The organism is Niabella terrae, from assembly GCF_054783135.1.
In genome coordinates this window covers 1-57,671 of sequence record NZ_BAAGRD010000042.1, presented here as the reverse complement: position 1 = coordinate 57,671, position 57,671 = coordinate 1, and the positions used below count along the sequence as shown (strand labels likewise).

Sequence of the window (57,671 nt, the reverse complement as noted above, 5' to 3'; positions counted from 1 at the left end):
TTTTACCTTTTTCCGGTGGGCTGATTTTAGGCTGATCCAGGGTTAATGTGGTGGCGATCCAGCTGGTATACATGCGTGGAATAGTAAGACCCAGGACCATACCCGGTAGCCCGTTCACGCTCATTGGCCCCCCACTGATTTTTATCTCATCGGTGTAATAAGCAAAAATATAAACACTGTCATAGAGAATTGCTCCCGCCTTCCTGCAGTTGAAACCCGCAATGGTTGTCACATCGTTGGGATACATTTTCCACTTGATGTTTTTGAGCTTCCCGGAGATAAGATAATTATCATCCAGTGCCTTACGGTTCACGAAAGTCCGATCTCCATAATTATTATACCAGAAGTCATCTTCTTTAATTTCACTGATCCAGGGCGAAACCTTTTTGGTGTCTGCATTCCGGTCGAAGGCATAACTGGCCTTATCCCCATCAAAATGATACTTGTAATAATTTAAGGTAAACTGTGGCTGGGCCGCGATGATATCTTTGTAGAAACTGTTATCGTCGCCCGCCATGGCACCGAGCATCTTGTGGAGGTTGGTCTTTACTTCAAACTCGATGGTTCCTTTGGTTATAAATTGCTGCGCGTTGGCCCATCCCAGATTGCAACAGAAAATAGTCAGAAATAAATACTTCATAATATTTTAATTAGCGGCCGGCGTACCGGTTCCGTTTTTGGTAATATTCCATACAAATGAAACCAGCCAGAACCTTTGCAGGGTAGTCCGGTAAGTTTCGGTGAAGCTGTAGCTACTGAAATTCCTGTTATAACCCCGGTTCTGGTCCAACAGGTCATAAACGGACAGTCTGGCCTCAAACTGCTTCTTATAAAATTTCTTCGACAGGAAGCCGTTCCAGTTGATATAATTATTATTTGCCGGAAACCGGGGATCCTTCTGCACAAAATTGGCGTCGAGCTCGGTCCGGATCTCAAAATCCAGCGGCAACTGAAGATTACCCCAGACGTTCAGTTCACCACTCCAGTACTTCGCATTGGCCGTCGTACTAACAGTAGCCGTCGTGTGGTTATAGGAAACATTGGGAGAAATCCCAATATCATATTTTTCATCCACGCTTTTATAAGCATCAATACCAAATCGATAACTATTCGTTTTCGTAATATTCTTCTGGCTCATACCGTTGTTGGAACTGAAATTACTGACAAAATCCACATTGCGGTTAAAACCGTAACCGACGGCTGCGCCCAGCCGGATACCGGGTCCCCTTAGTTTATAGTTATAACTGAACCGGCTGTTCAGACTCATGACACCATCCGTATTGACATCATAATATCGTCTTACCCCGTCTTTAAACTCACTGAAAGTTACAAAAGCATTCTGCGTAGCTGAATAATTCAGAAAAGCCCAGATACCCCGTTCTTTCAGGGTCTTGAAATTATTGTAATACATCGAGAGACCATGCCTGAAGGAAGGTTTAAGCAATTGATTCCCGACCCGAACATTCAAAGGATCCGTATTGTCAGGGATGGGCTGGAGCTGATTCAGTGAAGGCGCCTGGCTGAAACCATTATAATACATATTCAGGGTCTGGCTGGGCTTTATTTTATAGGTTAGGTTGGCTCTCGGTGAATGATTGACGAAATTATAATTCCGGCTGGTATTATTGGTGAGATCCTCCTGCTCATATCTGGCAAAATCCGCAGAAGTTCCGATCGAGAAATTAATTTTTCTTTTATTCAGGCGGAAATTTATACCGGGCGCATTGCTCAGTGTATTGAACGCATAGTCATTACTCAGGGAATCAATAAAATTATTGTATTGTCCACTACCGTTATTGGCATACACATTTCTGTCGGTCGTATTTTTAGTATAGCCAAAGGCATAACTCAGTTCCAGATAGACATCTTTAATCAGCGGTTCTGTATAAGCCATCCGTCCATAAATGCCATTCAGCAAAGTATTAGCCAGGGTCTGTTGATCCACCAGCGCACTGCTGTCCACCGAACCGGATTTATAAAAATCCAATTGAGAATACAATAAGGCTTCATTCTCATTTGTCGTATGGATATAACGGGTATTGATGGAAAGGGTCCGGTACTGTTTTTTGAATTTATGCATCCAAAGCAGGTTGGCATTCAGATTTTTATTCGAAGAACTGCTATTGCCGTGCCGGTCATTGGTATTGATAAAAGCACTGTCCTCAGTGAGGTTCTCGGTGCGGCTGTTGAAACGTGCATCGAGATCGTTCATATTTCCCTCGGCAGTCAGCTTCAGGGTATTCATCGAATCCAGTTTGGCTTCCATAATCAGGTTCGCCGCCTGCTTCAGGTTAGAACTGTAGCCACTGTTATTATTATAGCTCAGCCAGGTTGAATCTGCCAGATAATTCCGGGAATAGGTATCTGTGCGGCCCGGGGCATTGATTTTGGTCAGCCGGTAGCTGGTATTCAGGCTTTGTTTATCCTCATTGAATTTATTACTGTAATTCAGACCCAGATTCCAGTTGGTCGGAATCCCGTCGCTGCGGTTATAGTCCCCTATGGAACTGATAGAGATACCGCCATCATCGGTGGTCCGTACGTCATTACCACCACCGTATTTACTGCGATCATCCCAATCCAGGTTCAACTTACCGGTATTACTCATGATACCATAGCCGGAGAGTTTTCGTTTCGCCTTAAAGGCATTCAGCATAATGGCATTGTTAAACTTATTCTGGTTGCCTGGTCCGTCGCCATTTTTCAGTCCGCCACCGGCTTCAATTTTCCCAAAATAACCTTTCTTCTTGTCCTCTTTCAGCACCAGATTCATGGTCTGTTTGCTTTGTCCGTCATCAATACCGGTAAAGGCGGCCTGGTCGCTTTTCCCCTTATAAACCTGCACATCCTTTACGATATCGGCCCGAAGATTCTTGGTCGCGATGCCCGGATCGCTCCCGAAAAATTCCTCGCCGTCTACCAGGAAACGCTCCACTTTTTCTCCCAGTGCGGTGATCTGACCGTTACGGTCCACCTGCACGCCCGGTAATTTTTTAAGCAGTTCCTCCACATTTGCTCCCTCCCGGACCTTAAAACTATCGGCGGTGTAAATCGTGGTATCTCCCTTGATCCGGATTGGTGAACCGGTCTTCACAATGACTTCCTCCAGTAATTTACTGCGGGAAATCATATTGATGATACCCATATCCCGCGGTTCACCGTTTTTGAGTTGTAGTTGCTCACTGAAATCCGCAAAATGCGGATGGGTGACCAGCAATATTAAGGAACTGGTATCCGGGCCCTGCAGCTCAAATTTCCCATCTGCTCCGGCCCTCGTGAAATCTACCAGCACCGAGTCCCGGCTGCTCATGAGCAACACAACAGCATTTTCTGCTGAATTATGTTCAGAGGAATCGATCAACTGACCTTTCACAGTTGTCTGTTGTCCATAACTTACCCCGCATAGGTTGATCATCAGGGTGAGGATGATTATATATCTCATATTGGTAGCTAATAATCGCTAAATAGTTATTTTGATGCGACATCGGCAAAAATCCATAAATAATTATGAAAGATTGCTTTAAGATCTGTTAATATTTATGATATTTCAATAAAATTACGATCATATCGTAGCTGCTATTGAATATTCAGGTATGACCCGATTCATCAAAACTATCCGTATCATATTGTTCAGAAAAATAAAACCGGTAAACCTACCGAAATGGCCGGTAAAAGAGTATTATCCCTTGTAGCGCCTGCGGATAATTGCTTAAATGGGTGTACCTTGCTGGTAAACCCCCTATATATATGCCTGTCAATTTGAAAGCTATTCAGGAAAAATTTGAAAAGGAAAATTTCATCGACAGTACCCTACCGGTATGGAACTATTCCCTGCTCAGCGAAGCGGATATTCAAAGTTTTCAGCAAGGCAGTCATTACAGGCTTTACGAACTGTTTGGCGCCCATCCGCTGCAGGTAAACGGCATCTGGGGCATGTATTTCTGTGTCTGGGCGCCCAATGCACAGTTTGTTTTTGTTACGGGTAATTTTAATGAATGGAATAAGTTATCACACCCACTGAACGCCCGATGGGACAAAAGTGGCATCTGGGAAGGGTTTATACCGGAATTCAGGCTGGGGGAAGTATACAAATACCACGTGGTCTCCCAGGGCGGTAAGGCAGTGGATAAGGGTGACCCCTTCGCACATTTCTGGGAACGCAAACCGCTTACTGCTTCGATTACCTGGGATATGTATTATGAATGGCAGGACAAGGACTGGATGCGTCACCGTAAAAACCAAAATGATTTAACGGCGCCCTGGAGCGTATATGAAGTCCATCTGGCCAGCTGGCAACGACCCGAACCGGGTAATGAAGACCGCTATTTAACTTACGATGAACTCCGGGACCGCCTGGTACCTTATGTAAAGGAAATGGGATTTACCCATGTTGAACTGATGCCTGTTGCGGAACATCCTTTTGACGGCAGCTGGGGGTATCAGGTGACGGGTTATTATGCGCCCAGTTCCCGGTTCGGTGACCCACAGGGGCTGATGCGGCTCATCGATGCATTTCATCAGGAAGGTATTGGTGTCATACTGGATTGGGTCCCTTCCCATTTTCCTTATGACACACACGGGCTTTTCATGTTTGATGGTGTTCACACTTATGAGTATGCAGATATGCGCAAAGGATTTCATCCGGACTGGAACAGCTATATATTCAATTACAAACGAGGCGAAGTAAAATCCTTCCTGATCAGCAATGCCCGGTTCTGGTTTGAGTTTTTTCATATTGATGGCATCCGGGTGGATGCCGTAAGTTCCATGCTCAAACTCAATTATTCCCGTAAAGAAGGCCAATGGGAACCCAACGAACATGGCGGCGACGGCAACCTGGAAGCGATCAGTTTCATCAAGGAACTGAATGAAATGATATTCCGTGATTTTCCTGATGTACAGACCATTGCAGAGGAAGCTACTGACTGGCCTGGTGTTTCCCGCCCAACATTTGATGGCGGCCTGGGTTTCGGTATGAAGTGGATGATGGGTTGGATGCACGACAGCCTGGATTACTTTAAACTGGATCCCTTATTCCGTTCGCATCATCAGAATAAGTTCACTTTCTCAATGATGTATTATTATGATGAAAATTTCATGTTGCCCATCAGTCATGATGAAGTCGTGCATGGAAAAAGCCCCCTGATTTTTAAAATGCCCGGAGACCTATGGCAGAAATTTGCCAATCTGCGGCTTTTCTTTACCTATATGTGGACCCATCCGGGGGGCAAATTATTATTTATGGGATCGGAATTCGGACAGACTTCCGAATGGAATTACCAATCGCAGCTGGACTGGCATTTGCTGGAACATAAAAGCCACCGGGGCGCCCAGAGCTGCCTGAAACAGCTCAACCGGCTACTGTCTGAAGAACCTGCCCTCCACAAGCGTCAATTCAGGCAGGATGGATTTGAATGGATAGATTTGAATCACCGCAGTGAATGTGTCATTGTGTATAAGAGAAGGGCCGAAAACCCGGATGACGATCTGCTGATTATTTTAAATATGACACCGCAGGTACACCAGGATTGGCAGATTTTCACCGCAGGTAAAGCTTATCATCAGGAAATCTTCAACTCAGACGACCCTCGCTATGATGGCACGGGAGATGTATTTAATAAAGAGATTCGTTGTGATTTACAGACCCCGGATAGTGATCAGTATCTGATTACATTGAACCTTCCTCCGCTGGGGGCTATTATCCTGAAATGAGTGCTATGGTAGCAGCTGACGCGCTATTTTGAAAATCATAAAGTTCACTGTCTATGAAAGCGATGCTACTAAGACAATTTGGCGACATCCATCACCTCCGTTACGAGGAATTACCTGTTCCCGAATCGGGCAGAAATACACTGGTACAAATCCATTATGCCGCCGTCAACCCCTATGACTGGAAATTCATTGAACATCTGGGAGCTGAACAGGGCGCAACGCTGCCGGTAATTCCCGGATCAGAATTCTCCGGAATCATTGCTCAGGCGCCCGAAATCAGTTCCTATAAGCCGGGCGACAGGGTTTGTGGCAATTTAAGTACCTATGGCGGCTGCTATGCCGAATACTTACAGGTACCTGATACCGAAATTGCCAGGGTGCCAGATCAGCTGGACCTGCAAGTGGCAGCGGCCATTCCTGTAGCGATGGTACTGGCCCGAAAAGTACTCTTTGAAGATATTGGGCTGCTTCCCGGGGAAACGATTCTGATTCATGGCGCTTCCGGCGCAGTGGGCGCCGCAGCCGTACAGTTGGCCAAAAAGGCGGGTGCGCGTGTCGTCGCCACCGGTTCCCGGACTTCGATGCCTAGAATTGAGGACCTGGGCGCTGATCAGGTGATCGATTACAAAAACGAAAATTTTGAGGATCAGATTCGGGACATGGATGCCGTCCTGGACACGGTCGGCGGCCGCACCCAGGTACGTTCTTTTCAGGTTCTGAAAAACGGCGGCCGACTGATCAGCCTGGTCCAACCGCCCGATCAGCAACTGGCGGTTAAAACTGCCGTACGCGCTGCTATGGTCTTTGGTCGGACAGATACCGCCTCACTCAGGGAATCACTGGAACAGGTCCATTCAGGAGCTATTCAAATAGCTATCGAACAGGTCTTCCCCTTAGAGGATGCCATAACGGCACTGGAAACTTCCAAAAAAGGCGGCAGAAGCGGAAAAATATTACTGAATCTGACTTCAGGTTAAGAAATTAAACTATCCAGCAATAATAATTTCTATCACTTATTCAACCGAGCATCATGGGTAAACCTGCCATTATCAAAACAAGAGAAACCAATGCAAGTATCGGCGACTTCATTGCATCGCTAACCAGTGAACAACAACGCGATGACAGCCGGCTGCTGATTGAATTGATGAAAAAACACACCGGCGAAATGCCAAAGTTATGGGGCAGTTCGATCATTGGTTTCGGCAACAAAAGGTACCAGAGTCCGAAAACAGGTCGGGAAGTAGACTGGTTTCTGATCGGCTTCTCACCCCGTAAAGCTGCGCTTTCGATATACCTTCAATGCGATCTTAAAAAATTCGAAACCCGGTTAGAAAAGCTGGGCAGGCACAAAACAGGTGTCGGTTGCCTATATATAAAGAAACTGGAAGATGTCAATATTGACGAACTCGAAAAACTGATCAAAGCCAGTTTATGATTCCATCGAATGTACAAACCTCTTTCGGGTTCATTGGTGTCAACTTCGCTTAAGGAACCCTGTGGCGGTTAATATCCTGGTCCTATTTGCCAAATTAATATAAATTCACTCATAACATAGGGTTGTCATAACAGGGCGCCAATTTTACGAAAGGAAGATGATCATCGAGAACTTCAGGCCTTTTAAAGGTCAGCATTGTGAAACAACCGCTACAAGCACCCTGCTGCATCAGCTCGACATTGAATTATCTGAACCCCTGTTATTCGGGTTTGGCGAAGGTCCGAGTTACATTTATTCTCTTAAACTTGTAGAAAATATTTTACTGCGGAAATCAATTCCGCTTCTGAAACTGCTCTCCCTTTACCAACGATATTTTGACTTTCATTTCTGTTTATATCTATAACTTCTAAATCGAAGTCATAATTTAAAGAGTTCGTATCTATGAAATTAAATGTTGAAATATAAACTAGTCGGTTATACCGTTTTAAACCTATAGCACATTGATCTCCTTCCCAATAGTCAATAATTTCTAACATTCCGAAGTCAATAATCTGCCGTAATCTATCAATTAGACTAATTATTGTTAAATCTTTTTCCATTTTTTACAAATCGTATATCTAAAAATAGCTTCGAAAGGGAAAATACTTTACCCAAAAGCACGTCAGGTATGGCGCCTGACAAATCATTAGGAATTAACCCGTTTTCTACCGTTGGCTTACATCCTTTCGGGGACCTTTATACCTAATAACTGCATGCCGGCAGCAATGGTATGTGCTGTCAGCCGGGCTATTTTGAGCCGCAATTGCTTTTTTTCTTCAGATTCTGCCGAACGTACGGAATGCGCGGTATAAAAACTGTTGAAAAGCTTGGACAAATTAAACACATAGATGGCCACCAGCGAAGGATTGAATTCCGTCGCCGCCTGTTGTACCACAGCATTGAACTGCTCCAGTAATACCAGCAATTCTTTTTCCAGGGGCAATAAATCACCTGTTACAGGAGCTTGCGCAGCTATTGTTTCAGATCTTAAAATGGATTTTATCCGTGCATGGGTATACTGGATAAACGGTCCGGTAAAACCGTGGAAATCGATGCTTTCTTCCGGATTGAAGACCATGCGCTTTTTGGGATCTACCCTTAATAGGAAGAATTTAAGCGCGCCAAGTGCAATGGTTTCATACAGTTCATTCAGTTCATCCGCTGTAAATCCACCCACCTTACCTAATGCTTCGGTCTTGGCAGCGGCCACCCGGACGAGCTCGTCTAACAGGTCATCCGCGTCTACGACGGTACCTTCCCGGGTTTTCATCCGGCCGGAGGGCAGCTCTACCATTCCATAACTTAAATGCTGGATATTACCGGCATAAGGCTTGCCCAGCTTCTGCAGAATCAACTGCAGTACTTTCATATGATAATTCTGTTCGTCGGCTATTACATAAATACTCTGATCATATGGAAAATCCTTATACTTTTCTTCTGCCAGCCCCAGGTCCTGGGTAATATAAACCGAGGTGCCATCTTTGCGCTGTACAATTTTCTCATCCAGTCCTTCCGCCGTAAGATCGATCCATACGCTACCGTCTTCTTTGGTAAAGAATACCCCCTGTTGCAGTCCCTCCTGAACAAATTGTTTTCCCAGCAGATAGGTCTGACTCTCGTAGTAATTTTTATCAAAATCGGCGCCTATTCGTTTATAGGTTTGATTAAACCCATCATACACCCATCCGTTCATCTGCTTCCAAAGCGACACCACCTCTGGCTTTCCCTGCTCCCAGTCTACCAGCATTTGTTGTGCCTGCTTCATAACAGGCGTATTCCGATCGGCTTCTTCCCGGGTCATCCCTTCCTGTATCAATGCTGCGGACTGTTGCTTTTGTTCTGCGCCGAACATTACATAATAATCACCTACAAAATGATCTCCTTTGGTGGCGGTACTTTCCGGTGTAGCGCCTTCGGCATTTTCCTCCCAGGCAACCATCGATTTACAGATATGTATGCCGCGATCGTTGTAAATACTGCATTTAAACAGATCATGACCGCTTTTTGATATCATTTCTGCAACACTCCAGCCGAGAAAAATATTTCTCAGATGACCCAAATGCAGGGGCTTATTCGTATTGGGTGAAGCGTATTCCAGGATTACCTTTCTCGGTGTAGCGCTGTGCTGTACCAATTCATTCTTATCGTAAGATGTCTCCAGAAACTGATACCAGTAATCCTGCTTGACTGTCAGGTTCAGGAAACCCTTAATTATATTATAGCGCTCAATAATTTCACCATGATCGGCAAGTAGCTGCCTGCCGATTTCGTTGCCCAGCTCATCGGGGCTTTTCCTGAGGGTTTTCAGCAGCGAAAACAATACAAAAGTATAATCGCCTTCAAATTCTGGTTTGGTGCTGTTGATCGAGATCTCATATCCCGCCGCTGCGGGGCCATATAATTTGGTCAGGCTGTCCTGTACCACAGATTTCAACGACGTTACGATGCTCATACCTTTCCAATTTTCGTGCAAATTTAGGTTAATCCGCGCTTTTGACATCTATTGAGAAATCCAGGTCATGGTTCGCACCAGGAAATAGCAGATTTGAAGGCTTCCGCCCCTAACCCGGATCCTGAATTTCCTGAAATCAGGACTTTTTTTCGGTTGCTTTGAGGTAATTTTTCAGAAATTTCTGGTCATTGGCATCACCGTCCTTGTATTTTTTACGCAGCGATTCCAGTTGCTGATGCAGGTCCTGTCTGATTTTTTTGTATTCCGGGTTATTATATACATTATTCATTTCCTGAGGGTCTTTCTCCAGATCGTACATTTCCCATTCATCTACATCATAGTAGAAATGCATCAGTTTATAACGCTGGGTGCGGATACCATAATGTCTTTTAACCATATGTATAGAGGGATATTCATAGTAGGTATAATAGATGGCATCCCGCCATTTCTCCGAAGTTCCGGCCGCCAGTTCACGAAAGGACTGACCCTGCATATCCCCGGGAACAGCGACGCCGGCATAATCCAGTAAGGTAGGCGCAAAGTCCAGGTTCTGTACCAATGCATCACTGGAGGACCCGGGCTTAATTTCGGCGGGATAGCGGATCATCAGCGGGGTACGCAATGATTCCTCATACATAAAACGTTTGTCAAACCAGCCATGCTCACCCATATAAAAGCCCTGATCAGAAGTGTATATGACAATGGTATTCTCAGTCAATCCGTTACGGTCCAGAAAATCCAGTACCTGACCGACCCCGTCATCCACCGCTGCGACCGTCCCCAGATAATCCTGCATATACCGCTGATATCGCCAGTGCATCAGGTCCTCCCGGGACATGGATTTGTATTTTTTCGCGAATTCCTCATTAATCGGATCATACACCGCGTCCCAGGCCTTACGCTGCGTCGAATCCATCCGGCCCAGATTATTGTTATAGGCATCCATATCCCACTTAAGGGTCTCGGGTATACCCAGCTTTTTCATCAGTTCCGGACGAATTTTGGAATCGCCGGCCCAGTTCATGTCCTTGAGGATATTCATTTCCGCTGTTCGGGCTGCCGTACCCCGTCCCTTATAATCATCAAAAAGCGTTTCGGGTTCCTTAAAATTCATTTTTGTGTACAACGGATAATGCCGTTCGGCAGGCAGCCATTCACGATGGGGTGCTTTTTGATGAAATAGCAGGCAAAAAGGCTGATCGGTGTTCCGGTTTTTCAGCCATTCTAAAGCCAAATCGGTTGTAATATCAGTTACATAACCATGAATCTGTTTCTTTTTACCGTTAATGATGAAGTTCGGATTGTAATACTGACCCTGGCCAGGTAAAACGGCAGCGTAATCAAAGCCCTGGGGCCGTCCGTCCAGGTGAATCTTCCCGACAAGCGCCGTCTGATATCCTGCCTGTTGCAATTCCTTGGCAAAATTGTCCTGGTTCCAGTCGAACTTTGTCACATTATCTACTTTCCCATTCATAAAACTGTGCTTACCCGTAAGTAAGACCGCGCGACTGGGTGCACATAAGGAATTGCTGACGGTTGCCCTGGAAAACAGCATGCCCTCTTTGGCAATCCGGTCAATATTGGGTGTATGATTGAGACCATATCCATAGGCACTGACAGCCTGATAACCATGATCATCACTCATGATATAAATAATATTGGGCCTTGACACAGCAGATGGGGAATGATCCTGTGCGCGCACCGACCAGCAGGTAAATAAAAATAGACCAAACAGCAATTTATACATGACGAGGATTTTTGGATAAATGAACGTTTATGGGGTATCTCCGCTACCGGCTGCCAAGGGCAGCGCCTTTCCCAAAGATAAGATATTCAAAGGCACCGCTAAACCAAACGAAGCATAAAGCTGCGTGCAGCCTAGTTGGAAAACCAGCTAATATTCAATCGGTTCTCAGCCGGTTCTTCCTATCTTCGCATCCGATGAGGCAGCATTTTTACCGCATACGGAATTCTCTGTTACCTATTATTGATTTTTTTCATCCGCCTTTTAAAAGGCTATTACCCCTGCAGACCTTCCGGTATGCTGTTTCCGGTATGGCCAATACGGTATTCGGCCTGGTGGTTTTCTACGTTGCCTACCATTTTCTGTTCCGTGCTGAATATGTGGATATTGGCATTTATGCTTTTGAATCCTATACCGCCGCTTTGATGGTATCATTCACCGCCTCATTGCTTTTGGGTTTTTTTCTAATGAAATACGTGGTTTTTGACGACAGCAAGATCCGCGGCCATGTGCAACTTTTTCGTTACGTACTGGTTTGTGGGTTTAATTTGTTCCTTAACTATATTCTCTTGAAGGGCGCCGTGGAAATTCTGGGCATCTACCCCACTTTCGCCCAACTGGGAACGACGGTAGTCGTCATCATCGTCAGTTACCTGATACAGCGGCATTTTACTTTTAAGAAAACCTCGCTTCCTGATTATATCGAAAAAGATAACGACGCACCTGCTTCCTGAAAGCATTTCATTCCCTGTAAAAAAAATGGTTTGAAAAGCCCTGAAGCCTTTCAAACCATTATTCATTATACCTTATTTTCTAATATCCCGGATTATCCGGCTTCAGGTTGGGATTATTCTGCCTTTCAGATACAGGGAGCGGAAACAGCAGATGTTTCTCTGCCAGCACCGCACCTCCTTCGGCCAGTTTATGCCCCACGAAATTATCAAAACTATTACCCGGGAACGTATATACTTTTTTCCTTCTCACCATATCAAACCAGGTAATCTGTTCGTAACAGAGTTCATGCCAGCGTTCACGCAGAACGGCATCATCAAAACTTTGTTTTGAAAATGTTCCCACCGCAGGTGTTGTCAGATTCGCTCTGTTTCTGATAGCATTCAGTCCGTTCCAGGCCAACTGATTGGGTGCTCCGTCAGCCTGATTCTGGGCTTCGGCATAAGTGAGCAATACCTGGGCATAGCGGATATTGGGCCAGTTAAGGCTGCTTACCGCCGAACCCGGGACACCACTGGTCCCATTGGCCTGCACATCAAAAAACTTAAAAATATAAGGCGCTCCAAGTTGCTTTAACGAGCCCGAACCTCCCTCGTAATAAGAAGTGTAGAAAAAGCCCTGGCGGTCTGTTTTTCGCCGGTCGCCTGCTTCAAATGAATTATAAAACGCAATATTGGGAACGGTGGAACCAATTTCGGTACCGTAGGCCGATACTTCTTTAAAATTGGGCAGCAGGATACCCTGATTGGGATTGTCCGACACCCCGCCTAAATACTGAATCTGAAAAATATGCTCGTCCATATTCTCTTTGTCCCCATCATGCAGGTCGCCATAACTCGGAAATAATTTAAACGCTTTGCTGTCGATCACCTCTTTGGCTTTCTGTGCGGCCTTGGTGTAGTACTCGGCACCACCGTTCATTGGAGCGCCTGCCATGGTGATATAGACTTCCGCGAATAAAGATTTAACGGCGCCTAATGATACCCTGCCGGATTGATCAGACCAGCTAAGACCGGCACCTTCTGCAGTAGTAAGATCGCTGACGATTGTATTATACACTTCTGCCAGGGGCGTCCTGGAGGGATACAAATTCTCAGAATTTCCGTCCACCGGCTCCAATATCAGCGGTACATCACCGAAAAGTCTTACTAAATAAAAATAGGCCCAGGCCCGCAGAAAGCTGGCCTCACCCACAAAGCGGGCTTTGGTCGCATCATCCATGCCTGGTACATTCGGTACTTTGGTAATGACAAGGTTGGCCTGCGCAATCAGGCTATAAGGTCCGTTCCACCAGTTATTGACGAATACATTGTCGCCATTATAAGACAGGCCGAGGATATTATTTAAATCGGCATTCTGACCAGTCTCTGTTCTGGCGGTGCCGGTCACCATCTCCAGCATGGAAAAATTGTTGGCAAAAATGCCCGCCCCGCCGTTGATGAACCGGGTTTGCGCATAGACCGCAGCCAGCGCAGATAATGCCTGGTCTTCGGATTGATAATAAGTGTCAGGAGAAAAGTTAGAAGGATCTACATCCTTATCACTAAGCCATTTCGAACAGGAAGACGCTGCCGTTAGCAATGTGATCATTGCCAGCAAAAATCCTGAATTAATTAATTTGCCTTTCATCGCTGTGTATTTTAATGTTTTTAAATTTCTGATTATCCGTGGTTCACTCATCTGCTGAATTTACTTAGAACCCTGCATTTAACCCAATGGTAAACGTGGTGGGTTTGGGATAATCAAAAAATGTCTGGCCCTGCGCAAATGCATTTCCGTAAGTGGTCACTTCCGGATCATTTCCCGAGAACTTGGTCACCAGGAAATAGTTTTGCGCCGATACATATAAACGCAGTTTCGATAACCACAATTTCTGGATCGCCTCGGGTTTGAAATTATAACTGAGCATCAGGTTGCGGCCCCGGATAAATGAGCCATCTTCAATCCAGCGACTGTCCACATTTGTAACATAGCCGGCCCTGGTATCGCGAATGGCTGCGACCATCGTATTATCATTGCCTTTGTTGGGATCCCAGGCGTCCAGTACCGTACTGAAGCTGTTGGCAATGCTTACCCGATCCTCACCGGAGTGGTGGGCCTGGTTCAGCACATCGTTACCATACATAAAGCCGATATCCACGGTTAAGGCAAATTGCTTATAGCGCAAATCATTGATGAAACTGCCCCAGCCTTTCGGACTGCCATGCCCGATAATCATCCGGTCTTCATCATTGATGACATAGTCACCGTTGACATCTTCATATTTTAAATCACCCGGTAATATGGGTTTACCGCCCCGGTAACTGGTGAATTTAGCTGCTTCAGCCCGTTCTGCTTCCGTCCATACACCCAGCCGGTGCAGGCCCCAGAAAGAGCCGACAGGATCGCCCACCCGGATAATACCGGTACTGTTCACGAAATTGGGGTTACCGGAAAAAATGGGCGCCGGTGTTGCCAGTTCCAGCACCTTATTCCTGTTAAAGGAGATATTGGCTCTGGTAGTCCAGCCAAAATTTTCCTGATCCACATTTATCGTATTGACGGAAAGCTCCAGCCCCTTGTTCTCCATACTGCCCACGTTCTTCATGATGCTTGAATAACCACTGGAAAGGGGAATCGGTACGGGCAGTAACATGTCTGTCGTCTTTCTGTAATACAGATCACCTTCAAACATGATCCGATTATTTAACAGCCCGAGTTCGAGACCGATATCAAATTGTCCTGTTTTTTCCCATTTCAGATCCGGATTGCCCAAACGGTTCGTACCGGTACCGGTCACACGGCTGTTATTAAAAATAGCCACATAACCTGAACTCAGCAGGGCATCGGCGGAATAAGGTGAAATTTCAGAGTTACCGGTAAACCCGTAACTGGTCCTGAATTTAAGATTGGAAATCGTGTTATTATCTTTCAGGAAATTTTCGTCAGAAACCCGCCAGGCAAAGGCCCCTGATGGGAAAAATGCATATTTGAAATTATCCCCGAATTTGGAACTACCATCTGCCCGTCCGGTAAGGGTAAACAGGTATTTTTTATTGAGCGTATAGTTAACCCGACCGAAATAGGAATTAAAAGCATAGCCCGAGGCATTGGAATTACCCGCATTCTGCTGGCTGCCGGCACCTATATTATAAAACAGGAAATAGTCCGATGAAAAATTCTGGGCGGAAGTTCCGATATTAAAATAGTCCGTACCCTGCCAGGACAAACCCAGCATGGCGTTCAGGTCATGGATTTCTCCAAACTTATTATTGTAAGTAAAATAGTTTTCAGTGGACCAGTATACTTCGCGACTGTTGTTGACATTGGCCCAGCCTTTCTGGTCCCGGCCGATCTGATCCAGGGTCCTGCCGTTGTACTCATTGGTACCACGGTTGACAATGCTGACCCCTTCCTGATTCCTGAATTCCAGATGTGGGGAAAACTGGATATTGAAATGAAAATCTCCCAGCAGCGTCTGGGTATTCAGGATGTATTTGCGATCGGTCATGATATGCACCGGATTGGATCCTCCTTCTGCACCTGGATACTGCCAGTTTTCTGCCCAGCTGCCATCCGGATATTTTACCGGCAGAAAAGGAAAGGCTTCGGTAATCATCCGAACGGAGTTCAATCCTCCCGTACCCTGATCGATGATATTCTCTTCCTGATGATTGTAACTCAGGCTTCCACCGATTTTAAATACTTTGGAAATCCTGCTGTCCATATTAAATCGGGCCGAATATCTTTTCTGATAGGAATTCAGCAGCAAACCGTTTTCATTTCTGTAACCCAGGTACATTCCGTAAGTAGTGGATTCATTTCCTCCCGATACGCCCAATTGATGATTCTGAGAGAGTTTCTGTTGCTGGGATTCCTTAAACCAGTCCGTATTGTAAAGAGGATTCCCGTTGCTGTCAAACAGTAGCGGCAATGATTTTCTTTTTTCCCTCGGATCCTCAACTGTGGCATAGTTGCCGTTGGCCCATCCCTCCGGGTCGTATACCTTGATATTATCATAGGCCAGATTTTCTGTAGCCAGGTACTCCTGCGCATTCAACATTTTGACCCGGTGGGGCCCTTCGGCATTCAGAAAAAGACTACCATCATAAGTAACCCGGGGTTTACCACTCCGTCCTCTTTTTGTAGTAATCAGCACCACACCATTGGCGCCCCGGGCACCGTAAATAGCAGTAGAAGATGCATCCTTAAGTATTTCCACTGATTCTATATCACTGGGATTGACATAATCAATCGCATTACTGTTCTGCGATTGTGTAGATTGTGGCAGAAAGACACCATCAATGACATACAATGGATTACTGGAAGCATTGATGGAACTAAAACCCCGGATCCTGATATTGGTCTGTCCCCCTGGTCTTCCTGAATTCGTATTGATCTGTACACCGGTTACCCGGCCTGCAAGTGCCTGGTTCACAGAAGCAATTTGTCGCTCCTGCAATTGTTCGCCCCGAACCGTACCTACGGCTCCTGTAAGATCTGATTTCCGTACGGTACCATAGCCGATTACGACTACTTCGTCCAGATTTTCGGTACCCGAACTGTTTAATGCAATCATTCCCAGATCGCTGCGGCCATTCACCGGTTCTTCATGGGTCGTATAACCAACATAACTGAATACCAGCACAGCATTCGCGCCGGCCACCGTAATCGAAAAACTTCCGTCAGCTGCCGATACAACCGCTTTGTCCGTCGATTTCTCCGCAACCGTAACCCCGGCCAGTGGATTGCCCGAGGCATCAGCTACTTTACCCGTTACGGTCAATTCATTTTGCTGGAAGGCGCCAGCAGCCGCAATTGCCGGCAGGAATAACGCCGCCAGCAGAAACGAAAAAACGATTTTGCTATACAGCCAATAAACGCTTTTTCTCTGTTTTTGTGATCGTTCCATATGCTTTGTTTTTGTGTGGCCTGGCTCAAGGATAAGTCAGCACGGTTCACTGTGCTTTACAACAGTGATATAACGTAATTGTCTATATCTTATTGCCGGTAAAAAAAAATGTCGTTTAAAAAAATGCTTAGGTTAAAAGACTACTTGGGTTTAAAGTTTAATTGGGAATTTCAACGGTTTGTATGCAAAAGCATTCTGAATTTATAAGTCTGTAACACGATAAGTTTTCTGGCAACTCAGGGCAAATACTAAACTTTCACATGCAAAACTGCATGCAATTTAGATAAATAATCCAAATTACCAACAGCAGAATGTTTTTTTTAAAAACTTCTGACCTCAGGTATTGAAAACCTGAAACTTAATCAGGTTGTCCGCTGTTATCACCTGGCTGATGGCCTGTTCAAAACAGTGTCAAGGGCGAATGGTTTGCCAAAATTCGGTGTACCATCTTTGTTCCAGCTGAATTTCTGTGCCCGGGGCGAACGGCGCCCTCCGCAACCCTGACCGGGTTGATCATTGGCATGATACAATATCCAGTCTTCGCGGCCATCCGGAGATTTAAAAAAAGAATTGTGTCCCGGTGCATATACGCCACGTTCCGGGTCCGATTGAAAAACCGGATCAGGATGCTTTTTCCAACTCTTCGGATCCAGCAGGTCGGCATTGTCCCTGGCAGTCAACATACCCAGCGCATAATGATCTGTCCAACAACCACTGGCAGAATAGATAATGAATATTTTATTCTTGTGTTTTAAAAATTGCGGGCCTTCATTGACCAATACCCGCTCCGGTTGCTGGCCGCCGATAAAGCCATGCTTTTCCCAGTCCAGTTCAGGCGAAGAAAGTTTCACCCGCGGTGTGGAAATGGTCCAGGGATTGGACATACCCGCGATATAAATATCCTGACGCCCGTTATGATTTCCTTCCCAGCCAGACCAAATCATATACAACCTTCCGCGATGCTCGAAAACATCCCCGTCAATGGCCCATTTATCGGTCGCATCAGCGACTTTCCCCTTAAAAACCCATTTTCCCTGCATCGGGTCCGCCGCACTATTCTCCAGGACATACATCCGATGGTTATGATTCTTTCCATCATCAGCAGCAAAATAACAATACCATTTACCCCGGATAAATACGATCTCAGGCGCCCAGAGTTCTTTGGAGTACATCGTACCGGCAGGAGGCCGCCAGATTACTTTTTTCTCCGCCTTGCGCAGGGTGGCAATGGATTTTGCTTTCCAAAGGCTAATGTGCCCACCGGTTGTATGTGTATAATAATAGTATCCGTCTTTATAGAAACTAAAAGGATCGGCTCCCGTATGCAAGACCGGATTGGTAAAAGTTAACGCGGGTGCCTGCGGTCGGGAAGGCATGCAGCCTATCGCAGCCAATAGCAACAGATAAATCAGGTATTTCATTTGTTTCGGTATATTTTAATTAACGACGATAGCTTCCGTCACTATTTCTTCGGACACCGCTGCTTAATCCTTAACTACCTTTAGCCATTGCAGGGATTGAGGATACAGACGAAGCCGATCAACACCATCGGCGCCCTTAATAAAATCCAGTTTGATGACAGCGGTCTTTCTCGGCGCCACGGATTCAGGACTGTTATGTACATGAAAAACATAGTACATCTGACCTTTATGATCATAATAAATATCGCCGTGACCGGTCCCGTTCAGGCCCGTTTCTTTTCGGGAAAGCAGGGGGCCATCTCCCATTTTCCGAAAAGGGCCCGTAGGATTTTTGGCAACCGCATATCCTACAGCATAATCAGGATTTCTGAAATCATTCGCAGAATATAATAAATAATACAGCTCCTTGTGTTTTATTACGGTCGGGCCTTCCGCCACTTTCCAGGAACTATTGCGGGTGTCTTCCCAGGGCAGCGTTGCCTGGATACATTCCTTCAGGGTACCGGGAATGATCGCATTCAGGTCCGCATTGAGTTCGGCAACAAAAATGCGGTTTCCATGTTCGAGTCGTACATGATAGAGATACACTTTCCCCGAAGGGTCAAAAAACACAAAGGGATCGATCATCCGGTGATCCGGGTCCAGCGCCTTTATCTGCTGTTGCCGGAAAGGACCGGCGGGGCTGTCAGCGGAAGCTATAGCGATGTGTTCGCTGGCGGTATAAGCCATATAATACCGTTCCCGATAAGGGAAAACCTGAGGCGCCCAGAATCCGGAGCTACCAAAACTATCCCCTTTCCTGAGCACCAGTCCCCCGCTTTTCCAGACCTTCGCATCTCTGGAATGGTATGCCATAAAACCCTGGCCTTTTTTTCTACCACCGGTACCATACAGGTAGTAGACGCCATTCTCAAAAAAAATGCTGGGATCGGCCATCAGCGGATTGTCACCGCGAACCGGCTGCGCCGCTGCTGGCAGAAAGCCCCCTAGCAGAAAAGCTATAGACAGACCAAATCTGATCAGTTTCAATTTACTTGGATTGAATTAGGCTACGGTTAAACTTTGATTATCGCAGCATCTTGTTATAATTTTCAGGTTTCGGCTCCCGGATCTGGCAACCGGGTCCTGACTTAATTTTTACCTGTCATCTGTCGGATAAAAGCCACTTCCTCAGGTTTATAGGGACTGCCATCCTTCCTGAAAATATCATGGAACCACAGTGGCGGTTCTCCTGTATATTTTTTCGTCCAGCTATCCCAGGGATAAATGGTTTGCGATTTACCGTCTACAAAACCCCAGTTAATCATCGCAACCTTGTGGGCTTTGGCCACGGGCAGGGAGCTCTGAAAGGTACTGTGATTCGGACGCGCCATATACTCGGTACAGAATAAGGGCTTATTATAGCGTTGCAGCTCCTTAATTTTCCTGGTCAGTGTTGCAGAATCATCATAACTGTGAAAGGATATGATATCGGAAGATTCCAGTTGCAGTTTTTCTATCGGTTTGAGGGTACTGTCGGATGACCAGTTGCCCGACCAGATGCCGGAAGTCAGTGGTTGCTCCGGGTTCTGGGAACGGGCCCATTCAAATGTCTTCTTCAGCAGCGGCAGCACCAGTTCGACCTTATTCGGAATTTCCACTTTTTCGTAGGAAGCCCCGGTCATATTATCCGGCTCATTCCAGACATCCCATACAACAATTCTGTCGTCCTGTCCAAATCTTTGCATGAGCGATTTTACGTACTTCTCCAACAAGGGGTATTGCGTGGAATCTTTCAATACCTCCTGCCCCGGGCTTTGTACCCATCCCGAATTATGGACATGGGGTTGCGGCGCCCGTTGCTTGCCGGCTTTCGGAAACGGATCCCAGCAGGAATCAAAAATGGTAAACAGAATTTTAATTCCGTGGCGATCGGCAATTTCCAAAAACTTATCCATACGATCATAAAATCCGGCTTCATCCTCCTGCCAGACCAGATTGTGCAGGTAGACCCGCATGATGTTCATACCCAGGGAGGCCGCCCATCCCAGCTCTTTATCAATGGTCGCGGTGTCAAAGCTGGCAGCCTGCCACATCTCCAGTTGATTGATGGCGGTACTCGGCAGAAAATTGGACCCGACATACCAGGGTTGGCTTTCATACCATTGATTGGCTTTTTCTGAATCCCAAACTTTACGGCTTTCTTCTGCTGTACGACCTTTAAGTCCGTCATCGCTGCCCGATCCCTGCGTGCCACAGGATCCCAGGGCCAGCAGTGCGACCAATACCGGCATTACAAATAATCTATTACGCATTGTCATATATATTAAAAATTAAATTATCGGTTCAATTTCTTATCCAGTACTTTCATCCAATAACCGCCGACTACGCTCCTTGCCTGGAATCCTACCTGCCGGCCGTCCAGGGTTTCATGCCAATCACTTAATGGCACCCGCGTCGGCGTTTCCAGGGCATATCGATAGACGGGCTCCACGAACTCCTTAAAAGTTGCCGGATACCTGGCCAGGGTTGCTGTCCACAAAATCCAGTCGCTCTTTGTATAGGTCTTGCGGCTGTCCAGCGGTAACCCGTATTGCTGCTGTTGCTTCAGATAGTAAAGCAGTTCTTTGGTATATACCGACTGCGGAAAAATCCGGAATTGGAGCACTTTATCCCAAACCAGATTATATTTCTGACTCCAGGTCCCTTTTTTCTCAAAGGCCAAAGTATAGTGATCCCCGTCATCTGCCAATGACATCCAGCGCGGCACCATTGCTTTGGCCAGCTGATGGTACTTATTATAAATATCCTTTTTCCCCAGCATTTTTGCCAACTGCGCATAACTCTCCAGTCCCATGATCGCCTTAACAGAAAGATTGGCATTACGTGCCAGGTGGCCTGCAAAATCATCCGTACATAACTGATTGGCCGGATCAAAACCCTCCCTGCTCAGATATTCCGCCCAGGTACTGAGCACTTCCCAGTGCTTACCGGCATAGGAAGCGTTGCCTTCTACTTTGGCAATGGCGGCGGTCAGGATCAGCATATTACCGGATTCCTCCACCGGCATGTCCTCCCCATAGGTCTGTCCATTTGCCTGCGGATAGGTTCCGAGATCATGAGCGGCAAAAGGTTTGGTCCATTTTCCACTCTCACTATAATAAAAAATGCCATTCATCATTCCCTTGAGCAATTCGGGATTATAGACCAGGAACAGCGGCGAAGAAGGATAGGTAATATCTACCGTATTAATGGAGCCGTTACTGAAATTCTCTTTGGATAAAAACAAAAGTTCGCCCTGAGGACTTTCGACCAGTTTATGTGCCGCCATAGCCTGCCGGTAGGCGATTTCACAAAGTTGTGCATAAGCTGTTCCACCGGCTTTGCGGGCATCTTCATAAATTCTGAGATCCATCGCCCGGGCCCTGGCCATGACCTGATCATAATCTTCCAGGGCTTTTTTCAGCTGCTCCGCCATGGAAGAACCACCCTTACGATTCCACCAGGGGCGCAGATTTTCTCCAAAATACTGTATGGCGTAACCGTCATCATACCCGATCAGCATTTTTGCGGTACCATGGACCGTATTTCCCAGTTGAACCAGGGTATTCAACCAGACCGATTTTCCCTTTATTGAAGCCAAAGGAGAAAATTTATCCGTTTTATTTAATACGACCAAGCCTGCGTCTACCGTGGGTGTCAGGTACTGGTGAACCCGGTTATTTTTTTCAGCCGCCAGATATAAATATCCCCAGTCTATGCGCAGGTCATCTCCTTTCTTCTTCAGGACCTCCTGGGATAAGGTACCGGCTTTCAGAACGGATAATCCGTCTATCGCAACCCGGTCGGCACTAACTTCCTGCACCGGCCGGTTTACTGCCAGATCAGAGGACGCGCTCAACAGTATTTCAACCTGATGGGGTGCCTGATCAGTAGACTGGACTTCAAAACTCAGGTAGGATACGGGTCGGGACATCAGTTCCAGGTCATCGGCAATCAGCGGGGAGGTAAAACTGGCTTTTAGATTTACCGGACCGCATATAAAATCATAAATGGTTTGGGTCGCTTTCACCTGAACATTGCGTTGAAAAGCGGTTTCCAGTTTTCCCGCCAGTTCGGGCTTTCGTTCCTGCACCAGCCCAAAATCAAGATGCTGGCCGCCAGCTGTATTGCGTACATGCACTGCCAGCACATTCTTTCCTTTTTTTAATAAGGCCGTATCGGGGATCGGGATATAGGCATAGTCATCCACCCATCCGGTTTTCTGGTAAATAACTACCCCGTTCAGAAAAACTTCGATATTGTCATCATGATTAAGTTTCAGATATACCCGGCTTTTATCCTCGCGGTTCCAGTCAAAAACCCGACGCACCCACAGCTGTTCAGATTTCCAGGGCGTCGATAAATAAGCCGTCTGTTCATCTCCCATGGCGCCTGTCCCCTGCTTCCATTTGCGGTCGTTAAACCGAAGCGATTTCCATTTATTGTCATCATAACGCAACTGGTACCATTTCCCTGAGGGTTCCTCCTCCAGGTACCGCAGGTCATAGGGCCGGTCATCCGCTGCGGGCAGGAGTACTTCAAAAGAGGGACTTGCCTGACCTAAAAAACGGTAGATTTTACCATCCACCTTGATATAACCACAAAGCGGCTGGGCTTTACCGGTCCAGTGTCGGGTAGGTGATTGGTAGAGTTGATCAGTCGTGGACCAGATGCTGAAGTAGGGATCATGAGTGACCAAGGGATAAGCCGGCGCTTTCCGGTTCTGGGCGCCCGTTGCCTGCGCCAGGAACATCAATATTACATAAATCGGAAATCGGAAATAACTGAATCGTCTCATCTTCGTTTTAAATTACAGACCGGTAATATATACCAGGCCTAATTTACAACGGGAAAGGCGGATATCCTCAAACGTGCCGCTCCCATAGGTATTAATTCAATGGTAGTAGCCGCCCCGGTAACCGAAACAGGGCTGGAAGGCAGGGTATCCGTCAGTCCGTACTGATCGATCCCCCATTCCGGAATCTGCTTACCTGTTGTTTTCAGTAAGATGGGCACCTGATCCGGGGTAAATGGAAAATTGTCTTCAGGCCAGGGGCGTTTTATTACCTGGAAGAAATCCTCCGGACGCTCGCCTTTATAATTCAACCCATAATTCCAGTCGGAAGCGGGTAGTATTTCATAAGATGGCCATTTGTCCGGATCGGCGGTGGCTTGCCATTTGGAATCCCATATCGCAGAACTTTTACTGTCTGCTTTCCGGTAATGCTCTTTTATTTTCAGCGAATAGGTCAACGGGCCACGATCAACACTGATACTGTTTTTATTGGCGGACCATTTGCGGACCCTGATATTCATGGGCAATTCCAATGCTACCCGGTCACCGGATTTCCAGTTACGGAAAATTTTTATATAACCCGAAGGTTCAAATTCGCCGGCGATTTCCTTACCATTGATTTTTAAACGGGCTTCCCTGCACCAGGCCGGAATCCGAAGGTAAAAAGGGAACCGGCAGGTCTTTGGACTTTTAATCTGAAATTCCATTCTGTCTGCAAAAGGGTAATGTCCCCTGGCACTGATGGTGACCAATGTTCCATCGCCCACTTTCACCTGCAGATCAGCTTCCGCATATAGCAGGGCCGCAACCCCCTTATCCGGTGTAGCCATAAACAGATGTTCGGAATAATAGGGCCAGCCCTGCGCATGATTGTGCTGACAGCACCGCGAGCTAAAAGGATTCATCATCAGAAAGGGCCCTTTATTGTCGATACCAGGATGGTGGTTCTTACTATCGCTGATCGACATATTGGGGCTGGTTATATACCGCAGGGATTTAAAATCCGGCATAACGGCTGCCGGGTAGGTATTAAAAGCCACGTCTTCTGCATGGTCCGCCCAGAAAGGATCACCGGTAATACCCAGCAGTATTTCATCGGAAGCCATTTGCTCCACCAAACCGCAGGTTTCCACCCCCTGCCGGGGATCGGTATAGCCCTTACGGGCATTCTCATCCGCGCCAAACATGCCACCGGGTACATTGCCGTAAAGTTTACGGATCAGATGAAAATCGTTATACGTTGCTTCCAGGTCCGCCGGGTTCCGGGTCTGTAAATAATAGGTCGCCGGTTCCCGGAAACATTGGGCGATATTCACATTATGCCAGTTGGGCAGCTGGTCAGCCTGCCGCCAGTCAGCGGTATTGCGGTGGATTTTTTCCGCCAGATCCAGCAACCATTCATTACCGTGGGTGCGGTTGTACAGCCAGTAAATGCTAAGCAGGTTGTCCCCGCCACGGCTGTTCTCCCAATAGTCTTCCAGCAGCATGCTGTCTGGCAAAGCGTTCTGCCATTTGAAATATTTTTCCATAAAAGGCAGCACCCGCTGGTCCTTACTGTACTCGTAATAAGACTGCAGGCACCAGAGCATGATCATATTGCCCCATAAATCCGGCTTTCCCTTTTTCAGGATTAATGGTCCGAAGTACCCATCCGGTTGCTGGCTTTGAAGGGCTGCTTCCAGCCAGATCTTCGATTCCCTGATAATGGCAGGGTCATTCAGAATATAACCCAGATTGGCATAACCTTTCAACCAGTAAGGAACTTCTTCCCAACCATGATCCCCGGTTCCATCCGCACTCAGCCAGGCATTGTCTTTTTTAGCCAGCCAGGCGCTTATTTCTCCCAGTTTCCCGGTCAGGCCATCTCTCTGCAACTCCAGGTACCTGAGTAGCCAGCCCTGTGGATGAATCGTCCCCACAGGCAGTTTTAACAGATAGGAAGCCTTTAGGGGCGCCCTGGAACCTTTGTAAAAGGGATTGGTTCCGTTCGTATCAGGTCGCTTTACCTGGGTAACTTCTCCTTTCTGGGCGCCTGCATCCTGATACACCAGCGCCATCATCAGCACCAGACAGATGCTACTTATTCGCTGCCAAATTGATCCTGCCATCATGAGCGTTTTACTTTACGGGTACTTCATATAAAGAATCATGCAATTGCTTCAATGTTGCCTCCGGCATCTTTACTACTTTCCGATCATAGGTCATCAGGCCGTTGGTTTCAATCTCCACATCAGTGGTCTGGGTATATACTGCTGCCGAAAGTCCCAGGCCGATCAACCGCTTCAGGTCCTTCATCTGACCCGAATACCGTTTCAGTAATTCATCTTTGTTTTTAAAGCTCTGATAGCCCCAATTATTCTTGTCCTGCCAGGTATGACCTTCAACCGGCAGGCCCAAGCCCCCAAATTCACCGAGGACCAGTGCAGCGGGCCCCTGGCCGAAGACGGCCGGATCGGGCATATTCGGATCCGGATAATTATGGATGTCCAGGATATGGCCGGTATAGAAAAAGTTGCCACCGCTGGCACTGTTCACCAGTCTTGAAGGATCATAGTTCATGGTCCACTCCGTTATCTCTTTGGTCTTAAACTGCCCCCAGGCCTCATTAAAGGGCACCCACACGACAATAGAAGGGAAATTGTGCGCCGCATCCATAATGGCTTTCCATTCCTTGCGATAATAGGCTTCAGATTCCGCACTGCGCTGCTTATCGCGGTTATGTCCGGAGACCTGACCGGGTCGCATGTCCCAGCGATTGCCACCCAAATCTCCCGAGGGCATATCCTGCCATACCATAATACCCAGGCTGTCACAGTAATAATACCAGCGGGCCGGTTCCAGCTTAATATGTTTACGAATCATATTAAAACCCATTTCCTTGGTCTTAACGATATCAAATAACAAAGCGGCATCGGTGGGGGCGGTGTAGAGACCATCAGGCCACCAGCCCTGATCCAGCGGGCCGTATTGAAACAGAAACTGGTCGTTCAATGCCAGGCGGTTGATACCCTGCGCATCTTTTTTCAGGGAAGACTTACGCATCGCAAAATAACTTTCGGCATAATCCAACTGTTTGCCACTCCGGTACAGGTAAATTTTCAGCTGATACAAATGGGGTGAGGAAGGCGACCATAATTTTGGCTGAGGGATCGATATCTCCCCTTCCGTGCCCGAAGGCAGGGTCGCTTCGCCCAGCTGACTGGCACCATCATATGCTACAAACTTAATCAGGTCACCGGCCTGCGCCCCTTCCAGCACACCGGACACTTTCAGGCGCTTTCCGTCTACATCCGGCGTATGTTTGGTATGCAGGATATGGGTGGCGGGCAGTTCTTCGGTCCACACCGTCTGCCAGATGCCTGTGACCGGCGTGTACCAGATACCTTCAGGATTTTTTACCTGTTTACCCCTGGGTTGAGGCCCCTCATCCGTGGGATCCCAGACACGCAGGATAATTTCCTGTTTTTTACCTTTTTTTAGATAGCTTGTAATATTAAAACTAAAAGGATCGAAGCCGCCTTCATGGCTCCCTACTTTTTTGCCATTGACAAAAAGCTCAGTCCGCCAGTCCACGGCGCCAAAATGCAATAGTAATTGATTGCCTTTCGAGGGCCTGGAAGCATTCAGGGTCGTCTGATACCATAAAACCTGATCCTTGCCCACTGTCTTACCCACGCCTGAGAGCGCCGATTCGATCGCATAGGGCACCAGTATGGACCCCTGAAAATCCTTGGGCGCTGTTTGCTGGGAAGCAGGTGTAATGGCGTAATTCCACAAACCGTTCAGGTTCTGCCAATCACTTCGCTTCAACTGTGGCCGGGGATATTCGGGCAGGGGTTTAGCCGGGTCCACCTGTGCGGCCCAGGGACTCAGAATTTTACCTTCCACCGGTTTCCAGGTCTGGCCGGCAGCGGTTGCGGCTACCGACAATCCAATCAAAGATGCCACAAACAGCTTTGTCGTTTCTTTCATTCGTACTCTTTTTTTATTTTAAATGCGCGAATGTATCCCTATCCAGTCATCCATTTTTCACAACCGAAATACGGGTTGCCTCCTTTTGGGGACAGGTTACATTCATTGTTTTTATCACCATAGAACAATCTCTTTTCTCCTTACACCAGCATACGGAGACCAGGCCAACGGTATGCATTGCCAGGCCGAATTCTTTGTCCTATCATTTAATCATCATCAAAATATATCTGCGGGGCAACCTGTTTCGGTGCTTAGCTGCCCGCTGCTGCAATTTTCGTCGTTTCGCCGGCTATTGATATCTCCTCAAAATACTCCTAAAATGAAAGTTTCTGAAGCGGGGAGAAAATCATGTCTTCCACTCCTGCTATCTTTAATCCGATCCTGGCAAATATATAATTTTGAGTGGGAGTAATCTCCGGAATTTCTGCCTGGATGACAATATTACCCAGGTCCGTCAGGTCACCGCCGCCAATATCTGTTTTCGCAATATTCTGCGTATTGTTACCCGACACAAACTGGGTTTTGTTGATGTATAAAGATACCCTTTCAACATCCTTAGCCTGTTCGTTGGTGATAATTTTCTCCAAAGCACAGGTGGCGGTAAGGGTCTGTCCGCTGACAGTCAGCTGGGGATTGCGGATCATATAGTAGGGCGTCACTTCCAGGTCCATTTGTTTACTACCGCTGATGTCCACATTCACGGTATCCACCGCGCCACTGGCATTTCTGGGCCAGTAAAATGGTCCCTGGTTGGCCGTAAATACCAGTTTATAATTGCCATTGAACAACAGGGAAGAAAAATTACCGTCCTGACCCACGCTCACGTTAATGGCGGCACTTTTTCCAAAACCGGGCTGCCAGAGTTCAAAATTCACCTGATTGTATTCCAGGTTGATGGGTTCACCCTGATAGACCAGCCTTCCGGAAAAACTGGAAGAAGGCGGGTCATAATTATCTTTGGCACAGGAGGAAAATACCATCAGCCAGCCTGCCAGAAGGATTACATATGGGATATACTTTTTTTTCATAACCAACGCTTTAATAAAATTGAAAATCTGATTATTGATTGGGTTGCGGCACAATCTTGGGGTTATTGGATCTGATGGCGTCGCTGATCCAGGAATAATAGTTACCCAACCGGAACCGGTGCGCCTGTGAAACCCGACTGGGCTTGATCACCTTAAAAATATATTTATTGTTGTTGGGACTGGAAGGATTATAATATTTATAGGGCCAAAGGCCAAATACCATGGTCTGGGGCTTGGTCGCCTTACCGATGTTCTGGGTCAGGGAACCCGCGTTCATGGCTTCTCCGTTCCAGGTGAGATGCGCAATCCGCCAGCGTTTGCGGTCCCAGAGAATATGGTCTTCAAAAGCCAATTCCACTTTTCTTTCATGTACGATCCTGTCAAAAGTAATCTGCGCCGTTGTTAAGGGCGTGGTCAAACCTGCGCGGGCCCGGACCTCATTCATATAAGTCGCTGCCAGCGGCTTTTGGTTAAGTTCAAATGCTGCTTCGGCGGCATTCAGCAATACTTCCGCATACCGGTAGCGGATCCACCAGACATCGCTCTGGGTCCCGATCTGGCCGGAGCCCACATTATTGTCCATATACTTACGCACGAAAAATCCTGTCTGGGCGCCAAATTCCAGGGCATCGATCGGTCCGTCGGTGCCTACCACCTGAACGGCACCACTGTTACCTGGTAATACATTGGTTTTAATCTGGCCAAACTGATCGCCACTGACTACGGACCCGTTGGCCAGTTGCCATCCGGCCCATATATCGGTACGGGTACCTTTAAACTCGGTGCCGGGTAGCATGATCGTGCCTTCCAGCCGCGCATCCCTGCCGGCAAATATGTCGGTAATATTCGAATAATATATATAGTCGCCGGAACCGGTGTTGGTGGCGAACGGTGCGAAACTATTGTCCAGTAATTCAAATTCCTGTGCCAGGTTCAGTGAGGGATTGAGCCGCCCACCCTGTTGTTCCTCGGCAGAAGTCCGGGGTTGGTTCATCAGGGTATAATTATGAATCCGATCGGTCTTTAGTAAATAATCCCTGGCGAATATTACTTCTGGATTATTGGATTTATCGGTAAACAGGGAAGCGAAATTCTGCCAGAGCACATCTTTCTTCTGATAGAGACTGTACAATTTCGAATCAATAATCGCCTGGGCCGCTGTCAGCGCTTTCTCATAATATCCGGCACTCATCGAAGCCGGGATGCCGACTTCACCGCCGCCCAGTGACACACTCGGTGTACTTGCTCCATATTTGGCAATCGAACCTGCATACAACGCCGCCCTTGCCTCGAGCGCCAGTGCGGCGCCCCAGCTGGCCCTTGTCTGGGTACCCGTGCGGGGCAGCTGATCTTTAATGGCTTCCATTTCACTGATAACAAAATCGTAAATCTCCGATTCCTTGGCCCGGGCATATTGCAGGTAAGTCGGGTCACCACTAAAGTCATAGTTCAGGGGTTCCAGGATCAGGGGTACCCCACCCATTTTCTTTACCATATCAAAATATACCGACGCCCGGACAAATCGGGCTTCCGCCAGAAATCGCTGCTTATCCGCTTCTTCCAGTGTGGTCGTACCCTCCCCTGTCTGAATAAACATATTCAGATCACGGATATAGGCATAATCCCAGGAATTCCACCAGTCATAAGCCCACTCGGTGTTCTGTATCCTCCAGTAATCACCTGCCGCAGAAGGAAATGCCTCTTCGAAATTGGAGAACTCCCACCAGCGGTCGATCCGCTGGTAGTCCGGGTAACGGTCATAAAAATCAGCGAGTACGGAGAGCACCAGGTTGTTTTCTTTCCAGACATCATCCGGATCAATAACATCGGTCGGCTTTCTGTCCAGAAATTTGGAATCCTTGACACAGGAAAAGTCCAGACAGGCCACCATGAAAATGATTGAATATATAATAAGCTTTTTCATCGTTAATCTTTTATTGTTTAAATGGCATTAATGGAACCCGGTACGTTATAGGGTAATATTAAATCCAATATTCACAAATTTATTTTGCGGATACTGAAGTCCGTTGTCATCGGCAATCTCAGGATCCACTTCATACTCACTCAGGTTGTCAATGGAAAAGAGATTGTAGCCATTAATATAAAAGCGGGCCCGCTCAACTTTAATCCTGTTCAACAGGGATTGCGGCAGGGCATACCCCAATTCAATGGTACGGGCACGCAGGTATTTAACATTGTGCAACCAGAAAGTGGAATTCCGGTTATAATCACTGCGCCAGTTCTCATAGAAACTTAAAGTAGGGTATTTACCGGGAATCCATTCGCTGTTCAGATCATACAGATCTGCCCGATGCCACCGGTCATCATAAATAGACTGACGCAGGGCGCCACCATTCTGATAAGGCCAGCGCATTTCCCAGTTCTGATTCCATGAGTACATGGCACCTCCTGAAAAATCTGCATTAAAGTCAAAATCCTTATAGCGTAAACCGATCTGAAAACCGTACTGGATATTGGGTTGTCCGGTTGTGGTATAGCCAATAGGCCGCTCGTCATAACCATTGATCACCCCGTCTCCGTTCTGATCCTTGTAAATCAGTGATCCGGGTCGTAAAGTACGGTTGCCCTCATTATCTATATTGACCGGATAATTATTGATCTGTTCAAAGGATTGGAACTGTCCGGTAACTTCATAACCCCAGAAAATACTGGAATAACGGTCTTCAGCTGAATTACGGTACTCATCCCATGAATTGAAGAATAACGGCTTATAGGAGTTCAGGAATTTCGACCTGGAAATTGACACATTACCACCTACATTGTACTCCACAGCACCAATTTTATCGGTATACCGCAGGGACAGCTCCCCACCAAAACGGGCATCGCTGTTGACATTCTCGCGGGGCAGGGAATATCCAATTTCTGAAGGCAGGAGGATATCGTATTTGGTGCCCAGCAGGCCGGTTCTTTTCCGGTAGAAATAATCCAGTGTACCGTTCAGCTTATTATTAAACATGGTGAAATCCAGGCCCAGATCCGCAATGCTGCTTTTGAACCATGAGACATTATCAATGATGATCCCGGAATTTCTCAGCCTTGAGGAAGTAATGGCAACGCCATCGAGTACGGCAAGCCCCACATTATACTGATAACCCCGCAGGTAGTCAAAAGGACCAATACCAATATCGTCATCCCCCAGTATCCCGTAGGAACCCCGGAGTTTCAATTCATTCAGTACGGTCCCATCACCGGTCAGATTCTGAAAAAACGGTTCGTTGGAAATCCGCCAGGCTACTGAGGCTGAAGGAAAATAACCCACCCTTCTTGAAGGTGCAAATTTCCAGGAAGCATCCCGGCGTCCCGCCAGGTCCAGAAAGTATTTGGACGCATAGTTATAACCCAGTTTCAATACGTAACCCACCCGGGCCTGCTCCTCTTCCAGATCGTTAAAATTCTGACCATCCATATCCAGCCACTGCAGTACCGGCAGGTAATTGATTTTAGGTACCGCATGCTGGAAAGTATAGGTCCGCTTGCGTTCGATATTTTCTTTTACAAAGGTTCCGGAAACCGTATGGTCGCCAAAAGTACGGTTGTAATCGAGCTGTACCTGAAACACATTATTGAATACTTTCTCCAGCCGGCGTTCGCGATAGGGATTGGAACTTCCGACTTTCTTTTCATAACTGTCGTCCTCAGGATGATAGGTATACACATCATAAGTATACTCATGACCATTGATCACATTATCCGCCAGGTAGTAAGAATATTTACCTTTCAGGGTCAGCCCTTTCACACCGGGTATCTGGTATTCCGCATTGAAATTGGTCTGAAGCACCCGCCAGTCGGATCGCCAATAACCTGTCAGCGCTTTGGACTGTACGGCCCAGTTCTCGGTATTATGCCCAATATCATTGGGATACAGTGGATTATTATTGGCATAAGCCAGTTCCATGGGGCGGTTACGGAAAAGTGCAAAACGGGCGGCCCAGTAATCATCGGTGCCTGGTACGCCAGGTTGATCCCTGGTCTCGATCCTGCCGTTGATTTGCACGCCTACTTTCAGTCTTCTGGATATCCGGGCATCAATATTACTTTGCAGATTGGTTCTTTTAAACAGAAACTCCCGGTCTTTTCCGTAAACCCCTTTCTGGTCCAGATGCGTGGCAGACACATAATAGTTGACTTTTTCTGAGCCCCCGGTTATATTGCCGTTAAAGGAGTATAAGGGGGCATTCTTGGCGATAATCAGGTCTCTCCAGTCCTGATTCCAGTAACCGTATTCCGTTCCTGCTTTCCATTTGTCCAATTCTTCCTGGGTGATATCGGTATGACCATAAAATGTCATTTCCGCATCCGCCCTGCCCAACATCCATTCATAGGCGTTGGTGGTATGCGGGAAACGGGACCAGTTCTGCCAGCCGGTATATCCGCCGAGATTGATGGTATTCTTATTGCCGGTCCTTCCCTTTTTGGTCGTCACCAGCACGACCCCATTGGCCGCACGGCTTCCGTAAATAGATGCCGCCGCATCCTTGAGGACCGTAATACTTTCAATATCATCCGGGGCCAGGTTATTAAACTGTCCGGCGTCCTGCTGAATATCATCGATAATAAAAAGCGGATTGCCCATGCCACGGATCTGGATATTGGCACTTGCCCCCGGTCTGCCGTCCGCCATACGGAAGGACACACCGGGCATTTTACCCGCCAGCAGGGTACTTACGGTAGAACCACCATGTACCCTTGCAATATCAGCCGCACTGACGGAAGCCACAGAACTGGTGACATCACCTTTCTTACGGGTGCCATAACCCACTACGATAATCTCATTCAGATCAGAGCCCTCCGGGATCATCTGAACATCGATGGTGGTCCGGTTATTCACCGGTAATTGTTGGGTACCGTAACCGACATAACTGAACTGCAGGGTGCCATTTGGCTGGACATCTATGGAGTAGGTGCCTTCTGCCGTACTGATTGCAGCAATTTCGGTTCCGGAAACAGCCACGGTCACGCCTTCCAGCGCAACACCTTTTTCATCGGTAATCTTACCTGTAACTTTGCTTTGCGCAAATACGGAGAATAAACAGAAGAAAAAAGCAAGGGATAGTATCATTTTTTTCCTGATGCGCAGTTGACATCCATTGGGAACCGGGGTCATGCTGCGTGCCGGAACAGACAAGTTGCATATTTTCATATACCAAGCGTTTACGTTAAGGGGCGAAAAATATCTTCGGCAAGATATAGCTACGCTAAAAAAACCAGGGGTTATATCGTCTCATATTTTCATCAAATCGTCTCAATTTTTTTGATACCGGTTGTAGCCGGCACGGCCCCCACTGCACCGGCGGTGAACGACCGGCCCGGTTTGAAGGCAGCGCTGTTGTTACTTAATTTCGAAATTAACCGCTACTGAAAAAACCGGCCGCGATCGATTGAATTGCCCATTAAATGGTATATTTCCCCCATAAAAAAACCGGTATTGCCTAAGTCACTGTTGATCATATTATGCTTTTTATTTACCCTGTGCGGATCGGCACAAACCTTTTATTTCCGGCATTATCAGGTAGAAAACGGACTGTCCAATAATACCACCATCTGTACCCTGCAGGATCGTAATGGATTTATGTGGTTCGGCACCAAGGATGGCCTCAACCGTTTCGATGGCTATAGCTTTAAGGTTTTCCGAAATGATCCAAAGGACAGCACCAGTCTGGGCAATAATTCCATCTGGCGTTTATACGAAGATGCTTCAGGGATTTTATGGGTGGGTACGGAAAGAGGGTTGTTTGCCTATGATGCCACTTTTGAAAGGTTCACGAGTTTGCCAGGTAGTCCCCGCAGTGAGATCAGCGGCATTAGCTCGGATCAACAGGGCCATCTCTGGTTTCTGGGAGGTTTCCGCTTGTATGAATGGCGTCCGGAAAGCAGGCAACTCATCCGTCATGATGATCCCGGCCTGGAATTCTGTACGGCGGTCAGCCGGTCTGCTGCCGGAGATATCTGGGTCGGTACCATTGAAGGCAGGTTGTTTCAATACCGGGAAAATACACAGCAGTTTAGCAGCTATTCCCTTTTCAGTCATTCCCAACCGAGCAGTTCCAGCTGGGTAGAAAGAATATATGACTCCGGGCTGGGTTTTCTTTTTATCGGCACTTCCAACCAGGGCATCAAGATTTTTGACCTGCTGAAAAAATCCTATACCGATTTGCTTACCCGCAATGCGGATGGCAGCGAAATCTATGCCCGGGATTTCATTCGTACCAGTGGATATGAATATTGGATTGGTACGGAAAAGGGGATATATATTTATAATGCCCAAAGTGGGACATTTACCCACCTGACAAAAAATAATGCCGACCCCTACGCCCTCTCCGATAATGCCGTGTACTCTTTTGCCAAGGATCAGGAAGGCGGCATATGGGCGGGCACTTATTTCGGAGGCGTCAACTATTACGCCCGACAGAAAATAGAATTCGAAAAATTCTTTCCCGGTCCCTGGGCCAACAGTATCAAAGGCAATGCGATACGGGAGATTCGTCAGGACGATCAGGGCAATGTATGGATCGGTACCGAAGATGCGGGTCTGAATGTTTTCGACCCCCGCACAAAAAAAATGATCAATTATAATCCGGAAGACGGGTCCAGCAATCTGACCCATACCAATATTCACGGATTGATGGTTGATGAGGACCGCCTCTGGATTGGCACTTTTGAACACGGACTCGATATTATGGACCTGCGCTCCAGAAAGGTTATCAGACATTATGCATACAGTCCAGGCAGGTATGGCTTAAAAAGCAATTTTATCCACTCCATCTTTAAGTCAGCCGCCGGTACGATCTATGTAGGTACATCCAATGGCCTCTATATATACAGTCCTGCCATGGACAATTTTATTCCATTGGATTTTATTCCCCAGGAAAATTTCTTTTCCGCCATTACGGAAGATGCCCTGGGCAATATCTGGTTCGGCACTTTTAGAAGTGGGGTCTTCTATTACAACCCCAAAAAACAGCTATGGGGAAGACTCTCCATTCGGACCAGCGGCAGGAACCGGCTGACCGATAACCGCATCACCAACCTCTATATAGACCATCGACAGCAACTCTGGGTCAGTACCGAAGATGGTCTGTACCGCTTCCAGCCCCGTACCAGCGCACTGAAAACTTACTCCTTCAATAACGGGCTGCCCAGCAGCATGATTTACAGTGTGATTGAAGACGATAACCAGCAGTTATGGGTCACCACTTCCAAGGGGCTGGCGCAAATCGATCCCCATACCAATAGCATCCGGGTCTTTACCCAAACCGATGGCCTGCTGACCGATCAGTTCAATTACGCTTCTGCCTGCAAGACCGCTTCGGGACGCATATATTTTGGAAGCGTCAAAGGGATGATCAGTTTTGATCCGCAGCAACACCATGACATCGAATACACGCCCCCGGTATATATTACCCAGATTCAAATCCATAATAAGGATGTCAATATCAGTAAGGACGGGCCGCTGTACCAGTCCCTGCTTTCCACTTCTGCCATTCATTTGTCGCATAAACAGGCTTCCATCAGCATAGATTTTGCCGCCCTGAATTTCTCATCGCCCCAAAGCATTCAATATGCCTATCAACTCGAAGGCATCGACGAGACCTGGAACTATATCAAACAGAACCGCAGGGTGTACTTTACCAATCTGCCCGCCGGCAATTATCGGTTCCTGCTGGCTTCGACCAACGGAGATGGCAATTGGACCAGCGAAAGAAAAAGCCTGCAAATTATTATTGACCCGCCCTGGTGGCTGAGTAAAATAGCCTATCTGGCTTATATCCTGGCGACCCTGGCGCTGACCTGGTGGATTATTTCCTTTTTTCACAACAGGCAGGTGGAAAAGCACCGGGTCAAAATGGCCGATTTTGAAAGAAAAAAGGAAAAGGAGTTTTATGAATCCAAACTGGACTTTTTTACGAAGATTGCCCATGAAATCCGAACCCCGCTGACCCTGATCAAAGCGCCCATGGAAAAAATAATGAAACAGCTGGATCTGGTCCCCCAGCTCCGGAAACATTTGCAAACGATGAACAAAAATACCGGCAGGCTGATATCACTTACCAATCAATTGCTGGATTTCAGAAAAATGGAATCCGGTAATTATCAGACCGAACGCCGTCCGGTTCATCTTTCAGAATTGGCGGCATCCATTTTCGAAGACTTTCACCCGCTGGCAGCTGCCCGGAATATATCCTATCAATTCAGCGATCCGCAGGGCAATATCATCGCCTTAATAGATGAGGAAGCAACCCGGAAAATCCTCAGTAACCTCCTGGATAATGGGCTTAAGTACGGACAGCATTTCCTGGAGATGCAACTGGCTGTCACAGAAAAGCAGGCCATCGTCCGGGTGTTGAATGACGGGCCGTTGATCGATGAACCGCTCAGGGATAAAATATTTGAACCCTTTTACCGAACCAATGACACCCAGAAAATTATTGGTACCGGTATTGGTCTGCCCCTGGCGCGGTCCCTGGCCGCATTGCAGCAGGGTGAACTGTTTTATAAGCCCGAAGGAAGGCTCAATTGCTTTGTTTTAGTTTTAAATTTGTAAAAACGATCGACTTGTCACAAGAAACCAATCTACATAAACCGCAGCTCCTGATAATCGATGACAATGAGGATATTCTAGAATTTCTCAATGATGATCTGGGCGAACAGTACCAGATACTTACCGCCACCGGAGGGCATCAGGCTTTGGAGTTGCTGGACACCGAAGTCGTCCATCTGGTTATCAGCGATGTCATGATGCCGGAAATGGATGGTTTTGAATTATGCGGCAGGATTAAGTCAGGTTTCCAGACCAGTCATATACCCGTAATCCTGCTGACGGCCCGTGACAGCCTCCAGTCCAAAATTGACGGCCTGAACCAGGGTGCCGATGCGTATATAGAGAAACCCTTCTCTCCTGAACACCTCGCGGCGCAGGTATCCAGTTTGCTGACCAACCGGGAAAAGGTCAAGACATTTTTCATTCATTCACCGCTGGTACAGATCAATAGCATTGCCCATTCCAAAATTGACGAAGCCTTCCTGGAGGAGCTGAATAATTTTATCATTGACAACATCACCAATGACCATCTGGATGTGGATCATATGGCCCAGGCCATGAACATGAGCCGACCCACGCTCTATCGCAAACTCAAATCTGTATCGGACCTGTCTCCCAATGAAATGATCAACCTTTCCCGATTGAAAAAAGCAGTGGAACTCATGCACAGTGAGTCGATAGCCCTCAGTGAAATTGCCCAACAAGTAGGGTATAGCTCGCTTACCCATTTCGGCAGAAATTTCCAGAAACAGTTCGGGCTTTCCCCCTCCGAATACCTGCAGCAAACAAAATCATAAACGCTGCACAAAATTTCCTTTTGGCTATGGAATCACTTTTTGAACAACTCAACCAATACCATCGATTAAGTCCCCAGGCCGGCCAGGCCCTGGCGGCCTGTCTGGAGGAAAAGACACTTGCCAAAAATCATTTCCTGATCCGAAGGGGTCGGGTTTGCGAACATTTTTATTTTCTGCAACAGGGTGCCGTCCGGGGCTTCTATGAACTGGAAAGCCGCCAGGTCACCCATTGGTTTGCTTTTGAAAACACCTTTGTCTCCTCCTTTTACAGTTTTTCCACCGGCAATCCGGCCGTAGAGCATATTCAACTTATGGAAGGCTGTATCCTCTGGACCATCACACGCCGGCAACTCCTGGGCCTCTTCGACCAATTCCCCGAGATTGAACGCCTCGTTCGTATTATATATGAGCATTATTATATACGGCTGGAAGAACGGTATGTAAATGCGCAGTTTAAAACAGCAGCAGAACGCTATGCAGATTTGATCACTGCAACCCCTCATATTTTACAGCGGGTACCACTGGGATATATTGCCTCCTATTTGGGTATCAGCCAGGAAACCCTCAGCCGCATCCGCAGCCGGCATTAACAAAGCCTTTCTGATTTTTGATATATGTCAAATCGCCGGGCCTGGTGACGGGCTATTTTTGTTTCAACAAAACAATCAATTATGGAAAATCAAAGTTTTCAAAAACCCTCGGCTGCCTTTATTGGTGCGTCCTGGTGTACCCTGATCATTGGTATCAGTGCCTATATCATTGGCCTGTGGAATGCAGCAATGATGCTTAACGAAAAAGGCTACTACTTTACGGTTTTAATATTCGGGCTTTTTGCCGCTGTTTCCGTTCAGAAAGCCGTGCGGGACCAACTGGAAGGCATACCGGTTACCGGCATCTACTACGGACTTTCCTGGTTTGCCACCATCCTGTCCATTCTGCTGCTGGTCATCGGACTCTGGAATGCGGAACTGCTGAGAAGTGAAAAAGGCTTCTATGCGATGTCGTATCTGCTCAGTATGTTTGCCGCGATCGCCGTACAGAAAAATATCCGGGACAGTAAATCGACGACCGAAACAGACAATACCAAAGGGTTCCCAAAAGAGCCGCCGTTTTAGTAAAAACCTGGCCGTTGCTAACCCTTATAGTCCGCCAGGAGCGCACCATCTTTGTGGATTTCCAGAGAAGTCTGGCCTGCGGCTTCTACCCGACCGATCACCCGGGCTTCAATGCCGAAAGAAGCAGCTATATCGATGACGGCGCCGGCAGTGGTTTCGTCCGTATAAATTTCCATCCGGGTACCCATATTAAAGACCTGGTACATTTCACGGTCATCAGCCCCGCTGGCTTCCTTGATAATGTCAAATACCTCCGGCGGCGTAAACAGATTGTCCTTGATAATTTTTACCCCACCGGGCATGTATTTCAGGCATTTGGTCTGTCCGCCGCCACTGCAGTGAATCAGGCCGTCAATGGCATCAAAATGATTTTCCAACACGGTTTTCAATACCGGTGCAAATGTTCGGGTGGGACTCAGTACCAGTTTGCCGATGGTCGTCTCAGCACCTGCTACCGTATAAGGCTCGGTCATCCGGTGTTTGCCGATATAAACAACCTCCTCACTGAGTGAGGGTTCAAAAGTCTCGGGATAGGTACGGGCGTAGTATTTATCCAGTACATCATGGCGGGCACTGGTCAGCCCATTGCTGGCCAAACCGCTGTTATATTGCTGCTCATAGCTGGCCTGTCCAAAGGAAGCCAGACCTACAATCAGGTTTCCGGGTTTGATTTTTTCATTGGTCACCAGCCGGTCTTTGGGCCAGCGTGCCGCCATGGTACCATTGACAGCAATCGTACGCACGACATCACCGACATCGGCGGTTTCCCCACCCATAAAACTGATATCAATACCAAAGTCTTTCATCGAATCAAAAAAAGCCTGGCTGCCATTAATTACCTGCTCCAGTACGGCCCCGGGAATCAGTTTCTTATTCCGATCGATGGTAGAGGAGAAACTGAGCTTTTCATAGATGCCCACACAAAGCAGGTCATCCAGGTTCATGACGATGGCATCCTGTGCGATCCCCTGCCAGACGCTGACATCCCCGGTTTCCTTCCAGTACAGATAGGCCAGGATACTTTTGGTTCCGGCACCATCCGCATGCATGACGTTCACCCAGGCATCATCTCCTACCCAGACATCCGGGTAAATTTTACAAAAAGCCCGTTGGTACAAGCCCTGATCCAGTTTTTTCACCGCTTCATGGACTTCTTCTTTCTGGGCTGATACCCCTCTTTTTGCGTATAAGGACATGATATTATGATTCAGTCAACAATGATTTTCAAACCGGCAAAGATAAAACAATCAACCGATAGTGGGCCGGCTATCCCAAAGATTCACGGGGGTTTATGGTTTTAAATATCAGCGCAGGAACCTAAATTTGCAGCCATGCAGATTCACTACGATATCAACCGATTACCGGCAATCAGCAATGCCGTGATTACCATCGGCACTTTTGACGGCGTACACGAGGGCCATAAAAAAATTATCAGCCAGCTCGTCGATACTGCCCGCCAGGCCGGGGGATCATCTGTAATCATCACTTTCGATCCGCATCCCAGAAAGATCGTGGCTTCTTCCATTCTGGGCATCCGATTGATCAATACCCTGGCCGAAAAAACGGAGTTGCTGGCCGCCCTGGGGGTGGATCACCTGGTCGTTACCCCTTTTACGGAAGTTTTCGCCAATCAGGAGCCCGAAGTCTATCTGCAGGATTTTCTGATCGGGAAGTTCCGGCCCCATACCATTATCATCGGCTATGACCACCGTTTTGGGAAAAATCGGGCGGGAGACTATAAATTGCTGGAAAACATGCAGACCACCTATGGTTACCAGCTCCGGGAAATACCCAAACATATTCTGGACGATATTGCGATCAGTTCTACCCGTATCCGGGAGTCCATATTAAAAGGGGATACAGCCACCACCAATCACCTGTTGGGTTATGATTTCTTTTTTGAAGGCGAAGTGGTCCACGGTGATAAACTGGGCCGGGAACTGGGATACCCGACGGCCAATCTGAAAATTGAGAACCCGGAGAAAATCCTGCCTGCCGATGGCATTTATGCCGTCTACGCCGCACTGAAACAGGCCGACGGTAGTTTCGGACCCCGTATAAAGGGGATGATGAGTGTGGGTTTCCGACCGACCGTAGATGGCTCAAAAAGAGTGGTTGAAGTCAACCTTTTCGATTTTTCAGCAACCATCTACGGCAAGACCCTTCGTGTTTATGTCAAACAATTTCTGCGTGCAGAAGAAAAATTCGATAGCCTGGAAGCCCTTGTCAGGAAGATCGACCAGGATAAACAGGACAGTCTGAAAGTATTGTAAAAAATCCCTTGAGGACTTAAAGTTCCCGGATCCAGATATTTCTGTAGCTTACCGGATTACCGTGATCCTGCAAAATGATCGGCTCTGCATCACCAAGATGTACCGGACTGGCGATTCCGATATACTCAGTGCCGCCCCAGATGGTGGCATTGTTCTGTACCAGTACGCCGTTATGAATGACGGTAATACGGGCCTGGGTTTTCACGGTACTATCCTTGCCGTATCGGGGTGCCGTAAAGATGATATCATAGGTCTGCCATTCGCCCGGTTTACGTGAGGCATTCACCAGGGGCGGCAGCTGTTTATAGATGCTACCGGCCTGGCCGTTACTGTAAGTACGGTTCTTATAACTGTCCAGGACCTGCAGTTCATAATGGCTCATTAAAAAAATACCGCTATTGCCCCTGCCTTGTCCGTCTCCTTTTACAACGGCCGGCGTCCGCCATTCGATATGCAGCTGACAATCACCAAATGCTTTTTTGGTTTTGATGGCACCTTTACCGCCGGCTACCGTCATGGCACCGTCTTCCAGTTTCCATTGGACCTCCCCGCCCCCTTTTTCGGGTTCCCATTCAGAAAAATTCTTTCCATCGAAAAGTACAATGGCATCATCCGGTGCAGTAGCAGCAGTGGCACCCGGCGTAACAATTTTGGGCTCGGGCTGCCAGACTTCGGTCAACTTCGGACTATCATTTTGCGCCTGTACATAACCGGAGAAAACACATGCAAGAATCAGTAATTTTTTCATGTATACATTTTTAATTGTAGGTGATTGTTCTGCTTCCCGGGATCCTGAAAATCCGGCAGGCCATCGATCATTGACTTCCCGCCTGCGCACGAAGGGCTTTCGACAAAGTCAGCATCATATGACGCATCTAAATTAAGTTAAAAATATTTTCAGCAAAACTAAATATCAAATTTTCCAATGTCAATAAGAAAATCAAACGGGTGTACTCAAGGTTCGGAATGACAAGAATTACGCGGTCCCGACTTTAGCTATGAATCGGGATTGCCTGGACCAGGCAATGGTTCAAACGAAAAGGCTTTCACTGTTGGTGCGTAATCCCTGCTTTATTAAATGGTCCGCGAATCGGGCATAAAAATCAGAGTGGATATAATAGTAAAGTTCGTTCTCGTCCATAATAGAAAAACCCCTTTTAGGGGGTAATTCAGGTAGGTACGGCCCGCTAATTTCGTGTTGAAAACAGGGAGAAAGCCCACTGCCCAGGACCTGTGATTAAACGATAAACAAATGAAAACATAAAATGCCCCGGATCGATATTCCATAATCGATACTCAAATATTTCATTCCATCATTAAACCGCCTGTGAAAAGGCTCAACTAAACACAATTAAAAATAAAAAAATGAAAAAACTGGTATTTCTATTTGCGAGCGTACTGATGTTACACTTATTTTCCTGTTCCAAAGGTGAAGTGGGTGTCCAGGGTGAAAAAGGCGATCAGGGTATTGCCGGTATCGACGGTACAAAAATATTATCAGGTAGCGGCCTGCCTGCGGCCAATATCGGTGCGATAGGCGATTTCTATCTGCAGACAGGTAGTTCGGTACTTTTTGGACCCAAGACCGGTTCCGGTTGGGGAAGCGGCAGCAGCCTGAAAGGAGCTACCGGCGCAAAAGGTAGCACAGGAGCAGCGGGCACCCGACTTTTAAGCGGTACAGCTGCGCCCACGACATCAGTGGGCGCAGTAGGTGACTTTTATTTCCAGACAAGCACCGGCATTTTATTCGGCGCCAAAACCAGTTCCGGCTGGGGAAGCGGCACCAGTCTGAAAGGGCCCAAGGGCGATAAAGGGGATACCGGGAATGCGAATGTCATCATGTATCAGGTGGGTCCCAGAACCTCTTCAGGTGGTTATACGAACATTGACCTGCCCGTATCCAAAGCAATCCGGGATAAAAGCACGGTATTGGTCTATATCAGTAATAACGGAAGCGTATGGAGGTATGCCCCCTCCGATCTGAATGGCAATGTTGCTGGTGCGGTCTACAATTATGTCACCAAGATGAGTTTCGGTGCTATTTCCCTTTCGAATACCAATACCCGGATCACCCTTTCCTTTTGGAATCCGGTTACTTATAGCTTATATACCACGCCGGTCACCCTTTATGTCAGAATTGCTTTCATTGAAGCTACCCAAATGACCCATATGGCCCGAAAAGGAGTGGATATTAAGGATTTTGATCAGGTAAAAGCGACGCTGAACCTGTAGACTAAATACCGTTAATTGCTACGGCTTACTTCATGAACACCTGAACAAAAGGTTATATGCCCGACGGTATATAACCTTTTTTCTTCTGCTGGTTTTTTACATCATTTCGCTGAAAGCGGCTGCCTGGTTCGGTTTACAGGATAGAAAAATGCTCGTATGGCTGCAGGTCGGTTTCCTGATACTCCACAGATGCCACCCGGGCCATCACCGGTCCTTGACGACACCATTCCAGGAATTGTTCCAGCGCAGCAGGGCTACCGGTAGCCAGGATACGCACCCTGCCATCCGGTAGGTTTTCTACCGTGCCGGTCAGCCCCAGCGCCAATGCGGTCTTACGGGCGGATTGCCGGAAATAAACACCCTGGACCTTTCCGGTAACAATAATATGGCGGGTTTGCAGGCTCATGAAGGTATCATTGCCGCAATTTTTTCCAGATAATATCGGTCGGTATCGTCGAAATGAGCCGGATGCGCACTGTCAACATCCAGTATGCCCCAGACTTCCCCCTCCCGCATCAGTGGTACGACGATCTCAGAACGTGATTGACTGCTGCAGGCGATATGACCAGGATATGCCAGCACATCATCTACCACCAGGGTACGGGCCGCCTCCCAACTGTCGCCACAGACACCCCGCCCCCGGGCGATTCGGGTACAGGCTACCGGACCCTGGAAGGGGCCCAGGACCAGTTCTCCTTCCTTCACCAGATAGAAACCGACCCACCACCATTGAAACTGTTCTTTCAGGGCGGCTGCGGTATTGGCCAGGTTGGCCACCAGATCCGGTTCCCCCTCCAGCAATCCCTTCAGCTGCGGTAGCAGTGATTCGTATTGTTCGGCTTTCGTGCCCTGTACGATATGTAAATCTTCTGCCATGCTACTTATTATTTTTCTGCCCCTTTCCGGCGCATCCGTTCATTATAATCTGCGGACTTGCCCACTGCAATGGTCAGCGGCTTCCAGTTACCCGAAGCCCGCATTTTGCTGATATATATGATCTGTCCCACATGGGAGGCATAGTGGGTCATCTGCCGGTGTATGGCTTCCAGGACTGTCAGCGGTTGCGCCCGGATATAAACGATCTTATCCAGATCTCCGGGACGCAGTCCCTCCAGGGCATCAAATACGGTCTGCCAGCCTTCCTCCCACAGCTCAAGCAACCGGACTTTGGACAGGGAAGTATCGATGAATTCCTGATCGCGGTCCCGCCAGATCTTCTCACCATCTTCTGTCAGAAAATCCGTCCAGCGGCTGATCATATTGCCATGCAGGTGGGTAATGATGGTCGCCAGACAATTACAGGCTTCGTTGGGGCGGTAACCAAAGTCTGCCTCCTGCAACTGCAGGAAACAGCGGTCTGCCAGGCTTTTGTAGTTGCGAAACTGCGCCATGGCACTGTTTAAAAAATGAATATCGTTCATCTCCTTAAGCTTTTTCGAATTCCCGGGCTTACCGCTCGTACAGGCCGGTAAACCGGATGCCCAATCCCGGATCGGCGCTGTAAACGATACGCCCCTGGTCAAAGTCCAGACCTGTGGCGACATCCTCCTGCTGCAATAGCGGACCATCCATATCCATATAGTCCGCGTAGGGTGCCAGATGCGCAAGGGCTGCCGAGCCCACGGTGGATTCATTCATCGACCCAAACATCAACTGCAGGCCTCTTTTGCGGGCATCTTTCACCATTCGTAAAGCGGGCGTAATGCCGCTGCACTTGGTCAATTTGATATTAATACCGTGAAAATGGCCTTCGCAGCGGGCTACGTCCTGCTCTGACACGCAGCTTTCGTCAGCGATCAGCGGAATCCGGCTGGCCGCATACAGGGATTTCATTCCCTCCCAGTTATCCCTGGCCAGGGGTTGCTCAATCAATTCGACCCCCAATTCCTCCAGACGGGGCAATAAGCGCATAGCGGTTTCCAGATCCCAGCCGGCATTGGCATCCACCCGTATGACGGCACTGGTTTCAGCCCTCAGGGCTTCAATGATACGGATGTCTTCGGCTGTACCCAGCTTTACTTTATAGACCGGCCAGGGCTTTTCCTTCAGCTTGGCCACCATTTTATCAACGCTGTCAATCCCGATGGTATAGTCTGTTACCGGACTGCGGGCGGTATCGAGTTTCCAAATTGCATAGAGCGGTTTTCGGGATATCTTGCCGAAAATATCCCAGGCGGCCATATCCAGGGCGCAGACCAGAAAAGGATTCTGTGGCAGTAAATGATGCAGGAAATGCCAGTACCGGTCGGGCTCGGTGAAGGCAAATTTCTCGATCATCGTCTTTTTAGCCTCCAGATCGCTGATCATGGCGTCTACCGTAATATCATAATAGGTGATCGCGGGGGCTTCTCCGTAGCCTTTCAGCCCAAAATGCTCCAATTCCACAATCAATGTGGGCTGATGGGTTTTTGTACCTTTGGAAATGGTAAAAGGATGCCGGAATTTTAAGTTAAAGGGAAAGTAATTCAGTTTCACAATAATGTCTTTATCAATATTTGTCCAAAAGTATCGAAATCCTTTGATTCACTAAAGTCAACCGGGTTGCGTTTTCAGGCACCTTATCGTCTTCCCGTTAGGCAATGTGCCCAAAAACAGATCGACCGGCAAATACAACGGTCATCATCATCAAAAATCTTGTATTATGTTTCGATTTCTGCTGTATATGACCGTTTTGATTTTATTTTTTTCCCTGGCCTGTAAGAAAAACAATGCCGTAATGGATGAAAGCAGCCTTCAAATCAGTCTTGCTACGGCATGTGGCTGGTGTGCGCCGGGAGATTCCCTGCAACTCAACCGGCAGGACGCCCGCTACCTGTATTTTCCCTCTTCCTGCAGTGCGTCACACCAACGCTTTGACGGGTCCACCAACGAAGCAGACTGGAAGCAGCTGGTTGCCTTGCTGGATCTCGAAAAATTCGATGCCCTTGACCTGAACTACTGCAATATCTGCTCGGATGGTTGTGATATCCGGGCAACGGTCAAACAGGGAAATTACAGCCACAGTATCTCCTATGGCAGTTCCGATAATGAGGCCGTCGCATCGATCAGACCCTTTTTGAAAAAACTGGAAGCCATCAAAGCGGGGTACGCTTCGGATCGGAAAGCCGCCCTGGACGAAAACAACAATTAGTACAGGGGCAGTACACCCTGAGTGCTGCCAGGCTTTTGCCGGAATGGCCACCTTAAATATTTGACTTATAATAATATAGGACAGCAGTTTCGGGTCGACGCCTTTATGGCTTTGCCTAAGACATGCTTTACCAGCCCTTCAATGTCAAAAACTTATCCGGTTGCGCCTGTTGGAAAGCTCCGCTATTTAAAATACTTTTGCACCTTAAATTTTTAAGATGAATACGGTAAAGCTCAAAAGGGTCAGCGGTGACTATGGATTCGATACGGTAAATGAGAACGGTACCATCGTTAAAACAGATACCAACCCCGGCATGGGTGGTCAGGAATACGGTGCCCGGCCGATGCAGTTACTGCTCAATGCGCTGGCTGCCTGTGCGAGTATCGATGTGATCAGTATTCTGAAAAAACAGCGTCAGGAAATTACCGGTTATGAAGTGACAGTGAACGGAAGCAGGGAACCGGATGTGGAGCCCTCCCTGTGGAAAGAGATTGAAATGATTTTCGATATCACCGGGAACGTTGATGCCGGTAAAGCCAATCGTGCCGTGGAAATTTCATTGAACAAATATTGTTCGGTGGCCATCACCCTGGTCAGGGCCGGTGCCACCATTAAAACAAAGGTGCATATACATCCCGCAGCATAAATAGCGGGATATTCCAATATTATAATTACTACTTACTTGAATACAGAAAGAAAATTACACCCCTCGACCATCGCCATTCGTACGCAGACAACAAGGACGGCGCATATGGAACATGCCAGTCCGGCATTTTTGACCAGCAGTTTTGTATTTGATACAGCGGAAGATATGCGTGCGGCTTTTGCAGATGAAAACGAAGCCAATATTTACAGTCGTTACAGCAATCCCACGGTCGATGAGTTCGCACATAAAATTGCCTTGTTGGAAAAATGCGAAGCCGGCTTTGCTGTAGCCAGCGGTATGGCGGCCGTTTTTAGTTCCTTCATGGCCCTGCTGCAGTCAGGTGACCACCTGCTTTGTTGCCGTTCCATGTTTGGTGGCACCAATACGGTGGTGACCAAATTTCTGAAAAAGTTCGGCATCCAGTATACATTGCTGGATGCGGCAGATATTGACAACTGGGACGCTGCAGTACAACCGAATTCCAAAATGCTCTATCTGGAAACCCCGACCAATCCCCAACTGGAAATTATCGATCTGGAAAAGGCGGGACAGTTTGCCAAACGGCACCAGCTGATCTATAATGTAGACAACTGTTTTGCCACCCCCTTCCTGCAAACACCGGTGGATTACGGAGCGGACCTGATCATTCATTCTGCCACCAAATGGATCGATGGCCAGGGCCGGATTCTGGGTGGTGTGGTCGCCGGGCGCAAAGAGCTGATTCATGAGATCTATCTGTTCTGTCGCAATTCCGGTCCTTCCCTCTCGGCTTTTAATGCCTGGGTGCTTTCCAAGAGCCTGGAGACCCTTGAAGTCCGGATACAGCGACATTCCGAAAATGCCCTGCAACTGGCTACCGCACTGGAAAAAAATCCCAAGCTGGAATGGGTAAAATACCCTTTCCTGCCTTCCCATCCCCAATATGAAATTGCCAAAAAGCAGATGACAGCCGGTGGCGGCATTGTATGTTTTGAAATTAAGGGGGGTGTAGAAGCGGGACGCCGTTTTATGGACGCGCTGGAGATGCTGTCACTCACGCCTAATCTGGGTGATACCCGTTCCATTGCCTCCCACCCTGCCAGTACCACCCATTCCAAACTGAGTCCTGAGGAACAACTGCAGGTTGGCATCACACCCGGACTGATCCGGATATCTGTGGGACTGGAATACCCGGATGACATTCTATATGATATTGAGCAGGCACTGGAAAAAGCCTGATGCCCGCGCAGCAGACTGACTGTATGGTAGCCGGCTGAAAAAGAGGGACTACCAGCCGCTGGCCAGTACATCGGCCAGGTGCATGGTTTTTAAATCGTAACCCTTCCCGTCAATATAGCCCTGCAGGTGCATGAGGCAGGACAGGTCGGTGCTGATCAGGTAACGGGCGCCGGTGGCCAGTGCATTTTCTACTTTCTGCTCACCCATACCCAGTGAAATCCCCGGAAATTTGACGGCGAAAGTTCCCCCAAATCCACAACAGGTTTCCACATCATTCATTTCGGTAAGTTCCAGACCGCTGACATGCTCCAGGAGTTTTCGGGGGCCTGCTTTAATCCCACATTCCCGCAGACCGGCACAACTGTCATGATACGTGGCTTTGCCTTCCAGTACGGCACCGCAGTCTTCCACTCGAAGTACCTCCAGCAAAAATTCAGAAAACTCAAAACAACGCGTACCCAATGCTTTCACCTGGTTATGTGCCGAAGAATTGTCGAATAATTTGGGATAATAGTTCCGGATAAAGCCCACGCAGCTGGCGCTGGGAGCCACAATATATTCGGCATCCTTAAAATCTTGAAGAAACTTATTGCAGACCGATCTGGACTCCTCCCAGAAACCGGCATTAAAAGCGGGCTGACCGCAACAGGTCTGGTCGGCATTGTATACCACTTCACAGCCCCATTTTTCCAATATTTTTACCATGTTAAAACCGGTCTCAGGATAGAGCTGGTCCACAAAACAGGGTATAAAAATATGTACCTTACGCATAATCTGATAGTTCTTTGGAAAGCACCGTTGGAAGCTGGACGAGCAGCTGCTTAATCGATCATTTTCAGGGCGGTAATGGCCGCTTCCCGACCCTTATGACCATGGCTGCCTCCCAGGCGGTCCAGTGCCTGTTGTTCCGTGTTGACAGTTAACACGCCAAAAATCGTCGGTACCGGCAATTTCATATTCAACTGCGTGATACCGTCTGCCACCATCCGGCAAACATAGTCAAAATGGGGGGTGTCCCCCTGAATCACGCAGCCCAGGGCAATATAGGCATGCGGCTCGTCGAGCAGCTGATGGGCTTTGCTCCAATGCCTTTTGATGGCGAAGGGAATCTCGACACTGCCCGGTACCACCAGGGTTTCTACCCGGGCATTGCGCGCCTGCAACTCTTCCAGACATCCCCTTTCCAGTTCGTCTGTAATCGAAGCATTCCATTCTGTCTTGACCAGAACAATAAAGGCATCCTGTTTAAAGATGCCTGTATCGCTATGAATTACCTTACTGTTTCCTGTAGAGGCCATAATTAATCAATCTTGTAAACTCCCAACTGTGCCAGGTATTTATCAGCTTCAAAGCCATGCTGGGTGCCGGGGAATTTCTGTTTTAATTCTTTGTATAAAGCAATTGCTTCTGTTTTATTGTTCAGTACCTGCTGGGCCAGAAATGCCGCCCGGAACAATGCTTCTGAACAGGCCTGCTGGTCGGCTTCAAAATGCGATGCGGCTTTCTTGTAATAGTCCAGGGCTTCCTTATTTTTACCCAGGTCGCCATAGGCATCACCCAGTAACAGATAGGCTCTTTGCTGGATCTGCGGGGCGTCCGAACTGAATTTTTTCAGGTACTGTACTGCCTTGTCATTCTGATTGAGTTTGACATAACAGACACCTGCATAAAAGTTCGCCAGGTTGCCTGCCTTGGTACCGCTGTATTTACCGGCGATACTGACAAAGCCGGGATTTACCCCGTCTCCGTTGAGGGCCTTGCTCACGGAATCCATGCGGTAATATTCTTCCGCTTTAAAACTTTTCTCCGCAGCCTCCTCTTCTTTCGGTTTCAGGAAAAATTGTTTATAACCAAAATACCCGCCGAACAAAACCACCAGTGCGCCCAATACGATCAGGATGGACTTACGGTTTTTTTGCCAGACCAGCTGCGCCTTATCTAAAGAGCTTTCATGTCCAATCTGATCATTATCAAACTGTTGTTTGGTTGTATCTGCCATTTTTTTTGAATACTGATTTAAAATAAATTAATCAACAATAAAAGGATATTGCTGATCCATATATACGTCTTTTAATACCTCGTCATCATCCGGGAAAGGACTTTCTTCCGCAAAACTAACGGACTGTGCCACGACTTCTTCACAGCGGGTATCTATTTCTTTAAGCTGCTCCTCATTTGCAAGTTTGTTATCGATCAGATTCTTTCTGAGTACAGCAATCGGATCTTTGGACTTGTATTCTTCGACTTCGTCCTTGGTCCGGTATTTCTGCGGATCACTGATGGAATGCCCTTTGTACCGATAGGTTTTAATTTCAAGCAATGTGGGGCCGCCCTTTTCCCTTGCCCGTTTTACTGCTGCAGCAATCGCATCATGTACGGTTTCCGGCCGCATACCATCCACCACTTCGGAAGGCATGTCAAAACCGGCACCCAGCTTGTAAATATCGGTCACATTGGAAGTCCGTTCAACGGAGGTTCCCATGGCATAATTATTATTTTCGCAGATATAGATCACCGGCAGTTTCCAGAGCATGGCCAGGTTAAAGCTTTCATGCAGGATACCCTGACGGGCAGCCCCGTCACCGAAGAAACAAAGTACGACATTATCAGTCCCTTTATAATTTTCCGCAAAAGCCAGGCCCGTACCGGTACCAATCTGTGCACCTACGATGCCGTGTCCTCCGTAGAAATGTTCTTTTTTACCAAAAAAGTGCATGCTACCGCCCTTTCCTTTGGCACAACCGGTCGCTTTCCCATATAACTCCGCCATGCAACTGTCTACAGAAACGCCTTTGGCAATTGCCAGTCCATGGTCCCTGTAGGCCGTTATGAAAATATCTTCAGGTTTGGTCGCAGTCATACAGCCGGCTGCTATCGCTTCCTGTCCGACATAGGCATGGAAGAAACCGCGAATTTTCCCTTCCATTTTATACTTTTCTTCAGCGGTTAACTCAAATTGACGGATCAATTGCATTAACTCGTACCAATACAAATAAGTCTCATTAGAAAATTTCGTTGCCACGGCTAAAATTTTGCCCGAAGAACCCCTCCGGGGAGTGCAAAAGTAAGGGAAAATTCAATTGAAAGCTAAGGATCAGCGAGAATACTTGACCCCGTTTCATACCGTTGGAGAGCCGCTGTCCGCAGGGTAAAATGATAATAATTCCTTAAAACTGCAAAGGTGGTATCAGGCCGCCCCGGGCCTATATTTACCGATAATTTTCTTTATATTGAAAACAATTCATCGATGTTGAAATTAATACCCAGAGATATCAGTTGGCTTTCGTTTAACGGCAGGGTGCTGCAGGAAGCAGCCGACCCGGGTGTTCCCCTTAAGGAACGCGTGAAATTCCTGGCGATTTTTTCCAATAACCGGGATGAATTTTTCCGGGTGCGGGTGGCTTCACTGAAAAGAATGCTCCAGATCGAGACCAAACTGAAGATGCATGCCGAGAAAAACCCCCAGAAAATCCTGGATGAAATCCAGCGGCTGATCACCCAGCAGCAGCTGCGTTTTGACAGGGTCTGGGCGGATGTACAGGAAGCATTGAACCAGCAACGGATTTTTCTGAAAAATGACCAGCAGCTGAGCCGGCAGCAGAAAACCTTTGTCCGACAGTATTTCGATCAGGAAATCAGCGCCAATATCAATCCGCTAATGGTGGAGAATATCAAAAAATTCCCCAACCTGCGGGATAAGTCCCTGTTTCTGGGCGTTGTTCTCTCCCGCAAGGCCGATCCCGCAGATCGTCGGTATGCAATCATCGAAATGCCGGTGCAGGCCGTCGGGTCCCGTTTCATTGTCCTGCCTTCCCCTGCAGGAAGTCATGATATTATGCTGCTCGAAGATGCTATAAAATTCAACCTGCCCGAGGTATTTGGCTTCCTCGGTTATGACCAGTATCAGGCTTATATCTTTAAATTCACCCGGGATGCGGAACTGGACATCGATAACGCCGACACAACTTCCCTGATTCAACAATTGGAAAAAGGGCTCAGGAACCGCAAGAAAGGCAAACCCATCCGCCTGGCCTATGACGAACAAATGGATCAGGGCTTGCTGGAATACCTGATGAACCGCCTGGGCATGTCCAAAAAAGACAACCTGATGCCCAGTGGCAGCATTCATAATTTCCGGCATTTCATGGAATTTCCGCAAGCAGTATTCAAATCAACCACCAAAAGAAAACAGCCATTCCTGCATCCCCTGCTGACCAACCGGCGTATCGCTGATGTACTTCAGCACCGGGATGTTTTACTGCATTTCCCCTATCACAGTTTTACGCCGGTAATCGATATGATCCGGGAAGCGGCTTTTGATCCGGATGTGGTATCCATAAAAATCGCCTGTTACCGGCTGGCATCCCAGTCTAAAATCATCAACGCACTGGTCAATGCGGTGCGTAACGAAAAAGAAGTAACGGTGATGCTGGAGTTAAAAGCCCGGTTCGATGAAGAAGCCAACCTGAACTGGCAGCAGGTACTCACGGAAGCGGGGGCCAATGTCCTTACTGGGCTGACCGACATGAAAGTCCATGCCAAAATTTGTATCATCAAAAAGAAAATCAAAAACAAGACTTTCCGATACGGTTTTATCAGTACCGGAAATGTCAATGAAAAAACAGCGGAATTATACGGAGATCACTGTCTCCTTACTTCCAACCGCTACATGATGGCAGATATTGAACGCATTTTCAGTTTTCTCCAAAAACCGGAAGCCAACAAGTCCGTTCTGGAAACCTGTAAAACCATCATCCCCAGTCCGCATATCATCAGAACCGCCCTTCATAAACTTATAGATCATGAGATCCATATGGCCAAAAAAGGGAAATATGCAGAAATCATCCTGAAGATGAATTCCCTGGCTGATGCCGACCTGATCGACCGGCTCAATCACGCCGCCAAAGCCGGCGTCGTTATCAAACTGATCGTAAGGGGCATCTTCTGCATGCAATCGGAAAATAAAAAATTTATCCGGCCCATCCAGGCCATCAGTATTATTGATGAATACCTGGAACATGCGAGGGTCTTCGTGTTCTACAATCGGGGTAATCAAAAAGTTTACCTATCTTCCGCAGACTGGATGATCCGCAATCTCGAGCACCGGGTAGAAGCGACCTGCCCCGTTAAAAACAAAGAATTGAAACAGGAGTTGATCGATATACTGAATATACAACTGGCCGACAATACCAAGGCCCGCATTTTAAACAACGAGCTTACCAATGAATATGTGCACCAGGAAAAGGGTGCGGCGCTGGTGCGTTCCCAGGAAGCCGTATATAATTACCTGAAACAAAAAACAGACAAGTATTGAAGTTAGCCGCCATCGATATCGGAAGTAATGCCGCGAGGCTTTTGATCACAGACATTTTCCATGACAAAAGTAAAAGACCCGAATTTATCAAATCCAATCTCGTCCGGGTTCCGCTCAGGCTGGGCTTCGATGTCTTTGACACGGGAATGATTTCACCGCAGAAGGAGCAACAACTGCTGGAAACCATTAAAGCTTACAAACATCTCCTGAATGCTTACGGCGTACGGCACCTGAAAGCCTGCGCCACTTCAGCCATGCGGGATGCCCGCAACGGCGCTGCTGTAATCGAAAATATACGGGAGCGAACAGGTGTGCAGATTGAGATCATTTCGGGAGACCGGGAAGCTTCCATTATTTATGAAACCCATGGGATCGAAGCCTCCGAAAAAGACCGCATATTTCTGTACATCGATGTAGGTGGCGGCAGTACCGAACTGACATTTTTTATGAACGGGACGGTCCTGTACCGCGAGTCCTTTGATATCGGGACCATCCGGTTGTTAAAGGAACAGGTGGAACCGGAACAATGGGAGTCGCTGAAATCCGTTGTACGCGAGCAGACCAAAGGCGTCAAAAAAATTACCGCGGTCGGTTCGGGTGGCAATATCAACAAAGTATTTTCCCTATCTAAAAAAAAGGAGGGCAAACCACTACCCCTGGAATTACTGCGTGATTTTTATAAGGAAATGAGCAGCCTCAGTCTCTCGGAAAGAATGAGTTTTTACAAGTTACGTGAAGACCGTGCCGATGTGATCGTACCCGCACTGCTTATATATATCAATATCCTGAAATGGTCCGGTACCGAAGAAATCCTGATTCCCAAGATCGGTCTGGCAGACGGATTGATTCATGCACTTTATGAGGAAGTTATTTCTAAAGCCCTCGAGTAAATGATTTAATAGATATCTTGCAGGATGTTTGGCGTCAATTCATCCTTATAAACGTTTAAAAGTAATTTATTGTGTCAGTAAATAAAGAAGTAAAACGGATCACCACCCATACCCTCGCGCAAATGAAAGCCGGTGGTGAGAAAATCAGTATGCTTACTGCATATGATTATTCTTTTGCCCGTATCATCGATCATGCCGGAATCGATGTCATCCTGGTGGGCGATTCTGCCTCGAATGTAATGGCGGGACATGAGACCACCCTGCCGATTACCCTGGACCAGATGATCTATCATGCGAGTTCTGTCATTCGGGGCGTACAACGCTGCCTGGTAGTCGTGGACCTGCCCTTTGGATCCTATCAGTCCAACTCCGAACTGGCCCTGGCTTCTGCCATCCGTATCATGAAGGAAACCGGCGCCCACGCCATTAAACTGGAAGGTGGCGAAGAAGTTATCGAATCGATAAAAAAAATTGTATCTGCCGGCATCCCGGTTATGGGACATCTGGGTCTCACCCCGCAATCCATATATAAGTTCGGGACTTATAATGTGCGGGCCAAGGAAACTGCCGAAGCGGAAAAACTCAAAAATGACGCCCTGCTGTTGGAAGAAGCCGGCTGCTTCTCCTTTGTACTGGAAAAAATCCCCGCCCTGCTGGCGAAGGAAGTGACCGAAAAAAGTCAAATCCCGGTTATTGGAATTGGCGCCGGCCAATATTGTGACGGACAGGTCCTGGTGATGCATGATATGCTGGGCATCAATACTGAATTCCACCCCAAATTCCTCCGCCAATACCTCAATATTTATGACCAGGCCACTGAAGCGGTAAAAAAATACATCACCGATGTAAAAACCGCAGATTTCCCGAACGAACAGGAACAGTATTGATCTAGACCGTGGCCGCTCTGAAGGCCCGGATAATTTCCCTTTTACCCGGTGGTCCGGGTATTTTTTCCACCCGGAATCCTACCGACTCCAGATCCCTGCGCACGGATGTCTTGGAACAATAGGTCACCAGCAGTCCCCCGGGTTGCAGGGCTTCGAAAAACCGTTGAAAAAGCGGTGCGGTCCAGAGCTCCGGCTGGTCGTTGGGAGCGAATGCGTCAAAATATATCAAATCAAACCTGTCGCTGAAGACATAGCTTTGGATATCCGCGATGGTCTTGTTGAGTTTGAAAAACGGGCTGATATAAACCTGCTGGTTCCAGGGCGTCTGGGTGATGGTCTTATACAATTCGGTTTCGCCCAGTAACTGGGGATAATTCAGGGCGGCAAAAATGCTGACCGGCAATGGATGGGCTTCCACTGCCGTATAGGTTAGTGAGGTTCCATGGGCTGCGGCCGTCATTGCAGAAAGCAGCGCATTGAGACCAGTACCGAAGCCTGCTTCAAACACCGACGGCTTTTTGACCGCGTCCCGATGTTTCAGAAGGTATTCCAACCCTGATTCAATAAATACATGCCGTGATTCCTGCAGGGCACCCCGGGTGGAATGAAAACTCACACCCGATTCCTTTTGCCGGACCGTATGGCTGCCGTCTTCTGTTAAAATTATTTCGTATTGCATTACAAATTGAAAGTTAACCTATTAATTAATATATTGCAGTATTCATTCTTAAAACAAAAATTGTCAAATGAAAAAAAGCCATCTCATAGTTACCTTAATGTTCTCGGCAACCGCCTTCCTTTCCTGTAAATCTCCCGGCAACGAAAAATCAACTGAGGCCACAGAAAAAGCCAGTGTTGCTTCGCCCGCGCTGGCAGATAATGATGCATTTAAAGATTCCCTGGACGGCAAACAGGTCAATATTTTCTATCTGGAAAACAACGGGATTGAAGCCGGAATTACCAACTATGGCGGCCGGGTCGTGAACCTGCTGGTTCCGGATAAGCAGGGTAATAAAGTAGATGTCATCGTAGGCCCTTCCAATTTAAAGGACATGCATGATATTGTGGATTTCTACGGTGCCATTATCGGACGTTATGGCAACCGCATCGCCAATGGAAAGTTTAGCCTGAATGGCACGGAATACAGCCTGAATGTAAATAATGGTAAAAACACCCTGCATGGCGGGAAAAAAGGATTCCACAATCAGGTATGGGACGCTGAACAGACCAACGACAGTACCCTGGTCCTGACCTATACTTCTGCCGACGGTGAGCAGGGTTTTCCGGGCACATTGAAAGCTAAAGTAGTCTATACCCTGACGGCTTCCAAGGAGCTCAAAATCGACTATGAAGCCACAACCGACAAAACCACGGTCTGCAACCTGACCAATCATTCCTATTTCAACCTGAATGGCGGCGGCACCATTAACAACCACCTGCTGCAGATCAATGCCAACAGTTATACACCGGTGGATGCCACACTGATACCCACAGGCGAACTCCAGGATGTTGCCGGCACCCCATTTGATTTTCGTAACCCGACAGCCATTGGCGCCCGGGTGGACGAAAAAAACACCCAGCTGGAATATGGCAAGGGCTATGATCACAATTTTGTTGTAGGTGGTGACGGCAGCGCTATGCGTACAGTAGCCCGGATCACCGGTGATCAGTCAGGCATCAGCATGGAAGTCATTTCAGTGGAACCCGGTCTGCAGTTTTATGGCGGAAATTTCATGGACAGCAAATTCAATATGAAATACGGCACCAAGAACGATTACCGTACTGCATTTTGTCTGGAAACGCAACATTACCCGGATTCTCCGAATCAGCCGGCATTTCCTTCCACGACGCTGGAACCGGGATCTGTCTACAAGACGGCTACGATATATAAATTCAGCGCGCAATAAGCCGGAATAATACCGGTTGTCCATCACGCTTAAAATATAGTTTATGACCACCCATGAATTTCCCAATGGTTTTGATTCCTGGCAGAAAACCCACTTTGAAGTGGTGGAAGCTTTGTGTTATCTGAGAGATATTGAAGAAGAAAAGCAACCTCCGGCTTTTGCGGAGATGATCAACCGGAGTGCCACAGAGGATCTGTACCGGCTGGCCGTTGCCCTGACCGATAAGTTTGAAAGGGAGCAGCAAAATAAGGGCAACAGCAATCTTTTCGATCTGATCGAATCCTTTGTTGTCAGTGAAACAAAAAAAGGCTAAAGGACTTAATACTGAAAATTAAAATCGGGTAGGAAGGTAGCGATTATTTCGCTACCTGACCTCCCACACCACCGTACGTACGGTTCCGTATACGGCGGTTCCTTAGCTAACCTGATGGCGTGATTGCAACTCCTTGAAGTAATCCAA

General features: G+C 47.6%; 46 protein-coding genes (1 of these 46 running past the window's edge). 19 read left to right on the top strand and 27 right to left on the bottom strand.

Translation table 11 applies throughout. The annotated features are described in order from the left end of the window. Positions 1-640, bottom strand: partial view of a GLPGLI family protein gene (locus ACYVI9_RS18180; protein ID WP_460767601.1) — the 5' portion only. The gene continues 119 nt to the left of window position 1, outside the view; 640 of the gene's 759 nt are visible here — the first part of the coding sequence; the start codon lies at positions 638-640; the stop codon falls past the left edge of the window. 6 nt (positions 641-646) lie between these two features. Then, complete coding sequence (locus ACYVI9_RS18175; RefSeq protein WP_460767598.1) at positions 647-3,442, bottom strand: outer membrane beta-barrel protein; 2,796 nt, start codon at positions 3,440-3,442, stop codon at positions 647-649. A 305-nt stretch (positions 3,443-3,747) separates the two neighbouring features. Between ACYVI9_RS18175 and glgB the strand changes: the two genes are divergently transcribed. The 4 genes from glgB to ACYVI9_RS18155 all read left to right on the top strand — a co-directional run bounded on the left by glgB (position 3,748) and on the right by ACYVI9_RS18155 (position 7,550). After that, the gene (gene glgB / locus ACYVI9_RS18170) at positions 3,748-5,712 is read left to right on the top strand and encodes a 1,4-alpha-glucan branching protein GlgB (RefSeq protein WP_460767595.1); all 1,965 of its coding nucleotides are present in this window, start codon (positions 3,748-3,750) and stop codon (positions 5,710-5,712) included. 53 nt (positions 5,713-5,765) lie between these two features. Beyond that, complete coding sequence (locus ACYVI9_RS18165; protein ID WP_460767592.1) at positions 5,766-6,689, top strand: NADP-dependent oxidoreductase; 924 nt, start codon at positions 5,766-5,768, stop codon at positions 6,687-6,689. Between the two features lie 53 nt (positions 6,690-6,742). Next, positions 6,743-7,147 carry a DUF1801 domain-containing protein gene (locus tag ACYVI9_RS18160; protein WP_460767589.1) on the top strand — a complete coding sequence of 135 codons (405 nt, stop codon included), beginning with the start codon at positions 6,743-6,745 and terminating at the stop codon, positions 7,145-7,147. A 157-nt stretch (positions 7,148-7,304) separates the two neighbouring features. After that, the gene (locus tag ACYVI9_RS18155) at positions 7,305-7,550 is read left to right on the top strand and encodes a BtrH N-terminal domain-containing protein (RefSeq protein ID WP_460767586.1); all 246 of its coding nucleotides are present in this window, start codon (positions 7,305-7,307) and stop codon (positions 7,548-7,550) included. Here ACYVI9_RS18155 and ACYVI9_RS18150 read toward each other — a convergent pair. The 3 genes from ACYVI9_RS18150 to ACYVI9_RS18140 all read right to left on the bottom strand — a co-directional run bounded on the left by ACYVI9_RS18150 (position 7,447) and on the right by ACYVI9_RS18140 (position 11,385). Beyond that, positions 7,447-7,746, bottom strand: coding sequence for a hypothetical protein (locus ACYVI9_RS18150; protein WP_460768019.1), 300 nt, complete (start codon positions 7,744-7,746; stop codon positions 7,447-7,449). The two genes, ACYVI9_RS18155 and ACYVI9_RS18150, sit on opposite strands and share 104 nt — an antisense overlap. Positions 7,747-7,862: 116 nt before the next feature. Beyond that, positions 7,863-9,638 carry an arginine--tRNA ligase gene (gene argS / locus ACYVI9_RS18145; RefSeq protein ID WP_460767583.1) on the bottom strand — a complete coding sequence of 592 codons (1,776 nt, stop codon included), beginning with the start codon at positions 9,636-9,638 and terminating at the stop codon, positions 7,863-7,865. Between the two features lie 136 nt (positions 9,639-9,774). Continuing rightward, on the bottom strand, positions 9,775-11,385 hold the full coding sequence (locus tag ACYVI9_RS18140; RefSeq protein ID WP_460767580.1) for a sulfatase family protein: 1,611 nt from the start codon (positions 11,383-11,385) through the stop codon (positions 9,775-9,777). Between the two features lie 194 nt (positions 11,386-11,579). Between ACYVI9_RS18140 and ACYVI9_RS18135 the strand changes: the two genes are divergently transcribed. Continuing rightward, entirely contained in the window at positions 11,580-12,116 is a 537-nt protein-coding gene (locus ACYVI9_RS18135) for a GtrA family protein (protein WP_460767577.1), read from the top strand. A 79-nt stretch (positions 12,117-12,195) separates the two neighbouring features. Here ACYVI9_RS18135 and ACYVI9_RS18130 read toward each other — a convergent pair whose 3' ends face one another. From ACYVI9_RS18130 to ACYVI9_RS18080, 11 genes are all read right to left on the bottom strand, one after another. Further along, positions 12,196-13,743 (bottom strand): RagB/SusD family nutrient uptake outer membrane protein, encoded by a 1,548-nt coding sequence (locus tag ACYVI9_RS18130; RefSeq protein ID WP_460767574.1) that lies wholly within the window; start codon positions 13,741-13,743, stop codon positions 12,196-12,198. A gap of 64 nt (positions 13,744-13,807) precedes the next feature. Further along, positions 13,808-17,005 carry a SusC/RagA family TonB-linked outer membrane protein gene (locus tag ACYVI9_RS18125; protein WP_460767571.1) on the bottom strand — a complete coding sequence of 1,066 codons (3,198 nt, stop codon included), beginning with the start codon at positions 17,003-17,005 and terminating at the stop codon, positions 13,808-13,810. Between the two features lie 380 nt (positions 17,006-17,385). After that, a complete protein-coding gene (locus ACYVI9_RS18120) occupies positions 17,386-18,426 on the bottom strand; it encodes a glycoside hydrolase family 43 protein (RefSeq protein ID WP_460767568.1) in 1,041 nt (346 codons plus the stop codon). 63 nt (positions 18,427-18,489) lie between these two features. After that, positions 18,490-19,455, bottom strand: a complete 966-nt coding sequence (locus ACYVI9_RS18115; RefSeq protein ID WP_460767565.1) for a glycoside hydrolase family 43 protein — start codon at positions 19,453-19,455, stop codon at positions 18,490-18,492. A 101-nt stretch (positions 19,456-19,556) separates the two neighbouring features. Further along, positions 19,557-20,720, bottom strand: a complete 1,164-nt coding sequence (locus tag ACYVI9_RS18110; protein WP_460767562.1) for a cellulase family glycosylhydrolase — start codon at positions 20,718-20,720, stop codon at positions 19,557-19,559. Between the two features lie 23 nt (positions 20,721-20,743). Next, positions 20,744-23,245, bottom strand: coding sequence for a glutaminase family protein (locus ACYVI9_RS18105; RefSeq protein ID WP_460767560.1), 2,502 nt, complete (start codon positions 23,243-23,245; stop codon positions 20,744-20,746). A gap of 38 nt (positions 23,246-23,283) precedes the next feature. Then, positions 23,284-25,350, bottom strand: coding sequence for a beta-L-arabinofuranosidase domain-containing protein (locus ACYVI9_RS18100; protein ID WP_460767557.1), 2,067 nt, complete (start codon positions 25,348-25,350; stop codon positions 23,284-23,286). A 10-nt stretch (positions 25,351-25,360) separates the two neighbouring features. Further along, positions 25,361-27,214, bottom strand: a complete 1,854-nt coding sequence (locus tag ACYVI9_RS18095; RefSeq protein ID WP_460767554.1) for a glycoside hydrolase family 2 protein — start codon at positions 27,212-27,214, stop codon at positions 25,361-25,363. A gap of 314 nt (positions 27,215-27,528) precedes the next feature. Next, positions 27,529-28,242, bottom strand: a complete 714-nt coding sequence (locus tag ACYVI9_RS18090) for a DUF3823 domain-containing protein (protein WP_460767551.1) — start codon at positions 28,240-28,242, stop codon at positions 27,529-27,531. Positions 28,243-28,273: 31 nt separating this feature from the next. After that, positions 28,274-30,166: a RagB/SusD family nutrient uptake outer membrane protein gene (locus tag ACYVI9_RS18085; RefSeq protein WP_460767549.1), complete on the bottom strand. Its 1,893-nt coding sequence runs from the start codon at positions 30,164-30,166 to the stop codon at positions 28,274-28,276. 45 nt (positions 30,167-30,211) lie between these two features. After that, positions 30,212-33,403 carry a SusC/RagA family TonB-linked outer membrane protein gene (locus ACYVI9_RS18080; protein WP_460767546.1) on the bottom strand — a complete coding sequence of 1,064 codons (3,192 nt, stop codon included), beginning with the start codon at positions 33,401-33,403 and terminating at the stop codon, positions 30,212-30,214. A gap of 285 nt (positions 33,404-33,688) precedes the next feature. Between ACYVI9_RS18080 and ACYVI9_RS18075 the strand changes: the two genes are divergently transcribed. From ACYVI9_RS18075 to yiaA, 4 genes are all read left to right on the top strand, one after another. Then, positions 33,689-36,805, top strand: coding sequence for a ligand-binding sensor domain-containing protein (locus ACYVI9_RS18075; protein ID WP_460767543.1), 3,117 nt, complete (start codon positions 33,689-33,691; stop codon positions 36,803-36,805). Positions 36,806-36,816: 11 nt separating this feature from the next. Next, positions 36,817-37,599, top strand: a complete 783-nt coding sequence (locus ACYVI9_RS18070) for a response regulator transcription factor (RefSeq protein ID WP_460767540.1) — start codon at positions 36,817-36,819, stop codon at positions 37,597-37,599. Positions 37,600-37,625: 26 nt separating this feature from the next. Beyond that, positions 37,626-38,189, top strand: coding sequence for a Crp/Fnr family transcriptional regulator (locus ACYVI9_RS18065; RefSeq protein ID WP_460767537.1), 564 nt, complete (start codon positions 37,626-37,628; stop codon positions 38,187-38,189). Between the two features lie 81 nt (positions 38,190-38,270). After that, positions 38,271-38,714 carry an inner membrane protein YiaA gene (gene yiaA / locus ACYVI9_RS18060; protein WP_460767534.1) on the top strand — a complete coding sequence of 148 codons (444 nt, stop codon included), beginning with the start codon at positions 38,271-38,273 and terminating at the stop codon, positions 38,712-38,714. A gap of 17 nt (positions 38,715-38,731) precedes the next feature. Here the strand turns inward: yiaA and ACYVI9_RS18055 are convergent, their stop codons facing one another. Further along, a complete protein-coding gene (locus ACYVI9_RS18055) occupies positions 38,732-39,910 on the bottom strand; it encodes an AIR synthase related protein (RefSeq protein ID WP_460767531.1) in 1,179 nt (392 codons plus the stop codon). Between the two features lie 135 nt (positions 39,911-40,045). Between ACYVI9_RS18055 and ACYVI9_RS18050 the strand changes: the two genes are divergently transcribed. Continuing rightward, a complete protein-coding gene (locus ACYVI9_RS18050; RefSeq protein WP_460767528.1) occupies positions 40,046-40,987 on the top strand; it encodes a bifunctional riboflavin kinase/FAD synthetase in 942 nt (313 codons plus the stop codon). A gap of 16 nt (positions 40,988-41,003) precedes the next feature. Here the strand turns inward: ACYVI9_RS18050 and ACYVI9_RS18045 are convergent, their stop codons facing one another. Then, a complete protein-coding gene (locus ACYVI9_RS18045; RefSeq protein WP_460767525.1) occupies positions 41,004-41,735 on the bottom strand; it encodes a 3-keto-disaccharide hydrolase in 732 nt (243 codons plus the stop codon). A gap of 617 nt (positions 41,736-42,352) precedes the next feature. Here ACYVI9_RS18045 and ACYVI9_RS18040 point away from each other — a divergent pair. Continuing rightward, positions 42,353-43,219, top strand: a complete 867-nt coding sequence (locus ACYVI9_RS18040) for a hypothetical protein (protein ID WP_460767522.1) — start codon at positions 42,353-42,355, stop codon at positions 43,217-43,219. A 133-nt stretch (positions 43,220-43,352) separates the two neighbouring features. On the opposite strand, the gene ACYVI9_RS18035 is transcribed toward ACYVI9_RS18040, so the two are convergent. From ACYVI9_RS18035 to ACYVI9_RS18020, 4 genes are read right to left on the bottom strand one after another with little or no spacing between them, the layout of a single operon-like run. Next, the gene (locus tag ACYVI9_RS18035) at positions 43,353-43,625 is read right to left on the bottom strand and encodes an acylphosphatase (protein WP_460767519.1); all 273 of its coding nucleotides are present in this window, start codon (positions 43,623-43,625) and stop codon (positions 43,353-43,355) included. Further along, positions 43,622-44,095, bottom strand: coding sequence for a GAF domain-containing protein (locus tag ACYVI9_RS18030; RefSeq protein WP_460767516.1), 474 nt, complete (start codon positions 44,093-44,095; stop codon positions 43,622-43,624). The genes ACYVI9_RS18035 and ACYVI9_RS18030 overlap by 4 nt, the downstream gene beginning before the upstream one ends. 8 nt (positions 44,096-44,103) lie before the next feature. Continuing rightward, the gene (locus ACYVI9_RS18025) at positions 44,104-44,640 is read right to left on the bottom strand and encodes a DUF1572 family protein (protein ID WP_460767513.1); all 537 of its coding nucleotides are present in this window, start codon (positions 44,638-44,640) and stop codon (positions 44,104-44,106) included. Between the two features lie 28 nt (positions 44,641-44,668). Further along, a complete protein-coding gene (locus ACYVI9_RS18020; RefSeq protein WP_460767510.1) occupies positions 44,669-45,694 on the bottom strand; it encodes a dipeptide epimerase in 1,026 nt (341 codons plus the stop codon). A gap of 166 nt (positions 45,695-45,860) precedes the next feature. Here ACYVI9_RS18020 and ACYVI9_RS18015 point away from each other — a divergent pair, with 166 nt between their 5' ends. The 3 genes from ACYVI9_RS18015 to ACYVI9_RS18005 all read left to right on the top strand — a co-directional run bounded on the left by ACYVI9_RS18015 (position 45,861) and on the right by ACYVI9_RS18005 (position 48,213). Further along, entirely contained in the window at positions 45,861-46,349 is a 489-nt protein-coding gene (locus ACYVI9_RS18015) for a hypothetical protein (protein WP_460767507.1), read from the top strand. 217 nt (positions 46,350-46,566) lie between these two features. Further along, positions 46,567-46,995: an OsmC family protein gene (locus ACYVI9_RS18010; RefSeq protein ID WP_460767503.1), complete on the top strand. Its 429-nt coding sequence runs from the start codon at positions 46,567-46,569 to the stop codon at positions 46,993-46,995. Between the two features lie 36 nt (positions 46,996-47,031). Next, positions 47,032-48,213 carry a trans-sulfuration enzyme family protein gene (locus ACYVI9_RS18005; protein ID WP_460767499.1) on the top strand — a complete coding sequence of 394 codons (1,182 nt, stop codon included), beginning with the start codon at positions 47,032-47,034 and terminating at the stop codon, positions 48,211-48,213. A gap of 48 nt (positions 48,214-48,261) precedes the next feature. Here the strand turns inward: ACYVI9_RS18005 and ACYVI9_RS18000 are convergent, their stop codons facing one another. From ACYVI9_RS18000 to pdhA, 4 genes are read right to left on the bottom strand one after another with little or no spacing between them, the layout of a single operon-like run. Next, positions 48,262-48,984 carry a (Fe-S)-binding protein gene (locus ACYVI9_RS18000; protein ID WP_460767496.1) on the bottom strand — a complete coding sequence of 241 codons (723 nt, stop codon included), beginning with the start codon at positions 48,982-48,984 and terminating at the stop codon, positions 48,262-48,264. 50 nt (positions 48,985-49,034) lie between these two features. Then, complete coding sequence (gene ribH / locus ACYVI9_RS17995) at positions 49,035-49,511, bottom strand: 6,7-dimethyl-8-ribityllumazine synthase (protein WP_460767494.1); 477 nt, start codon at positions 49,509-49,511, stop codon at positions 49,035-49,037. Positions 49,512-49,513: 2 nt separating this feature from the next. Then, positions 49,514-50,212, bottom strand: a complete 699-nt coding sequence (locus ACYVI9_RS17990; protein ID WP_460767491.1) for a tetratricopeptide repeat protein — start codon at positions 50,210-50,212, stop codon at positions 49,514-49,516. Positions 50,213-50,239: 27 nt separating this feature from the next. Then, complete coding sequence (gene pdhA, locus ACYVI9_RS17985; protein WP_460767488.1) at positions 50,240-51,235, bottom strand: pyruvate dehydrogenase (acetyl-transferring) E1 component subunit alpha; 996 nt, start codon at positions 51,233-51,235, stop codon at positions 50,240-50,242. Between the two features lie 225 nt (positions 51,236-51,460). On the opposite strand from pdhA, the gene ppk1 reads away from it, so the two are divergent. The 3 genes from ppk1 to panB all read left to right on the top strand — a co-directional run bounded on the left by ppk1 (position 51,461) and on the right by panB (position 55,304). Then, the gene (gene ppk1, locus ACYVI9_RS17980; RefSeq protein ID WP_460767485.1) at positions 51,461-53,527 is read left to right on the top strand and encodes a polyphosphate kinase 1; all 2,067 of its coding nucleotides are present in this window, start codon (positions 51,461-51,463) and stop codon (positions 53,525-53,527) included. After that, positions 53,524-54,417: a Ppx/GppA phosphatase family protein gene (locus ACYVI9_RS17975; RefSeq protein WP_460767482.1), complete on the top strand. Its 894-nt coding sequence runs from the start codon at positions 53,524-53,526 to the stop codon at positions 54,415-54,417. The genes ppk1 and ACYVI9_RS17975 overlap by 4 nt, the downstream gene beginning before the upstream one ends. 71 nt (positions 54,418-54,488) lie before the next feature. Continuing rightward, positions 54,489-55,304, top strand: coding sequence for a 3-methyl-2-oxobutanoate hydroxymethyltransferase (gene panB / locus ACYVI9_RS17970; RefSeq protein ID WP_460767480.1), 816 nt, complete (start codon positions 54,489-54,491; stop codon positions 55,302-55,304). 1 nt (position 55,305) lies between these two features. On the opposite strand, the gene mnmC2 is transcribed toward panB, so the two are convergent. Then, positions 55,306-55,983: a tRNA (5-methylaminomethyl-2-thiouridine)(34)-methyltransferase MnmC2 gene (gene mnmC2, locus ACYVI9_RS17965; RefSeq protein ID WP_460767477.1), complete on the bottom strand. Its 678-nt coding sequence runs from the start codon at positions 55,981-55,983 to the stop codon at positions 55,306-55,308. 67 nt (positions 55,984-56,050) lie between these two features. Between mnmC2 and ACYVI9_RS17960 the strand changes: the two genes are divergently transcribed. Together ACYVI9_RS17960 and ACYVI9_RS17955 are read left to right on the top strand one after the other, a co-directional pair. After that, positions 56,051-57,211: an aldose epimerase family protein gene (locus tag ACYVI9_RS17960; protein WP_460767475.1), complete on the top strand. Its 1,161-nt coding sequence runs from the start codon at positions 56,051-56,053 to the stop codon at positions 57,209-57,211. A gap of 43 nt (positions 57,212-57,254) precedes the next feature. Then, positions 57,255-57,524 (top strand): hypothetical protein, encoded by a 270-nt coding sequence (locus tag ACYVI9_RS17955; RefSeq protein WP_460767472.1) that lies wholly within the window; start codon positions 57,255-57,257, stop codon positions 57,522-57,524. Positions 57,525-57,671 lie beyond the last annotated feature (147 nt).

Excerpts from the sequence above, each read along its gene's own strand:
- ACYVI9_RS18175 (WP_460767598.1), bottom strand. The coding sequence starts at position 3,442 with ATGAGATATATAATCATCCTCACCCTGATGATCAACCTATGCGGGGTA.
- glgB (WP_460767595.1), top strand. The coding sequence starts at position 3,748 with ATGCCTGTCAATTTGAAAGCTATTCAGGAAAAATTTGAAAAGGAAAAT.
- ACYVI9_RS18165 (WP_460767592.1), top strand. The coding sequence starts at position 5,766 with ATGAAAGCGATGCTACTAAGACAATTTGGCGACATCCATCACCTCCGT.
- ACYVI9_RS18160 (WP_460767589.1), top strand. The coding sequence starts at position 6,743 with ATGGGTAAACCTGCCATTATCAAAACAAGAGAAACCAATGCAAGTATC.
- ACYVI9_RS18155 (WP_460767586.1), top strand. The coding sequence starts at position 7,305 with ATGATCATCGAGAACTTCAGGCCTTTTAAAGGTCAGCATTGTGAAACA.
- ACYVI9_RS18150 (WP_460768019.1), bottom strand. The coding sequence starts at position 7,746 with ATGGAAAAAGATTTAACAATAATTAGTCTAATTGATAGATTACGGCAG.
- argS (WP_460767583.1), bottom strand. The coding sequence starts at position 9,638 with ATGAGCATCGTAACGTCGTTGAAATCTGTGGTACAGGACAGCCTGACC.
- ACYVI9_RS18140 (WP_460767580.1), bottom strand. The coding sequence starts at position 11,385 with ATGTATAAATTGCTGTTTGGTCTATTTTTATTTACCTGCTGGTCGGTG.
- ACYVI9_RS18135 (WP_460767577.1), top strand. The coding sequence starts at position 11,580 with ATGAGGCAGCATTTTTACCGCATACGGAATTCTCTGTTACCTATTATT.
- ACYVI9_RS18130 (WP_460767574.1), bottom strand. The coding sequence starts at position 13,743 with ATGAAAGGCAAATTAATTAATTCAGGATTTTTGCTGGCAATGATCACA.
- ACYVI9_RS18125 (WP_460767571.1), bottom strand. The coding sequence starts at position 17,005 with ATGGAACGATCACAAAAACAGAGAAAAAGCGTTTATTGGCTGTATAGC.
- ACYVI9_RS18120 (WP_460767568.1), bottom strand. The coding sequence starts at position 18,426 with ATGAAATACCTGATTTATCTGTTGCTATTGGCTGCGATAGGCTGCATG.
- ACYVI9_RS18110 (WP_460767562.1), bottom strand. The coding sequence starts at position 20,720 with ATGCGTAATAGATTATTTGTAATGCCGGTATTGGTCGCACTGCTGGCC.
- ACYVI9_RS18105 (WP_460767560.1), bottom strand. The coding sequence starts at position 23,245 with ATGAGACGATTCAGTTATTTCCGATTTCCGATTTATGTAATATTGATG.
- ACYVI9_RS18100 (WP_460767557.1), bottom strand. The coding sequence starts at position 25,350 with ATGGCAGGATCAATTTGGCAGCGAATAAGTAGCATCTGTCTGGTGCTG.
- ACYVI9_RS18095 (WP_460767554.1), bottom strand. The coding sequence starts at position 27,214 with ATGAAAGAAACGACAAAGCTGTTTGTGGCATCTTTGATTGGATTGTCG.
- ACYVI9_RS18090 (WP_460767551.1), bottom strand. The coding sequence starts at position 28,242 with ATGAAAAAAAAGTATATCCCATATGTAATCCTTCTGGCAGGCTGGCTG.
- ACYVI9_RS18085 (WP_460767549.1), bottom strand. The coding sequence starts at position 30,166 with ATGAAAAAGCTTATTATATATTCAATCATTTTCATGGTGGCCTGTCTG.
- ACYVI9_RS18080 (WP_460767546.1), bottom strand. The coding sequence starts at position 33,403 with ATGAAAATATGCAACTTGTCTGTTCCGGCACGCAGCATGACCCCGGTT.
- ACYVI9_RS18065 (WP_460767537.1), top strand. The coding sequence starts at position 37,626 with ATGGAATCACTTTTTGAACAACTCAACCAATACCATCGATTAAGTCCC.
- yiaA (WP_460767534.1), top strand. The coding sequence starts at position 38,271 with ATGGAAAATCAAAGTTTTCAAAAACCCTCGGCTGCCTTTATTGGTGCG.
- ACYVI9_RS18055 (WP_460767531.1), bottom strand. The coding sequence starts at position 39,910 with ATGTCCTTATACGCAAAAAGAGGGGTATCAGCCCAGAAAGAAGAAGTC.
- ACYVI9_RS18050 (WP_460767528.1), top strand. The coding sequence starts at position 40,046 with ATGCAGATTCACTACGATATCAACCGATTACCGGCAATCAGCAATGCC.
- ACYVI9_RS18045 (WP_460767525.1), bottom strand. The coding sequence starts at position 41,735 with ATGAAAAAATTACTGATTCTTGCATGTGTTTTCTCCGGTTATGTACAG.
- ACYVI9_RS18040 (WP_460767522.1), top strand. The coding sequence starts at position 42,353 with ATGAAAAAACTGGTATTTCTATTTGCGAGCGTACTGATGTTACACTTA.
- ACYVI9_RS18035 (WP_460767519.1), bottom strand. The coding sequence starts at position 43,625 with ATGAGCCTGCAAACCCGCCATATTATTGTTACCGGAAAGGTCCAGGGT.
- ACYVI9_RS18030 (WP_460767516.1), bottom strand. The coding sequence starts at position 44,095 with ATGGCAGAAGATTTACATATCGTACAGGGCACGAAAGCCGAACAATAC.
- ACYVI9_RS18025 (WP_460767513.1), bottom strand. The coding sequence starts at position 44,640 with ATGAACGATATTCATTTTTTAAACAGTGCCATGGCGCAGTTTCGCAAC.
- ACYVI9_RS18015 (WP_460767507.1), top strand. The coding sequence starts at position 45,861 with ATGTTTCGATTTCTGCTGTATATGACCGTTTTGATTTTATTTTTTTCC.
- ACYVI9_RS18010 (WP_460767503.1), top strand. The coding sequence starts at position 46,567 with ATGAATACGGTAAAGCTCAAAAGGGTCAGCGGTGACTATGGATTCGAT.
- ACYVI9_RS18000 (WP_460767496.1), bottom strand. The coding sequence starts at position 48,984 with ATGCGTAAGGTACATATTTTTATACCCTGTTTTGTGGACCAGCTCTAT.
- ribH (WP_460767494.1), bottom strand. The coding sequence starts at position 49,511 with ATGGCCTCTACAGGAAACAGTAAGGTAATTCATAGCGATACAGGCATC.
- ACYVI9_RS17990 (WP_460767491.1), bottom strand. The coding sequence starts at position 50,212 with ATGGCAGATACAACCAAACAACAGTTTGATAATGATCAGATTGGACAT.
- ppk1 (WP_460767485.1), top strand. The coding sequence starts at position 51,461 with ATGTTGAAATTAATACCCAGAGATATCAGTTGGCTTTCGTTTAACGGC.
- mnmC2 (WP_460767477.1), bottom strand. The coding sequence starts at position 55,983 with ATGCAATACGAAATAATTTTAACAGAAGACGGCAGCCATACGGTCCGG.
- ACYVI9_RS17960 (WP_460767475.1), top strand. The coding sequence starts at position 56,051 with ATGAAAAAAAGCCATCTCATAGTTACCTTAATGTTCTCGGCAACCGCC.
- ACYVI9_RS17955 (WP_460767472.1), top strand. The coding sequence starts at position 57,255 with ATGACCACCCATGAATTTCCCAATGGTTTTGATTCCTGGCAGAAAACC.